At 72.6% G+C, this 56,911-nt stretch carries 53 protein-coding genes (2 of these 53 cut by a window edge); 27 read left to right on the forward strand and 26 right to left on the reverse strand.

Annotated elements, in window-relative coordinates:
* The 5 genes from B7C62_32035 to B7C62_32055 form a co-directional block, all read right to left on the reverse strand.
* On the reverse strand, nt 1–429 hold the 5' end (the start) of the coding sequence (locus B7C62_32035) for a sphingomyelin phosphodiesterase (protein ARF76397.1). It extends 561 nt beyond the left edge of the window; 429 of the gene's 990 nt are visible here — the first part of the coding sequence; the start codon lies at nt 427–429; the stop codon falls past the left edge of the window.
* 116 nt (nt 430–545) lie between these two features.
* On the reverse strand, nt 546–1,181 hold the full coding sequence (locus tag B7C62_32040) for a class F sortase (GenBank protein ARF76398.1): 636 nt from the start codon (nt 1,179–1,181) through the stop codon (nt 546–548).
* 98 nt (nt 1,182–1,279) lie between these two features.
* On the reverse strand, nt 1,280–1,720 hold the full coding sequence (locus tag B7C62_32045) for a hypothetical protein (protein ID ARF76399.1): 441 nt from the start codon (nt 1,718–1,720) through the stop codon (nt 1,280–1,282).
* Between the two features lie 190 nt (nt 1,721–1,910).
* Entirely contained in the window at nt 1,911–3,869 is a 1,959-nt protein-coding gene (locus tag B7C62_32050) for a two-component sensor histidine kinase (GenBank protein ARF77468.1), read from the reverse strand.
* A 22-nt stretch (nt 3,870–3,891) separates the two neighbouring features.
* The gene (locus tag B7C62_32055; protein ID ARF76400.1) at nt 3,892–4,608 is read right to left on the reverse strand and encodes a DNA-binding response regulator; all 717 of its coding nucleotides are present in this window, start codon (nt 4,606–4,608) and stop codon (nt 3,892–3,894) included.
* Nucleotides 4,609–4,845: 237 nt separating this feature from the next.
* Between B7C62_32055 and B7C62_32060 the strand changes: the two genes are divergently transcribed.
* The 7 genes from B7C62_32060 to B7C62_32090 all read left to right on the forward strand — a co-directional run bounded on the left by B7C62_32060 (nt 4,846) and on the right by B7C62_32090 (nt 14,971).
* A complete protein-coding gene (locus B7C62_32060; GenBank protein ID ARF76401.1) occupies nt 4,846–6,183 on the forward strand; it encodes a cytochrome in 1,338 nt (445 codons plus the stop codon).
* On the forward strand, nt 6,180–7,433 hold the full coding sequence (locus tag B7C62_32065; GenBank protein ID ARF76402.1) for a cytochrome: 1,254 nt from the start codon (nt 6,180–6,182) through the stop codon (nt 7,431–7,433). The genes B7C62_32060 and B7C62_32065 overlap by 4 nt, the downstream gene beginning before the upstream one ends.
* 258 nt (nt 7,434–7,691) lie before the next feature.
* The gene (locus B7C62_32070) at nt 7,692–9,194 is read left to right on the forward strand and encodes a betaine-aldehyde dehydrogenase (GenBank protein ID ARF76403.1); all 1,503 of its coding nucleotides are present in this window, start codon (nt 7,692–7,694) and stop codon (nt 9,192–9,194) included.
* A gap of 99 nt (nt 9,195–9,293) precedes the next feature.
* A complete protein-coding gene (locus tag B7C62_32075; GenBank protein ARF76404.1) occupies nt 9,294–10,907 on the forward strand; it encodes an oxidoreductase in 1,614 nt (537 codons plus the stop codon).
* Nucleotides 10,904–12,016, forward strand: coding sequence for a glycine/betaine ABC transporter ATP-binding protein (locus B7C62_32080; protein ID ARF76405.1), 1,113 nt, complete (start codon nt 10,904–10,906; stop codon nt 12,014–12,016). The genes B7C62_32075 and B7C62_32080 overlap by 4 nt, the downstream gene beginning before the upstream one ends.
* Nucleotides 12,016–14,001 carry a glycine/betaine ABC transporter permease gene (locus B7C62_32085; protein ARF76406.1) on the forward strand — a complete coding sequence of 662 codons (1,986 nt, stop codon included), beginning with the start codon at nt 12,016–12,018 and terminating at the stop codon, nt 13,999–14,001. Before B7C62_32080 ends, B7C62_32085 begins: the two co-directional genes overlap by 1 nt.
* A 1-nt stretch (nt 14,002) precedes the next feature.
* Entirely contained in the window at nt 14,003–14,971 is a 969-nt protein-coding gene (locus B7C62_32090) for a glycine/betaine ABC transporter substrate-binding protein (protein ID ARF76407.1), read from the forward strand.
* Nucleotides 14,972–15,002: 31 nt separating this feature from the next.
* On the opposite strand, the gene B7C62_32095 is transcribed toward B7C62_32090, so the two are convergent.
* From B7C62_32095 to B7C62_32105, 3 genes are read right to left on the reverse strand one after another with little or no spacing between them, the layout of a single operon-like run.
* Entirely contained in the window at nt 15,003–15,704 is a 702-nt protein-coding gene (locus tag B7C62_32095; protein ARF76408.1) for a hypothetical protein, read from the reverse strand.
* A gap of 47 nt (nt 15,705–15,751) precedes the next feature.
* Entirely contained in the window at nt 15,752–16,558 is an 807-nt protein-coding gene (locus B7C62_32100) for a flavodoxin (protein ARF76409.1), read from the reverse strand.
* A 36-nt stretch (nt 16,559–16,594) separates the two neighbouring features.
* Entirely contained in the window at nt 16,595–17,533 is a 939-nt protein-coding gene (locus B7C62_32105; protein ARF76410.1) for a hypothetical protein, read from the reverse strand.
* Between the two features lie 129 nt (nt 17,534–17,662).
* On the opposite strand from B7C62_32105, the gene B7C62_32110 reads away from it, so the two are divergent.
* Nucleotides 17,663–18,331, forward strand: a complete 669-nt coding sequence (locus tag B7C62_32110) for a TetR family transcriptional regulator (GenBank protein ID ARF76411.1) — start codon at nt 17,663–17,665, stop codon at nt 18,329–18,331.
* A 123-nt stretch (nt 18,332–18,454) separates the two neighbouring features.
* Here B7C62_32110 and B7C62_32115 read toward each other — a convergent pair whose 3' ends face one another.
* Nucleotides 18,455–19,852, reverse strand: a complete 1,398-nt coding sequence (locus tag B7C62_32115; GenBank protein ID ARF76412.1) for a cytochrome P450 — start codon at nt 19,850–19,852, stop codon at nt 18,455–18,457.
* Between the two features lie 436 nt (nt 19,853–20,288).
* Between B7C62_32115 and B7C62_32120 the strand changes: the two genes are divergently transcribed.
* The gene (locus tag B7C62_32120) at nt 20,289–20,777 is read left to right on the forward strand and encodes a hypothetical protein (GenBank protein ARF76413.1); all 489 of its coding nucleotides are present in this window, start codon (nt 20,289–20,291) and stop codon (nt 20,775–20,777) included.
* A gap of 22 nt (nt 20,778–20,799) precedes the next feature.
* Here the strand turns inward: B7C62_32120 and B7C62_32125 are convergent, their stop codons facing one another.
* From B7C62_32125 to B7C62_32140, 4 genes are all read right to left on the reverse strand, one after another.
* Nucleotides 20,800–22,380: a transporter gene (locus B7C62_32125; protein ARF76414.1), complete on the reverse strand. Its 1,581-nt coding sequence runs from the start codon at nt 22,378–22,380 to the stop codon at nt 20,800–20,802.
* Nucleotides 22,381–22,461: 81 nt separating this feature from the next.
* Nucleotides 22,462–23,304 (reverse strand): hypothetical protein, encoded by an 843-nt coding sequence (locus tag B7C62_32130; GenBank protein ID ARF76415.1) that lies wholly within the window; start codon nt 23,302–23,304, stop codon nt 22,462–22,464.
* Nucleotides 23,304–24,584: an alpha-1-antitrypsin gene (locus tag B7C62_32135; GenBank protein ID ARF76416.1), complete on the reverse strand. Its 1,281-nt coding sequence runs from the start codon at nt 24,582–24,584 to the stop codon at nt 23,304–23,306. The genes B7C62_32130 and B7C62_32135 overlap by 1 nt, the downstream gene beginning before the upstream one ends.
* A 92-nt stretch (nt 24,585–24,676) precedes the next feature.
* Nucleotides 24,677–26,158 carry a xylulokinase gene (locus B7C62_32140; GenBank protein ID ARF76417.1) on the reverse strand — a complete coding sequence of 494 codons (1,482 nt, stop codon included), beginning with the start codon at nt 26,156–26,158 and terminating at the stop codon, nt 24,677–24,679.
* Nucleotides 26,159–26,378: 220 nt separating this feature from the next.
* Between B7C62_32140 and B7C62_32145 the strand changes: the two genes are divergently transcribed.
* Complete coding sequence (locus tag B7C62_32145; GenBank protein ARF76418.1) at nt 26,379–27,569, forward strand: xylose isomerase; 1,191 nt, start codon at nt 26,379–26,381, stop codon at nt 27,567–27,569.
* A 202-nt stretch (nt 27,570–27,771) separates the two neighbouring features.
* Here B7C62_32145 and B7C62_32150 read toward each other — a convergent pair whose 3' ends face one another.
* The 4 genes from B7C62_32150 to B7C62_32165 form a co-directional block, all read right to left on the reverse strand.
* Nucleotides 27,772–29,019, reverse strand: coding sequence for a transcriptional regulator (locus B7C62_32150; protein ID ARF76419.1), 1,248 nt, complete (start codon nt 29,017–29,019; stop codon nt 27,772–27,774).
* Nucleotides 29,020–29,176: 157 nt separating this feature from the next.
* Nucleotides 29,177–29,821, reverse strand: coding sequence for a DUF305 domain-containing protein (locus tag B7C62_32155; protein ARF77469.1), 645 nt, complete (start codon nt 29,819–29,821; stop codon nt 29,177–29,179).
* A 5-nt stretch (nt 29,822–29,826) separates the two neighbouring features.
* Nucleotides 29,827–30,465, reverse strand: coding sequence for a hypothetical protein (locus tag B7C62_32160; GenBank protein ID ARF76420.1), 639 nt, complete (start codon nt 30,463–30,465; stop codon nt 29,827–29,829).
* Between the two features lie 146 nt (nt 30,466–30,611).
* Complete coding sequence (locus tag B7C62_32165; protein ARF76421.1) at nt 30,612–31,046, reverse strand: hypothetical protein; 435 nt, start codon at nt 31,044–31,046, stop codon at nt 30,612–30,614.
* A 73-nt stretch (nt 31,047–31,119) separates the two neighbouring features.
* Here B7C62_32165 and B7C62_32170 point away from each other — a divergent pair, with 73 nt between their 5' ends.
* The 3 genes from B7C62_32170 to B7C62_32180 all read left to right on the forward strand — a co-directional run bounded on the left by B7C62_32170 (nt 31,120) and on the right by B7C62_32180 (nt 34,455).
* A complete protein-coding gene (locus tag B7C62_32170; protein ARF76422.1) occupies nt 31,120–31,965 on the forward strand; it encodes a scramblase in 846 nt (281 codons plus the stop codon).
* 118 nt (nt 31,966–32,083) lie between these two features.
* Entirely contained in the window at nt 32,084–33,952 is a 1,869-nt protein-coding gene (locus tag B7C62_32175) for a hypothetical protein (protein ID ARF76423.1), read from the forward strand.
* Nucleotides 33,949–34,455, forward strand: coding sequence for a MarR family transcriptional regulator (locus B7C62_32180; protein ID ARF76424.1), 507 nt, complete (start codon nt 33,949–33,951; stop codon nt 34,453–34,455). The genes B7C62_32175 and B7C62_32180 overlap by 4 nt, the downstream gene beginning before the upstream one ends.
* 30 nt (nt 34,456–34,485) lie before the next feature.
* On the opposite strand, the gene B7C62_32185 is transcribed toward B7C62_32180, so the two are convergent.
* Complete coding sequence (locus B7C62_32185; protein ARF76425.1) at nt 34,486–35,250, reverse strand: IclR family transcriptional regulator; 765 nt, start codon at nt 35,248–35,250, stop codon at nt 34,486–34,488.
* A 589-nt stretch (nt 35,251–35,839) separates the two neighbouring features.
* Here B7C62_32185 and B7C62_32190 point away from each other — a divergent pair.
* The 6 genes from B7C62_32190 to B7C62_32215 all read left to right on the forward strand — a co-directional run bounded on the left by B7C62_32190 (nt 35,840) and on the right by B7C62_32215 (nt 42,101).
* Nucleotides 35,840–37,492, forward strand: a complete 1,653-nt coding sequence (locus B7C62_32190) for an ATP-binding protein (GenBank protein ARF76426.1) — start codon at nt 35,840–35,842, stop codon at nt 37,490–37,492.
* Nucleotides 37,489–37,896, forward strand: coding sequence for a dynein regulation protein LC7 (locus tag B7C62_32195; protein ARF76427.1), 408 nt, complete (start codon nt 37,489–37,491; stop codon nt 37,894–37,896). The genes B7C62_32190 and B7C62_32195 overlap by 4 nt, the downstream gene beginning before the upstream one ends.
* Nucleotides 37,893–38,264, forward strand: a complete 372-nt coding sequence (locus B7C62_32200; protein ARF76428.1) for a hypothetical protein — start codon at nt 37,893–37,895, stop codon at nt 38,262–38,264. The genes B7C62_32195 and B7C62_32200 overlap by 4 nt, the downstream gene beginning before the upstream one ends.
* Nucleotides 38,245–38,859 (forward strand): ATP-binding protein, encoded by a 615-nt coding sequence (locus tag B7C62_32205; protein ARF76429.1) that lies wholly within the window; start codon nt 38,245–38,247, stop codon nt 38,857–38,859. Before B7C62_32200 ends, B7C62_32205 begins: the two co-directional genes overlap by 20 nt.
* A 238-nt stretch (nt 38,860–39,097) precedes the next feature.
* Nucleotides 39,098–40,666 carry a cytochrome gene (locus tag B7C62_32210; protein ARF76430.1) on the forward strand — a complete coding sequence of 523 codons (1,569 nt, stop codon included), beginning with the start codon at nt 39,098–39,100 and terminating at the stop codon, nt 40,664–40,666.
* 88 nt (nt 40,667–40,754) lie between these two features.
* The gene (locus tag B7C62_32215) at nt 40,755–42,101 is read left to right on the forward strand and encodes a 6-phospho-beta-glucosidase (GenBank protein ARF76431.1); all 1,347 of its coding nucleotides are present in this window, start codon (nt 40,755–40,757) and stop codon (nt 42,099–42,101) included.
* A gap of 7 nt (nt 42,102–42,108) precedes the next feature.
* On the opposite strand, the gene B7C62_32220 is transcribed toward B7C62_32215, so the two are convergent.
* A complete protein-coding gene (locus tag B7C62_32220) occupies nt 42,109–42,534 on the reverse strand; it encodes a hypothetical protein (GenBank protein ID ARF76432.1) in 426 nt (141 codons plus the stop codon).
* Nucleotides 42,528–42,986: a hypothetical protein gene (locus B7C62_32225; GenBank protein ARF76433.1), complete on the reverse strand. Its 459-nt coding sequence runs from the start codon at nt 42,984–42,986 to the stop codon at nt 42,528–42,530. Before B7C62_32225 ends, B7C62_32220 begins: the two co-directional genes overlap by 7 nt.
* A gap of 207 nt (nt 42,987–43,193) precedes the next feature.
* On the opposite strand from B7C62_32225, the gene B7C62_32230 reads away from it, so the two are divergent.
* From B7C62_32230 to B7C62_32240, 3 genes are read left to right on the forward strand one after another with little or no spacing between them, the layout of a single operon-like run.
* Complete coding sequence (locus B7C62_32230) at nt 43,194–44,054, forward strand: transcriptional regulator (protein ARF76434.1); 861 nt, start codon at nt 43,194–43,196, stop codon at nt 44,052–44,054.
* Complete coding sequence (locus tag B7C62_32235) at nt 44,054–44,290, forward strand: DUF397 domain-containing protein (GenBank protein ID ARF76435.1); 237 nt, start codon at nt 44,054–44,056, stop codon at nt 44,288–44,290. The genes B7C62_32230 and B7C62_32235 overlap by 1 nt, the downstream gene beginning before the upstream one ends.
* 44 nt (nt 44,291–44,334) lie before the next feature.
* Nucleotides 44,335–45,144: a methyltransferase gene (locus B7C62_32240; GenBank protein ARF76436.1), complete on the forward strand. Its 810-nt coding sequence runs from the start codon at nt 44,335–44,337 to the stop codon at nt 45,142–45,144.
* 24 nt (nt 45,145–45,168) lie between these two features.
* Here the strand turns inward: B7C62_32240 and B7C62_32245 are convergent, their stop codons facing one another.
* Nucleotides 45,169–46,656, reverse strand: a complete 1,488-nt coding sequence (locus B7C62_32245) for a membrane-associated oxidoreductase (GenBank protein ARF76437.1) — start codon at nt 46,654–46,656, stop codon at nt 45,169–45,171.
* Nucleotides 46,657–46,819: 163 nt separating this feature from the next.
* On the opposite strand from B7C62_32245, the gene B7C62_32250 reads away from it, so the two are divergent.
* Together B7C62_32250 and B7C62_32255 are read left to right on the forward strand one after the other, a co-directional pair.
* A complete protein-coding gene (locus B7C62_32250) occupies nt 46,820–47,257 on the forward strand; it encodes a hypothetical protein (GenBank protein ID ARF76438.1) in 438 nt (145 codons plus the stop codon).
* 43 nt (nt 47,258–47,300) lie between these two features.
* Nucleotides 47,301–47,891: a GNAT family N-acetyltransferase gene (locus tag B7C62_32255; protein ID ARF76439.1), complete on the forward strand. Its 591-nt coding sequence runs from the start codon at nt 47,301–47,303 to the stop codon at nt 47,889–47,891.
* A gap of 26 nt (nt 47,892–47,917) precedes the next feature.
* Here B7C62_32255 and B7C62_32260 read toward each other — a convergent pair whose 3' ends face one another.
* The 3 genes from B7C62_32260 to B7C62_32270 all read right to left on the reverse strand — a co-directional run bounded on the left by B7C62_32260 (nt 47,918) and on the right by B7C62_32270 (nt 51,907).
* Nucleotides 47,918–50,011, reverse strand: a complete 2,094-nt coding sequence (locus tag B7C62_32260; protein ID ARF76440.1) for an MFS transporter — start codon at nt 50,009–50,011, stop codon at nt 47,918–47,920.
* Between the two features lie 57 nt (nt 50,012–50,068).
* Complete coding sequence (locus B7C62_32265; protein ID ARF76441.1) at nt 50,069–50,929, reverse strand: hypothetical protein; 861 nt, start codon at nt 50,927–50,929, stop codon at nt 50,069–50,071.
* Between the two features lie 138 nt (nt 50,930–51,067).
* Entirely contained in the window at nt 51,068–51,907 is an 840-nt protein-coding gene (locus B7C62_32270; protein ARF76442.1) for an NAD(P)-dependent oxidoreductase, read from the reverse strand.
* A gap of 81 nt (nt 51,908–51,988) precedes the next feature.
* Between B7C62_32270 and B7C62_32275 the strand changes: the two genes are divergently transcribed.
* Nucleotides 51,989–52,909, forward strand: coding sequence for an AraC family transcriptional regulator (locus B7C62_32275; GenBank protein ARF76443.1), 921 nt, complete (start codon nt 51,989–51,991; stop codon nt 52,907–52,909).
* Nucleotides 52,910–52,941: 32 nt separating this feature from the next.
* On the opposite strand, the gene B7C62_32280 is transcribed toward B7C62_32275, so the two are convergent.
* On the reverse strand, nt 52,942–53,205 hold the full coding sequence (locus B7C62_32280; GenBank protein ARF76444.1) for a hypothetical protein: 264 nt from the start codon (nt 53,203–53,205) through the stop codon (nt 52,942–52,944).
* A 222-nt stretch (nt 53,206–53,427) separates the two neighbouring features.
* Nucleotides 53,428–54,642: a hypothetical protein gene (locus tag B7C62_32285; GenBank protein ARF76445.1), complete on the reverse strand. Its 1,215-nt coding sequence runs from the start codon at nt 54,640–54,642 to the stop codon at nt 53,428–53,430.
* Nucleotides 54,643–55,351: 709 nt separating this feature from the next.
* Here B7C62_32285 and B7C62_32290 point away from each other — a divergent pair.
* Both B7C62_32290 and B7C62_32295 read left to right on the forward strand, forming a co-directional pair.
* Nucleotides 55,352–56,284: a hypothetical protein gene (locus B7C62_32290; GenBank protein ID ARF76446.1), complete on the forward strand. Its 933-nt coding sequence runs from the start codon at nt 55,352–55,354 to the stop codon at nt 56,282–56,284.
* Between the two features lie 201 nt (nt 56,285–56,485).
* A protein-coding gene (locus tag B7C62_32295; GenBank protein ID ARF76447.1) for a hypothetical protein crosses the window boundary here: on the forward strand, nt 56,486–56,911 show its 5' portion. It continues 231 nt past the right edge of the window; 426 of the gene's 657 nt are visible here — the first part of the coding sequence; it begins with the start codon at nt 56,486–56,488; its stop codon lies off the right edge, out of view.

A 56,911-nucleotide genomic window follows, 5' to 3' on the forward strand; every position in this document is an offset into this window, starting at 1 on the left:
GCGCACGATCGGCCACTTGCTCAGGATCGTGACCCCGCCGTCCTCCGGGGTCGTCGCCGAGTACGAGCCACCGGTGGCGTCCCAGCCGCTCTTGCTCCGGCCGACCACCGGGGTCTGGTAGGGGTACTGGGCGGCGGAGTTCCGCAGCAGCGCGTCCGAGGCCCCGTTGTCGAAGGCTTCCTGGATCACCACCACGTCGTTGCCCCGGAAGAACGACGTCTTCGGGATCTCTGCCGCCCGGTGGTCCTGGCCCCAGTTCGGGTACAGGGTCTTGCTGAAGAGGAACGCGTTGTACGAGAGCACCCGCAGCGAGGGGGTGTCGGCGGTCGTGGCGGCCGTGGCCGAGGGTGCGTTCACGGCCAAGGGGACGGCAGCGAGCGCGGCGGTGAGGGCCATCGCGGACAGGCGGCGGGAAGCGGAGTGCGGCACGAGGTCTCCTGCTGAATGAGTGGGGGCGTACCGGGTGGCACCCATCAAAGCAGCGGCAGTTACCCACGGGTAGACATCGGATGCCAGGAGTCTGTCCGGCTCGCTGACATCAGGATTCAGCCAAAGATCAACTCGGCGTAGACGATCAGGTTGTCCACGGGGTGGCCCTCCGCGTCGAACGCGCCGTCGCAGGTGATCAGCCGCAGTGTGCTTTCCTGGGTGGCCCCGTAGACACGTTCGGTGGGGAACGCCTTCTTGGCGACCGTCTCCTTGCCCGTGACCCTGAAGCTCAGGGACGTGCCGTTCGTGTCGCGGACGCGCACCTCGGCGCCCTTGCGGATGTCCTTGAGGTCGTGGAAGACGGCCCGGCCGAAGCGGGTGTCGTTGTGGCCGATCAGCACGGCCGGTCCCGGCCCGCCGGGTACGGCTCCGCCCGTGTACCAGCCCGCTGTCATGCCCTGTTCGGCGGGCGGGACCTCGACCGTGCCGTCCGCGTTGAGCCCCAGACGCATGAGGGAGCTGCGGATGTTGAGGGAGGGGATGGAGAGATGGGCGGGGGCCGGGCTGTCCGGGGAGGCCGACGGCTGGTGTGTCGCGGTGGGGGCCGGGGCGGAGGCCGTCGCCGGGGGCTCGGTGGCTGACGGTACCGGTGCCGGTCCCGCGCAGCCCACCAGGGCCGCGCAGATGACGAGGGCGGACAGCAGAGGGGCCGTTCGCGGTCGGCGGGTGGGGGAGGAGGGGCGGATGGGCATGGGGCTGGCTCCAGGAGGTGACCCGACCACCGGCTGTGGCCGCCGCCCGGTGCGGGGCGGCGGCCACAGCGGTGTCAGGGGTGAGGGGTGACGGTGGGTCAGCCGTTGCGGCGGCGCAGCACGAGGGTGCCCGCGCCCGCGAGCAGGGCGGCTCCGGCCACCGAACCGGCGAGGGCCGTCGTGCTGTTGTTGTCGCCCGTACCGGCCGGGCGCTCACCGGCCGCCACACCACCGCGCGGCGCGACCACCGGGGCGGCGGCCTCCTCGGGTGCCGGTGCCGCAGGTGCCGGGCGGTCGCCCGCGGCGACGCCACCCCGGGGTACGGCCGAGGGGCGGGCCTCCTTCGGCGCGGCCTCCCTCGGCGCCTCCTCGGCGGCCCTCGCCCGCTCCGGAGAGACCGACGGGGTGCTCTCGGCGGGCGCCGACGGCCGCGGGGACGCGTCGGCGAAGGCCGCGGTGGACGGGACCAGCACCGCGGCGGCCGCGACGGCGGTGAGCGCGGCGGTGCGCAGGGAGAGACGAGCGGTCGAAACGGTCATACGGGCGGCTCCATTCCATACGGTGCCCCGTGACGGGCCCGGGTGCGGTGTGCACCGGGTACGGGGCGGTGGAGCCAGGCTCGCCGGAAGTTATGAGGAAGCTGTCAGGGCGCTGTGGCCATCCCGTCAGGTCGCCCCCCAGGGTCGTCCCCCCGGTCGTCCCCCCCAGGTCATCCCGTCAGGGCGGCCCTCAGGCCATCCCGCCAGGGCGGCCCGCTCGGCTTCGGTCACCCTGTCCGCGCGCGGGCGCGGTGGCCGGGAGGCGGAGCGTGAAGGCCGAACCCGTCCCCTCCGTACTGCTCGCCTCCGCCGTCCCGCCGTGCGCCTCGGCCAGCTTCCGGACGATGGCGAGGCCGAGGCCGCTCCCTCCCGTACGGCGGCTGCGGGACTTCTCCGCACGCCAGAAGCGGTCGAAGACGTACGGGAGGTCCCCGGCCGGAATGCCGGTCCCGGTGTCCGCCACCTCGATCACGACCTGCCCGGCCCCTGACCCGCCCCCGCCCTCCGGCCCGGCGCCGCCCCCGCCCCCGTACGCCCGTAGCGCCACCGTCCCGCCCGCCGGAGTGTGCCGTACGGCGTTGGAGACCAGGTTGCCCACCGCCTGCCGCAGCCGGACCGGGTCCGCCTCCAGGGCCGGGGCCGGAGCGGTGGTCACCACGGTCAGGGTGACGCCCGCCGTCTCCGCGCGGGCCTGATGGGCGGCGGCCACCTGGCCCAGCAGTTCGTGGACGCGCACCGGTCCGGGGTGCAGCCGCAGCGCCCCGGCGTCGGCGGCGGCCAGGTCCTGGAGGTCGTCGATGATGTGCTGGAGCTGCACCGCCTCCTCCAGCAGCGAGGAGACGAACGCCGGGTCCGGGTCGGCCAGACCGTCCTGGGCCGCCTCCAGCCAGCCGCGGATGTTGCTCAGCGGGGTGCGCAGCTCATGGGCCACATCGCTGACCATGGCCTTGCGCTGCGCCTCCAGCCGCGCCCGGTGCGCGGACATGCCGTTGAACGCGGCGGACAGCCGGCCGATCTCGTCGTCCCCCGCGACCGGGACGGAGGCGTGCTCCTCGCCGTCCCGCATCCGCTGCGCGGCCCCGGTCAGCGCGTGCAGCGGGCGGACCAGCCGGGCGCCCGCGAGCACCGAAGCGCCCACGGTCAGCGCCAGGACCAGTGCCGCTGCTCCGGCGATCTTCGCGGTGTTGGCGGGGGAGAGATCGAAGCCGGGCACCGTGGCACCGCCCTCGTCGCCGATGAACAGGAGCGCGGGGGAGGCCACGTACGAGCTGAGCTGTTCGCTGCGGGCCGTCCCCACGCACGAGGCGATGGCCCGGTCGTCCTCCCCGGTGAGCTCCCGGGGCGGCTCGACGGCCGGTGCGGGGCGGGCCTCGGTCGCGTCGCCCGGTACGGGCAGGGGCCCGGGCGCGACGGCCCTCTCGCCCCAGGAGAGGTCCCGGTTGAGCCGCACACCGCCGCGGTCCTGGCGCTTCAGACAGGCGTCGGCCAGCTCGTTGAGCGCGCCGAGGGCCTTCTTCTCCGTACGGGTGGGGGCGTCCAGGTCCGCGGGGTCGCACCGGGTGCCCAGCGCCCGTTCGGGGTCGTTGCCCACCATCTGCACCCGGGGCCGTCCGCTCGGCCCGACGACCACGTCCGCGGCGATCCCCGCCCGGTTCAGGCAGGCCGCGTTCCGGTCGGCGGTCCGCCGCAGCGCCGTACGCTCGGCTGCGGGCAGCAGGAACGGCCCCACCGCGCGCGGGTCGATCCGGTCGGCGGCCGTCCCCTGCCCCTCGGCGGACCGGGCGGCCAGGACGGTGTCCACGGACAACGGGTCGACCACGGCGGAGGCTTCCGGCGGCAGCGCGGGCGCGTCCGGCGCGGTCGCGGAGTCGGCGAGCGGCTGCCTGCTCTGCGTGGTCAGCGCGACGCGGCGGCCCGACTGCTCGGCCAGCTCCCGTACCGTCGCGTCCACCCCGTCCCAGGTCGGGTGGCGGGCGGCGTAACCGAGCAGGGTGTCGTAGATCCGGGCGTCGGCGGTGAGGTTCTGGCCCTGCTCCTGCTTGATGGCGCCCGAGGTGGTCTGGACGGCGAGCCAGGCGGTGGCCGCCACCGAACACGCGGCCACCAGCGCCGACACCCCGAGCAGCCGCCCCAGCAGACTCCGCCGCAGCGGCACCCGCGAGGACCGGTTCCTAGCCACGCCGAGCGGCTTTCGCCTTCGCCGGGTCGGTCAGCTTGTAGCCGACCCCGAAGACGGTGAGCAGGCGCACCGGCCGCCGGGGAGCGGGCTCGATCTTCTTGCGGAGGTTCATGACGTGCACGTCGACCGTCCGGTCGCTGATGTAGCGGTCGAAGCCGTGCAGTTCCTCCAGCAGCCGCTGACGGCTGAACACCCGGTCGGGACCGGCCGCCAGCGCGGCCAGGATGCGGAACTCGCCCCGGGTGCACTCCACCGGCTCGCCGTCCACCGTCACCTCGTGCCGCTCCGGATCGACCACCAGGCCGCCCACCCGCAGGACGGGGTCCTCGGGCGCCGGGGCCGCGCCGCCGCCCGGCCGCCGGGTGCGGCGCAGCAGGGTGCGGACGCGGGCCATCAGCTCGCGCGGGCTGTACGGCTTGGACATGTAGTCGTCCGCGCCGAGGTCGAGCCCGAGCAGCAGGTCGTCCTCGGTGGTGCGGGCGGTCAGCATCAGCACGGGCAGCTCCCGGGCCTCGGCCCGCAGCACCCGCACCACGTCCAGCCCGTCCGCCCGGGGCATCATCACATCGAGGACGAGGAGGTCGGGCTCCCGGTGCCGTACGGCGTCGAGCGCGGCGAGGCCGTCGCCCACGATCCGTACGGAGTGGCCCTCCCGTTCCAGATAGCGGCGTACGAGCTCGGCCTGCTTCTCGTCGTCCTCGGCAACCATGACATCTGCGCACACGCCCCCGATCGTAGAGCGGGGCCGCGGACCCGGGTGTCGATCTTGTGATCAAACCTGTGCAGATGTCGTACGAGAGCGATCACCGGAGGGTGGGTGTGCCGTCGAAAAGTGGGCAGGAAAAGGGGCTGATCGGCCCCGACGGTTCACGGAACCTCCTTATAGTGGTGCCGCGTTGATCGTATGGTCGCAACGCGCGAAGCCGTCGCCACTGGAGTCCGTACGATGACGAACCCCTCGTCCGCCACGCCCGCGTCCCCGGCCGGTACCGGCGGCGGCTGCCCCATGAGCTCCGGCCCGGGAGGCACGGGAGGCACAGCGGGTACGGGAGTTCCAGGAGCCGTTCCGCTCAGCGGCCCCGGCTTCCACACCGAACCCCAGGCGCTCTACCGCGCCATGCGGCGCGACCACGGCCCCGTCGTCCCCGTCGAGCTGCCCGGCGGCTTCCCCGCCTGGCTGGTGATCGGCTACCGGGAACTCCACCAGGTCACCAGCGACGGGGAGTTGTACCCCCGGGACGTCTCCCTGTGGAACCAGTGGGAGAACATCCCCGCCGACTGGCCGCTGCTGCCCATGGTGGGGACCCCCATGCCCTCCATCTACTTCACCGCCGGGGCCGAGCACCGCCGCCATGCCGACATGGTCGTACCGGCCCTGGAGGCGGCCGACCCCTTCGAGATCCGGCAGCACTGCGAGCAGCTGGCGGACCGGCTCATCGACGCCGTGTGCAGCCGGGGCACCGCCGACCTGGTGGCCGAGTTCGCCGAACCGCTCCCCGTCCTCGTCCTCGCCCGGCTCGTCGGCTTCCCCGACGACGAGGGCGCCGACATCGCCCGGGTGCTCAAGGACCTGGCCGACGGCGGGCCCGACGCGCAGAAGGCACACCTGCGCTTCGGCGAGCACATGCACCGGCTCGTCGCGGCCAAGCGAGCGCACCCCGGGGACGACGTGACCTCCCGGATGCTCGCCCACCCCGAACCCTTCACGGACGAGGAGTACGCGCTCGACCTCATGGCCATCACGGCCGCCGGGCACCTCACCACCGCCGACTGGATCGGCAACTCCACCCGGCTGATGCTCACCGAGGACCAGTTCGCCGACTCCCTCGCCGGTGGCCGGCACAGCGTCGCCGAGGCCATGAACGAGGTGCTCTGGGAGGACGGCCCGACCCAGATCCTGGCCGGGCGGTGGGCGTCACGGGACGCCCGGCTCGGCGGGCGGAACATCGCCCGCGGCGACATGCTGCTCCTCGGACTCGGCGCCGCCAACGCCGATCCCCACATCCGCCAGCAGGTCACGGACGCGGTGGTGCGGTCCGGGCGGGGCGGCAACAGCGCCCACATGGCGTTCAGCCACGGTGAGTACCGCTGCCCCTTCCCCGCGCAGGAGATCGCCGAGATCATCGCCCGTACCGGGATCGAAGTCCTCCTCGACCGGCTCCCCGACCTCGAACTGGCAGTACCGGCAACGGAGCTGGTGCGCAGGCCCTCCGCCTTCCTGCGCGGAATGACCTCGCTGCCTGTCCGCTTCACCCCCGTACGCACGACAGGAGACGCATCGTGAACTGCCCGCACACCGCCGCCGCGCAAGCCGACCGGAGCACCGGGGTCATCGCCATCGACCCCATGGTCCAGGACCTGGACGGGGAGACCGCGCGGCTGCGCGACGCCGGAGTGCTCGCCCGGATCGAGCTGCTCGGGGTGCCCGCCTGGACGGTCACCCGGCACGCCGAGGCCCGTCAACTCCTCGTCGATCCACGGCTGGTGAAGGACATCGAAGCCTGGGAGCTGTGGCGAACCGGAGTGGTGACACGTGCATGGCCGCTGATCGGCATGATCGACGCCGGGCGCTCCATGTTCACCGTGGACGGGGCCGAGCACCGGCGGCTCCGCACCAAGACCTCGCAGGCGCTCACCCCCCGGCGGCTCGAAGCGATCCGTCCCGCCATCGAGAAGTTCACCGACGAACTGCTGGACAACCTCGACGCGGCGCGCGGCGAGGACGGCGTCGTCGACCTGAAGGCGGTCTTCGCCCAGCCGCTGCCGATGAAGGTCGTCGGGATGCTCATGGGCGTCGACGAGTCCCAGCACCCGATGCTCACCCGGCAGTACAAGGCGTTCTTCTCCATGCTCACCCCCCAGGAGGAACGCCTCAGACTCCTCGCCGACCTGGACGTCTTCTACACCGGCCTCGTACGGGAGAAGACCGCCCATCCCACGGACGACCTCACCAGCGCGCTGATCCTGGCCGAGGAGGGCGGCGAGCCGCTCACCGAGGAGGAGGTCGTCGGCAATCTGAAGGCGATGGTCGCCGCCGGGCACGAGACGACGATCGGGCTCATCCTCAACGCCGTACGCGCCCTGCTCGCCCACCCCGACCAGCTGGCGAAGGTGCGCTCCGGCGAGGTCGGCTGGGACGCGGTGGTCGAGGAGACGCTGCGCTGGGACACCCCCACCACCCACCTGCTGATGCGGTTCGCCACCGAGGACATCACCGTCGGCGACACCGTGATCAGGAAGGGTGAGGGGGTCGTCATCTCCTACCGCGTCATCGGCCGCGACCTCGAGCAGCACGGCGAGGACGCCGACGCCTTCGACATCACCCGCCCCACCCGCAACCGCCACATGACCTTCGGTCACGGCCCCCACATCTGCCCCGGCGCCGCGCTCTCCCGGGTGGAGGCGGGCATCGCCCTGCCCGCGCTCTTCGGCCGCTTCCCCGGCCTGCGGCTCGCCGTCCCGGACGAGGAGATCACCAAGCTGCCGGTGATGACGCAGAACGACATGGCTGCCTTCCCGGTGCTGCTGGGCTGAGGGGGAGCCGCTGGGCCGACCCGGAGCCCGGGCCGGTCCGGGTGCCTGTCACCGCGGCCCGGTCCGGGGCGGCGGTGACCGGTACTCCATGCCCCGCCCCCGAGTGAGGTACATCACGCAGAGTTAAATTCTTGGCATACATTCCGGCGGACGGGGGAGGGGCCCCGTCCGCTGGTGTGGCCGTACCCCGGTCCACCGCGCAGAACGCCCCCGGCCGAACCGGCGGGGGCATTTCGGGTACGGAAGGCTAAACACGACATGTCGGCGCTCAGCACCATCCACATCGACGGCACCTGGCGGGCCGCCGCCTCCGGCGCGACGCGCGAGGTCATCGACCCCGCCGACGCCACCGTCCTGGCCGTCGTCGCTGAGGGCGGCACCGAGGACACCGACGCGGCGATCGCGGCGGCGCGCCGCGCCTTCGACGACGGCCCCTGGCCGCACAAGCCCGTCGCCGAGCGGGCCGCCCTGCTGCGCCGGGTCGCCGAGCTGCTCCAGCGGGACCGCGAGGAGATCGCGATCACCGAGAGCCGCGACACCGGCAAGACCCTCGAAGAGGGCCGGGTCGACGTGGACGACGTGACCAACGCCTTCCGCTACTTCGCCGACCTGGTGATGAACGAGAGCGGCGGCCGGGTCGTCGACGCGGGCGACCCCGACGTGCACAGCATCGTCGTCCACGAGCCCGTCGGCGTCTGCGCCCTGATCGCCCCCTGGAACTACCCCCTCCTCCAGGCCAGCTGGAAGATCGCCCCCGCCCTCGCCGCGGGCAACACCTTCGTGCTCAAGCCCAGCGAGGTCACCCCGCTCTCCACCGTCCACCTGATCAGGCTCCTCGCCGAGGCCGGCCTCCCCGACGGGGCCGCCAACCTCGTCACCGGCGCGGGCGACCCCGTCGGCGCCCGGCTCTCCGAGCACCCCGACGTGGACCTGGTCTCCTTCACCGGCGGCCTCGCCAGCGGTACGAAGGTGGCCCGGGCCGCCGCGCCCACCGTGAAGAAGGTCGCCCTGGAGCTCGGCGGCAAGAACCCCAACGTGGTCTTCGCCGATGCCTGCGCCACCGACGAGGGCTTCGACACCGCCGTCGACCAGGCCCTGAACGCCGCCTTCTTCCACAGTGGCCAGGTCTGCTCCGCCGGGGCCCGCCTGATCATCCAGGACAGCGTCAGCGAGCGCTTCGTCACCGAACTGGCCCGCCGCGCCGACGCCATCCGCCTCGGCCGGGGCACCCTCGACGGCGTCGAGTGCGGCCCCCTCGTCTCCGCCCAGCAGCTCGCCAAGGTCGAGGCGTACGTGGCCTCCGCCCGCGAGGAGGGCGCGATCGTCCGGGCCGGTGGCGAGCGCCCGAAGCCCAACGACGTACGCCCCGAAGGCGGTTACTTCTACCGGCCGACCGTCCTCGACGGCTGCCACCGCGAGATGAAGGTGGTCCGCGAGGAGACCTTCGGCCCGATCCTCACCGTCGAGACCTTCCGTACCGAGGAAGAGGCCATCACCCTGGCCAACGACACCGACTACGGCCTCGCGGGCGCCGTCTGGACCACGGACGCGGGCCGCGCCCGCCGGGTCGCCGGACGACTGCGCCACGGCACCGTCTGGATCAACGACTACCACCCCTACCTGCCGCAGGCCGAGTGGGGCGGCTTCGGCAAGTCCGGTACGGGGCGTGAGCTCGGCCCCACCGGCCTCGCCGAGTACCGCGAGTCCAAGCACATCTACCAGAACCTCAACCCGCGCCCCCAGCGCTGGTTCGCCGGCTGACACCTGCGGGGACCGGGCGCCCACCCGACCCGCCCGGTCCCGCCCGGCTGTTCGCAGCACCACGCACACGCACGAACCTTGCAGAAGGAGCAGTGACCGATGCCCTCCACCCCCCGCAGCACCGCAGTCCCCGACCCCGAAGGACCCGTGGCCGACTACGTGATCGTCGGCGGCGGCACCGCCGGATCGGTCATCGCCTCCCGGCTCACCGAGGACCCGGACGTCACCGTCACCGTCATCGAGGGCGGCCCCACCGACATCGACCGCGACGACGTGCTGACCCTGCGCCGCTGGCTCGGCCTCCTCGGCGGCGACCTCGACTACGACTACCCCACCACCGAACAGCCGCGCGGCAACAGCCACATCCGGCACAGCCGCGCCCGGGTCCTCGGCGGCTGCTCCTCGCACAACACCCTCATCAGCTTCAAGCCGCTGCCCGGCGACTGGGACGAGTGGGCCGAGGCGGGCGCCGAGGGCTGGGGCGCGGCCGCGATGGACCCGTACTTCGCCAGGCTGCGCAACAACATCGTCCCGGTGGACGAGAAGGACCGCAACGCCATCGCCCGCGACTTCGTCGACGCCGCCCAGCAGGCGGCCGGGGTCCCGCGCGTGGACAGCTTCAACCGCAAGCCGTTCCACGAGGGCGTCGGCTTCTTCGACCTCGCCTACCACCCCGAGAACAACAAGCGCTCCTCCGCCTCGGTCGCCTACCTCCACCCGCACATCGAGGCCGGTGACCGGCCGGGCCTCCGCATTCTGCTGGAGACCTGGGCCTACCGCCTGGAGTTCGACGGCACCCGCGCCACCGGCGTCCACGTCCGGACGAAGGACGGCGATGAGATCCTCGTGCGCGCCGCCCGCGAAGTCATCGTCTGCGCGGGCGCGGTGGACACGCCCCGGCTGCTGCTGCACTCCGGGATCGGCCCGCGCGAGGACCTCGAAGCGCTGGGCATCGAGGTGCGCCACGACCTTCCGGGCGTCGGCGAGAACCTCCTCGACCACCCCGAGTCCGTCATCGTCTGGGAGACCGACGGACCCATCCCGGAGAACTCCGCGATGGACTCCGACGCGGGACTCTTCGTCCGCCGCGACCCCGAATCCCGGGGCCCGGACCTGATGTTCCACTTCTACCAGATCCCCTTCACCGACAACCCGGAGCGGCTCGGCTACGAGAAGCCCGAGCACGGGGTGTCGATGACCCCGAACATCCCCAAGCCGCGCAGCCGGGGCCGCCTCTACCTCACGAGCGCCGACCCCGAGGCCAAGCCCGCCCTGGACTTCCGGTACTTCACCGACGAGGACGACTACGACGGCCGCACCCTGGTCGACGGCATCAGGCTCGCCCGCGAGATCGCGGCCACCGAACCGCTCGCCCACTGGCTGAAGCGCGAGGTCTGCCCCGGCCCCGAGATCACCTCGGACGAGGAGCTGAGCGAGTACGCCCGCAAGGTCGCCCACACCGTCTACCACCCGGCGGGCACGTGCAGGATGGGGGCCGCCGACGACCAAGAGGCCGTCGTGGACCCGCAGTTGCGCATCCGTGGCCTTGAGGGCATCCGCATCGCGGACGCGTCGGTCTTCCCGACCATGCCCGCCGTCAACCCGATGATCGGCGTCCTCATGGTCGGCGAGAAGTGCGCCGAAATCCTCGCCCAGGAGGCGGGCCACCCGGTCCCGGCCACTGGTACCCGCACCGGAGGTGACGCCCGATGACCGCGACCCGCGCCCCCGAGGCCCCCGTCGAGACGGCCGAGGACGCCGTCTTCTCCGTACGCGACCTCTGGAAGGTCTTCGGCCCCAAGGCCGACCGCATCCCCGGCAGCGAGTACGCCGCACTCCCGCCCGCCGAACTGCGCGAGGCCACCGGCTGCACCGCCGCCGTCCGCGATGTCTCCTTCGACGTCCGCAAGGGCGAGGTCTTCGTCGTCATGGGCCTGTCGGGCTCCGGCAAGTCGACCCTCGTACGCTGTCTGACCCGGCTCATCGAGCCCACCAGCGGCACCCTCGCCATCGACGGCGAGGACGTCCTCGCGATGGACCGCGCCCGGCTGCGCGAACTCCGCCGCCACCGCACCGCGATGGTCTTCCAGCACTTCGGACTGCTCCCGCACCGCACGGTGTTGGACAACATCGCCTACGGCCTGGAGATCCAGGGGATCGGCAAGGCCGAACGCCGCGCCAAGGCCGCCGAGTTGGTGGAGAAGGTCGGCCTCGCCGGTCTGGAGGACCGCCGTCCGTCCCAGCTCTCCGGCGGCCAGCAGCAGCGTGTCGGGCTGGCCCGCGCGCTCGCCGTCGACCCCTCCGTCCTCCTCTTCGACGAGCCGTTCAGCGCGCTGGACCCGCTGATCCGCCGCGAGATGCAGGACGAGGTGGTCCGGCTGCATTGCGAGGAGGGCCGCACCATGGTCTTCATCACCCACGACCTCAGCGAGGCGCTGCGCCTGGGCACCCGGATCGCCCTCATGCGCGACGGCGGCATCGTCCAGCTCGGCACGCCCGAGGAGATCGTGGGCTCGCCCGCCGACGACTACGTCACCGAGTTCGTCCGGGACGTGCCGCGCGAGCAGGTCCTCACCGTCGCCACCGCCATGCGCCCCGCGCTCGCCGGGGAGAGCGAGCGCGGCCCGGCCGTACGCCCCGACGCCACGGTCTCCGAGGCCATCGAGGCGGTCTCCCGCTCCGGCGACCCCGCCGCCCGGGTGATGGACGGCGGCCGGCTCGTCGGCGTCGTGGACCACGCGTGCCTGCTGGACGTGGTGGCCGGAACATCCGCGGCGGACGGCCCCGCAGCACCCGACGGCCCCCGCGAGGTGACCGTCTGATGGCCACCGCACAGGCCACCCCGGTCCGCCCCGCCCGGCCGGGCACGGGCCGGGGGCCGCTGGCCGCCCTGCGCGAACGCCCGGCCGCCGGAAAGCTCCTGCTCCTCGCGCTCGCCGCCGTACTCCTCGTCCCCCTCGCGCACAGCCGCTGGGGCGGCGGCATCTGGCCCGACGCGCTCACCGCCGACCTGTCCGGGCCGCTCGGCAGCGTCACCGACTGGATCGTCTCCAACCGGGACAGCCACCCGCTCTTCCTCTACTTCTTCGGCCACATCAGCAACGCCGTCGTGCTCTCCGTGCGCGGCGTCTACCTGGTGCTCCTGGCCCTCGGCTGGGCCGGGGTCACCGTGCTCGCCGCCGCCGTCGCCTGGCGGGTCGCCGGTATCAGGCTCGCGCTCACCGCCGCCGCCTCCTTCCTGGCCTGCGGACTGCTCGGCATGTGGGTGCCGACCATGCAGACGCTCGCGCTCATGGTCGTCGCCGTCTTGGCCTCCGTCGTCCTCGGCCTCCTCCTCGGCCTGGCCGCCGGACTCTCCGACCGCACGTTCCGCGTGCTGCGCCCGGTGCTCGACACCATGCAGGTGCTGCCCGCCTTCGCCTATCTGCTGCCCGTGGTGCTGGTCTTCGGCATCGGCGTGCCCGGAGCGGTCCTCGCCACCGTCGTGTACGCGGCTCCGCCGATGGCCCGGCTCACCGCGCTCGGCCTGCGCGGCGCGGACGGCGGGGTCATGGAGGCCGTCACCTCGCTCGGCGCGACCGGACGGCAGCGGCTGCTCACCGCCCGGCTCCCGCTGGCCCGAAAGGAGCTGCTGCTCGGCCTCAACCAGACCATCATGATGGCGCTCTCCATGGCCGTCATCGCGTCCGTGATCGGCGCGGGCGGCCTCGGCGACCGGGTCTACCAGGCGCTCTCCGCCGTCGACGTGGGCGCCGCCCTCGCCGCGGGCATCCCGATCGTGCTGCTGGCCGTCGTCCTGGACCGTACGACGGAGGCGGCGGGCCGTCGCATCGGCACCGAACCCACCGGCCCGGCCCTCCTGCGCGGGTGGCGCGGCTGGGGCCTGGCCGCCCTGGTCGCCGCCGCCGTCGCGTTCGCCGGACGCCTCACCGACGGCCGCGTCTGGCCCGACGACCTCACCGTGGCCATCGCCGGACCGGTGAACACCGCCAAGGACTGGATGGTCGACCACCTCTACACCGGGGTCCCCGTCGTCGGCGGCACCGCCGACCTGGCCTCCCACTTCACCGGCGGCGTCCTCAACCCGCTGCGCAGCGGACTCACCGGGCTGCCCTGGTGGTCGGTGCTGCTCATCGTCGCCGCCCTCGCCTGGACCATCGGCACCTGGCGCACCGCCGCCACCGCCGTGCTCGCGATGGCCGCGATCGGCGTCCTCGGCGTCTGGGAACCGTCGATGGACACCCTCAGCCAGGTGATCGCCGCCGTGGCGGTCACCCTGGTCCTCGGCTTCTCCATCGCGATCGGCGCCGCGCGCAGCGAGCGACTGGAGAAGCTGCTGCGACCGGTCCTGGACGTCTTCCAGACCATGCCGCAGTTCGTCTACCTGATCCCCGTCGTCGCCCTCTTCGGCGTCGGCCGCGCCCCCGCCGCCGCGGCGGCCGTCGTCTACGCGCTGCCCGCCGTCGTCCGCATCACCACCCAGGGCCTGCGGGGCGTCGACCCGGCGGCACTGGAGGGCGCGCGCTCGCTCGGCGCGACCCCGGGCCAGCAACTGCGCCAGGTCCAGATCCCCCTGGCCCGGCCCTCCCTGCTGCTCGCCGTCAACCAGGCCGTCGTCCTCGTCCTCGCCGTCGTCATCATCGGCGGACTGGTCGGTTCCGGCGCACTGGGTTACGACGTCGTCTTCGGCCTCGCCCAGGGCGACCTGGCCACCGGGCTCGTCGCCGGAGCGGCGATCGTCTGCCTCGGCCTGATGCTCGACCGGGTCACCCAGCCCACCGCCCGCCGCCAGCGACAGGAGAGCTGAGATGAACCGCTCCCGAACCCGCCTGCTCGTGGCGCTCGCCTCGGCCACCGCCCTGCTCACCACGGCGGGCTGCGGCGCCGCCGACATGACCCGGCAGGCATCCCCGTTCGCCGCCCCCGCCGGGGTCAAGACGGTCACCCTCTCCGTCCAGTCCTGGGTCGGCGCCCAGGCGAACGTGGCCGTGGCCGAGCAGCTCCTCAAGGAGGAGCTCGGCTACCGCGTCGACCTCGTGCAGACCGACGAGGTCCCCGCCTGGGACGCCCTCAGCCAGGGCCGCGTGGACGCGATCCTGGAGGACTGGGGCCACCCGGACCAGGAGAAGCTGTACGTCGAGGAGAAGAAGACCATCGTCCGGGGCGGCGACCTCGGGGTGACCGGCCACATCGGCTGGTACGTCCCCAAGTACTGGGCCGACAAGAACCCGGACGTCACGGACTGGAAGAACCTCAACAAGTACGCGAAGGAACTGCGGACCGCCGAGAGCGGCGGCAAGGGCCAGCTGATGGACGGCTCGCCCTCCTACGTCACCAACGACGTGGCCCTGGTGAAGAACCTGGACCTGGACTACAAGGTGGTCTTCGCCGGTTCCGAGGCGGCCCAGATCACCCAGATCCAGCAGTTCGCCAAGGAGAAGAAGCCCTTCCTCAGCTACTGGTACCAGCCGCAGTGGCTGTTCAACGAGGTGCCCATGGTCGAGGTGAAGCTCCCCGAGTACACCGAGGAGTGCGCGGCCAAGGCTCCCGAGGACATCGACTGCGCCTACCCGACGACACCGCTGCAGAAGTTCCTCAACGCCGACTTCGTCGAGCGCGGCGGGGACGCGGCCGACTTCCTGAAGAAGTTCCACTGGTCGGAGCAGGACCAGAACGAGGTCTCCGAGATGATCGCCTCGCAGCGGCTGTCGCCCGAGGAGGCGGCGAAGCGGTGGATCGACCGCCACCCGGACGTCTGGAAGAAGTGGCTGGAGTAGAAGCCTCACCCCTGCTGTCCGCCGCCCCGGATCATCCGGTGGCGGCGGACAGCAGCAGGTCCTCGTACACGGTCGGGTCGTCGGAGCGGACGACCGGCCAGCCGATGCCGTACGCACCTTCCCAGCGCACCTCGATCCCCGGGTTGGCGTGGTCGGAGCCGTCGGGCAGGAAGAGGTGCGGGGAGCAGGTGATGCGGTCGGTGGCCGAGAGAGCGGCCTGGTCGGCCAGCGCGCGCCGGGCCCGCCCGTCGTCCAGCGCCTCGCTGAGCGCGCCGACGTCCACCGCCCCGGTGTCCCGGGCTACGTCCAGGATGACCTTGCGGTGGCTGATGCAACGTGACTCGGCCCAGAACGCCCGGCGCAGCCCGAGGTCGAGCTGTTCGGAGGCGTGGAGGCTCTGCTCCTTGGCGGCGAGGACGGCCTCCAGGGCGGGCAGGGTCGTGGAGGGGTAGAGCCAGTCCTTGGCCTGCCACAGCTGCCAGCCCGCGCCCGGCTCCAGGGAACCCATCCGGGCGGCCTCGCTGTCCGTGCCGGGGCGGGGGCTGGGCGCGTCGTTGAGCAGTTCCAGCGGGAAGGCGCGCAGGTCGAAGGAGACCCGGCGCTCCAGTCCCAGCCGGGTGCGGGTGGCGTGCAGCCGGTGGATCGCGATGTGCGCGAAGGAACACCAGATGTCGGAGTGGACGGTGATGACTCCGCGCGGCGGGGCCGGGCAGGTGGCGGTCGGGACAGACATGACGAACTCCTGAGGGGGATGCGACGGTCCGGAGGTGCGGCCGTGGGTCACCGCCGCCCGGCGGCGGCCTCGTGGGTGTCCAGGGCCGCCTCCAGGTCGAGGTCGGCGCCGGGCAGCCAGGCGGGCAGGGTGGGGATGCGGGCCATCGCGGTGAAGAGCGGCTCCACGGCCCGGCCCCGGACGGTGGGCCCGTGGGCGCTGAGCAGCCGCTCGGGGCGCAGCCGCGCCAGCTCGCGTACCGAGGCGGTGAACTTCGCCTCGTCGACCAGCGCGGTCCAGGGGGCTATCGCCCGGTTGAGGACGTCGAAACCGTCGAAGAACTCATCCTCGGCCAGCTCGGTGAAATCCTCCGCGGTCTCCGGGAGTACGGCTCCGAAACTGTCGGAGCTGTAGAGCGTCCCGTCCGCGTGGTCGAACACGGCGAGGGTCCCCGGCGCGTCGAAGGTGGGCGGCCGGTGGAAACTCAGTTCGCGGTCGCCGAGCTTGATCCGGCTTCCCGGATCGGCTGTCACCACGCGTTCCGGAGGGATGGCGAACTCTTCGGAGATCCGGGTGAGGGACAGGGCGTTGGTGATGACTTTCGCCCGGGGCGCCGCTTCGAGGATCGGGAGCAGCGCGCCGGTGTGGTCGCGGTCGTCGTGGGTGATGACGACCCAGCGCAGATCGGCGGGGTCGATCAGAGACCAGAGCGCCGCCAGGAACCCCTCCCGGTCGACGGGCATGCCGGTGTCGATGAGCAGCGGCTGCCCGTCCCGGATCAGGAAGGCGTTGACCGGCTGGTCGCCGAGGCCGGGTATGGGCAGGGCCGAGGGAAGGACCTGGATGTCCGGCCCGGCGGTGTAGGACGGCTTCATGACGTACTCCGTGGAAGGTCGGGGGCCGGACCGTTGTCAGGCCAGCTGGATGGTGAGCGAGCCGGCGATGAGGAGGGCGAGGCCGATCACGCGCGGCTTGGTGAGGGCCCGCTGCGGCAGTCGGAAGAGGCCCCGGTGGTCGATCAGCGCAGAGGTGAGCTGCTGCCCGGTGACGGTGAGTGCGATGGTGACGGCCGCGCCGATGGACGGCATGAGCAGGAAGGTGCCGGTGACATAGGCGGCGGCGCAGGCCCCGCCGAGCCAGCCCCACCACGGCATCCGCTTCAGCGGGGCGATTTTCGGCTTGCTGGTCCGCCGGGTCAGATACAGCACCAGCAGCACGACGGCGATGGTGAAGGTGGCCACCGTGAAGCTGATGACGGCGACGGTGATCGGCTCCTTCAGCCGGTCGCGCAACTGGGCGTTGACCGCGCCCTGGACCGGCAGGACGGCGCCCGCGAGGATGCCGAGGCCCAGCCAGGCGGCCCGTCCGGCGCCGGAGGTCTTGGGGGCGCCGGCGGGGGCGGACGCCTTCTGGCCGCGGATGATCACGACGATGCCGATGAGGACGGCCACGGCGCCCAGCGCGATGCCGACGGTCAGGTCCTTGCGGGCGATGCCGAGCAGACCGAAGAGGTCCAGGGCCAGTGAGGCGAACATCTGGCCGGTGACGAAGAGCCCCACGGCGGCGAGTGCGCCCAGCCGGGGGAAGAGCAGGATGCCGCTGGTGATGTAGAGCGGGCTGGCGAGCCCGCCGAGGAGGAGCCAGGGCTCCACGTCGGGCAGCCTGCCGAGTGTGCCGAGCACGCCCGTGGCCGCCGCGAGGACCAGGAGCAGCCCGGTCGCCACGCCGAGCTGGATGGCCGAGGCGCCGTACGGGGTGCCGACGGCGGAGTTGAGCTGGAGGTTCACCGAGCTCTGGACGGCCAGCAGACAGCCGACGAGCAGGGCTGCGGCGAGCAGCGCGGTGTGCATCTGGATCTCCCTGGGGCGGGTGGCGGGGCACAGCACCAACTAAATGGACGCGGTGTCCATTTAGCATGCCACGGGAGAAGTTAAACGGGCAAGGTGTCCACTTAGGTGGGTGTCACGTAGGGTCCTCCCATGAGCGATGACGAGCAGCGTGGGCGCCGGCCCGCCTCCGTACACCGCGTCGGCGGCCCGCTGGGCGACCTCCAGGCCCCTCGGGGCGGCCCGGTCGCGCCCCGGCGGCGGGCCGACGCCGTCCGCAACCGGGCACAGATCCTGGCCGCCGCGGAGCGGCTGTTCGGCGAACAGGACCCGCGTACGGTCACCATGGACCGCATCGCGAAGGCCGCGGGCGTCGGCCGGGCCACGCTCTACCGGAGCTTTCCCGACCCGCCGTCGGTCGCGGTGGCCCTGCTCGACGAGCACGAACGCCTGCTCCAGGAACAGCTCGTCCACGGGCCGCCGCCGCTGGGGCCCGGCGCCCCCGCCGCCGAACGGCTCTCCGCGTTCTACCTCGCGATGCTCGACCTCCTGGAGCGCCATCTGCCCCTGGCGCTCGGCGCGGAGGTGGGCCCCGACCGGTACACCACCGGTGCGTACGGATTCTGGCGCGTGCACGTCCGCACGCTGCTCGTCGATGCCGGCGTCCCGGACCCGGACGCCGCCGTCGACATCGCCCTCGCCCCGCTGGCGCCCGAGCTCTATCGGTTCCAGCGCCACGAACTGGGGATCTCCCGGGACCGGATCGGGGCGTCCCTGACAAGCCTGGCCCGCCGCCTCCTGGCACCCCCGCCCACCGGCTGACCCCGGCGGCGGGCGGGGGCGTCGGAAGGCGCGGACTTCACATGCGGCCGGGACCGGGGCGCCGCATCGGATCTGGGCCGTCGGGTGCCCTGCCGATGGCCCGAGGGCGGCCGGGGAGGGGTTTCAGGCCGAGACCGAGGCCGACGGGGCGGCTCGTCGCGTCCGTACGGTGGCCATCACGTCCCGGTCCGGCTGGAGCGTCAGACTCGGTACGGGCTCGATGACGCCCGGCTCGACGTCCAGCTCGAAGCGGCGGGCCAGCACGGCCAGGACGAGTACGGACTCGACCATTGCGAACCGGGTCCCCAGGCAGACCCGGGGCCCGCCGCCGAACGGGAACCACGCGTACTCGGCGATCTCGTCCCCGTGCTCCGCGTCCCAGCGCTCCGGGCGGAACTCCTCCGGCTCGGGGAACCACCGCGCGTCGCGGTGCGTGGACCACTGGCTGCTCCACACCCGGGTGCCCTCCTCGATCGGCAGCCCACCGATCCGCGCCCCTTCCTTCGCCACCCCCGTGATCAGCCAGATCGTCGGATACAGCCGCAGGGTCTCCTTCACCACGGCCTGGGTGTAGGTGAGCTGGGCGTAGTCGTCGAAGCCGGGCTCCCGGTCGCCGAGCACCCGGTCCAGCTCCTCGGCGAGCGCGGCCCGCACCCGCGGATTGCGCGAGAGCAGATACCACGCCCACACCAGAGTCGAACTCGTCGTCTCATGGCCGCCGATGTACAGGGTGACCGTCTCGTCGCGGATCTCGGCGTCGCTGAGCCGCTCCCCGCTCTCGTCGACGGCGGTGAGCAACCGGCTGAGCAGATCGGGCCGTTCGGTCTCACCGTCGCGGTGCCGGGCCACCACCCGCGCCACCTCGGCGTCGATCACGGCGGCGGCCTTCCTGATCCGCGCCCGCCCCGGGGTCGGCACCCAGTCGGGCAGCAGCGCCCCGATCCCGGCGAACTCCTTGCCGATCTCCTGCTGGGCGACATCCATCGCCCGGCCCATCGCCTCCGAGTCCGCCGGGGTGTCCACACCGAAGATGGTGCGCACCGCGATCCTCTGCGTCAGGGCCGCCATCTCCCGCTTGAGGTCGACCCGTTCACCGTCCGACCAGCTGTCCGCCAGCTCCACCGAGGAGCTCGCCATGGTGGCCGCGTACGACTTCACCTGCTTGGGCCGCACCGACGGCTGCACCAGCGACCGTTTACGCCGCCACTCCCGCCCCCGCGCCACGATGATCCCGTCTCCCATCACCGTACGGAACGCGATACCGAGCCTCGGCTGGTCGAAGGTGCGCTCCGTCTCGGTGAGCAACTCGCCTATGCAGTCCGGGTCCGAGATGAACAGACACCGGTTGCGCCCGAACCGCCAGCGCACCATGTCCCCGTGCCCCCGCAGGAGTTCGAAGAAGGCGAGGGGGTTCTTCCCGAACTGCGGCAGGTTCCCGAGCAGCGGCAGCCCCCTGGGGCCCGGTACGGGCGCAGGGCCGTGCGAGGGGGTGCCGAGCGCCGGGCCGGTCTGCGTGGACATCGAAGGACTCCGCTCCCTGGGGCGCGCCACGGGTGGCGCGCGATCGTTCGCGCCCCATCGAACGCGATGAGGGCGGAACCCCGCCAGGGCGTCGGACCGCCGTGGCCGGAATCCGTCATCGGCCTTGTGGGGTACGTGAGTTGTCGAGCGTAGCCGCGGGTGCCACCGGATTCGAACAAAAGGCGGCGGCAGATTTTCCGCCGTGTGTGACAATCCCGTCATGTCGATCGATCCGCCGTCCCACCGCACCCGTGCGCTGTGGCGGCACACCGGGAGCTGGGCGGTCAGCTGAGCGTGCGGCTGGCCTGTGTGCGGCCCGGCGAGCGAAGCCCCTGTGCCGGCGAAGGCCGTCACGGGGATGCGGGTCTGGAGCCCGTACGGTCACACACTGGCCGGGTGGCAGGATCGTGCCGACGCTTCTGCACGAGGAGACACCATGGACGACCGCTCGAAGCACGACCACTCCGGCTGGGAAGCGGTCGTGCTCGCGGCCCGGGAGCGGGCCCGGTCGCGGCAGGCGCTCATGGTCGAGCGCTTCGGTCTGTCGGGGGACGTGGCGTACGACTGGTCGATCGATGACGCGCGGATCACCTGGTCGCGGGAGGGGAAGGTGTTCCTGACCGGACGGCTCACCGTCATCGGAAGCGTCAGCGTGGCTCAGCAGACCTGGCTGTGGTCCTGGGCGAACGAGTCGCTCCCGCAGGCCGCGCTGGGTGATATCGAGCGGGTGCGGCGGTTCGGTGAGGAGAACGGCTTTCCCGTCCTGCCCTGGCCGGGTTTCACCTCTCACCTCGAACTCGTCGCCGAGGCGCGGATGGTCGCGGCCTCCGTCCTCGATGCCGAGGGGCTGTGGGTGGAACCGACGGACGACGTGCAGCTCCACTTCACGATCCATGACCTGGTGCTCGCTGCCGGGGGAGAGTGACGCCGGGACAGCGGGCGCGGGCTCACAGCCCCACGATCAGCTGGATGCAGACGATCTTGACCAGGATGGCCAGCGCGAACAGTGTCGAGTAGCCGTTGTTGATCCGGCTGTCGCTCGCCCGGCTGTTGGCGTACGCCACGATCGCCGGGTTGCCCACATAGCCCGACAGCAGCCCCATCGTCCGCTCCCGGCTCTGCCCCAGCACCTTCGCGACCAGCACCATCAGCGAGTAGCTGACCACCGCGCCGATCGCCAGCACCGCCGCCAGCTTCAGGCCGAAGAGGGAGAAGGCGTTCTCGCGGAACGAGTAGCCCGAGGTGAGGCCCACCACGGCGAGGAAGAGCAGCAGGCCGATCTGGCGCAGGGTGAGGTTGGCCCGGGTCGGCAGGGTCCAGACCAGGGGGCCCGTGCGGCGGCGCCAGCCCAGGATCATGCCCATCACCAGCGGGCCGGCGCCCGTGCCGAGGGCCAGGGTGGTGGAGCCCAGGGTGAGGGAGGGGATGCCGATCAGGAAGCCCAGTGCCAGGCCGAGGCCCAGGCTGACCGCGCTCACCTCGCTGACCTTCGCCTCCGTGTCGCCCAGGTACGTCGTGACCTCGGCCGTCCGCTCGCGCGGCATCACCACCCGGACCCGGTCGTCGAGCTGGAGCAGCAGGCCGTCGTGGGCGAGCATGTCGAAGTCGCCGCGCCGCACCCGGCTGACCACGGCCCCGTACTTCTCGCCCAGGCCCAGTTCGGCGACCGTGCGCCCGGCCAGGTCCGGGTTGGTGAGCAGGACCCGCCGGTAGTCCACCGCGCTGCGGTCGTCCAGGAGGTGGCGGGGCGCCGGTGCGCCGAGGGCTTCTGTCGCCGTACGTACGTCGTCCTCGCCGCCCACCAGGACGACCTGGTCACCGGGGGAGAGGCGGTCCAGGCCGCGGGCGACCCGGGTGGCCCCGCCGGAGGGGCGGTACTCGCTGGCCAGTACCCGGTGCGCGGCCACTCCGGGGACCTCGGGCCAGCGGGTTTCCCGGGCCACCTGGACCGTACGGGTGACGAGGGTGGCGGGGAGGCCCGAGTCCGGGTCCCGGCGGGCGGTCCAGTGGCGGCGGGCCGCGACGGCCGAGACGAAGAGGATCGTGATCACTACGGCGAGCGGGTAGCCGATGGCGTACCCGACGGCGGGCTGGGTGGGGTCGGCAGAGGCGTCCTGGGCGGCGGCCAGGCCCGGGGTCGTCGTCCCGATGCCCGCGTAGCCGCCCGCCAGGAACGGCCCGCTGATGCCGAGCCACCCGTGCCCGACCAGGCCGACCACCACCGCCGTGAGCGCCAGGGCCACCACCGCACCGGCCATCACCGCCAGCTGGCCGCGCAGTTCACGGAAGAACGACGGGCCCGACTCCAGGCCGACCGTGTACACGTACAGGGCCAGACCCAGCGCCGAGACCCCGGCGGGCACGGCGGCGGCGATGTCCTCGTCCAGCGCCCCCACGAACAGGCCGACGAACAGGACACCGGCCGCCCCCAGCTTCACCGGGCCGAAGCGCACCATGCCGAGCAGCGCGCCGAGCGCGATCACCGCGAACACGGTCACCCACGGGTTGTCCGCGAAGAACTGCCACACCGGCCGTGCCTCCCCGTCTCGGAACGATCCCGTTCAGGATCTTCGAGGGGCGGGGAGGCTGCCAGTCGGGCTGCGCGGCCGTCAGGCTCCGTGCGGGACGTGCGCCGGGCGGCCCCGGCCCCGCGTCAGCGAGTAGCCGAACACGCCCGCGAGCGCGGCGAGGATTCCGCCGCCGACCGTCCACAGCCAGCGGCTCGTCCACCAGCCCGACGCCCAGCCGTCCTCCGGCTCACCCGCCGATGCCTTGGGCGCGCCGGACGCACCGGTCACCGAGACGCCCGGCACCAGCGGCTCGGCGAGCGCGCCGTCCACGTGGTGGGCGCCGCCCTCGTCCACCGCGTCGGCCCGCACCTCGGCCTCGAACGGCAGCCCGAGCTCATCGGCCGGGACGTTCACGACCGTCAGGCGCACGTAGTAGCTGCCCGGCAGCGGGTCGTTGGCCCACGGCTCGGACCAGGACCGTACGGTGCGCAGCACACAGGACAGCTCCACCGCCGACGCGTCGGCCGCCGCCTTGCGGGTCTGGTGGCCGTACTGGCACGCCTGGCGGCGGCGCAGCCCGTCGTACACGTCGATCTGCCAGGTGGAGGCCGAGCGCTTCGCCTCGCCCTGCGGCAGCTTGACCGTCGCCCGGACGGTGGCGCGCTGGCCGATGTCGGCGGGGAAGACCCAGTACAGGTAGTCGCCCGCCGACGCCTGCGCGGTGCCGGTCTGGCCCTGCTGGAGCGCGGTCGCGGTACGGAAGGTGGTGCCGGCCTCGGTGGGGCCGGAGCCCTCGTCACCGGGGCTCGCGCTGGGCGTCGGGGAGTCGGCCACCGCCGCACCCGCCGAGGTGAACAGGGTCAGCCCGGCCAGCAGCGCCCCGGCGAACGCGCGCCGCGCGCCGCGACGGGTCCGGCCGCGACGGGAAGTCGTCGTCACCATCAGTTGGTCCTCCATACGGCGATGCGCCAGCGCGAGATCCAGCCGAACAGCAGCCCCGCGACCAGTCCGGTCAGCACGAGGGCGCCGAGCAGCCACCAGCCCCGGCCCAGACCGAAGGCCGCCACGTCGGACGCCCGGTCCGGTCCGTCCACCAGGTCCACGGTCAGCTCGACCGGCAGACCGGGCGACCTCTTCACCGAGGCTGGCGCGGAGAAGGAGTTGGAGAGCTGGAGGCAGACGGTCTCGGCGGCGGGCTTGCCGCTGCCGTCGTCACCGTCCGCCACTTCGGCCTTGGGGTAGCGCAGGCCGGACGAGATCACATCCGTACGTCCGGTGCCGGACGCCTCGCCCCGGACGATCTCGCGCCCGGAGGCCGTCACCGCGCGCAGCAGGACGCCGTAGTCGTTGTCGACGGCACGGTCGGCCGCCACGCTCACCGAGGCGCGCAGCTCCTGACCGGGCAGCACGTCGACCCGGTACCAGCGGTGTTCGCCGATCTTCTCGCGGTCGGTGTAGAGACCCGGCTTGAGCTCGGGCGCGGCGGAGCAGCTGCCCGCCCCCTCGGTGGCCACCGGGGTGACCACCGGCTCGGCCGCCCGGTCCACCAACTGCGTGACGCGGCGGGAGAGTTCTTCCTTGTGCTGGACGGCGGTGTACGTGCCGCCGGTGGCCTCGGCGATACAGGTCAGCTGCTGGCGGATCTTGGCGTTGGGCACCAGGCCGAGCGTGTCGATGACCAGGTGGGTGCCGCGCGCGGCGATCTCCCGGGCCACCTCGCACGGGTCGAGCGGGCCGCAGGTGTCCTCGCCGTCCGTGATGAGGACGATCCGCCGGGTGCCGTCGCCGCCTTCGAGGTCGTCGGCCGCGCCGAGCAGCGCGGGGCCGATCGGGGTCCAGCCGGTGGGGGCGAGGGTGGCGACGGCGGTCTTGGCCTCGGTGCGGTCCAGCGGCCCGACCGGGTAGAGCTGCTTGGTGTCCTTGCAGCCCACCTTGCGGTCGTCGCCCGGGTAGTCGGCGCCCAGGGTGCGGATGCCGAGGTGGACCTGCTCGGGCACCGCGTCCAGGACGTCGTTGAACGCCTGCTTGGCGGCGCTCATCCGGGACTGGCCGTCGATGTCGCGGGTACGCATGGAGCCGCTGACGTCGAGCACCAGCTCGACCTTGGGGGCGGGGGTCGCGGGTGGTCCGTCGGCGGCGGCCGGGAGCGCGGAGCCGAGTCCGGCGGCCAGGGTGGCGAGCGCTATGCACACCCCGGTCGTCAGCCTTTTTCTTGTGATCATCGCCGGATCTTATGGAAAATCAGTTGGTATTCCCAACTGGGGCCGTCGGCGACCGGCGCCGCCCCGCCGCACAGCCGCCGCAGGCCCGCCCTTCAGCCGCCGAGCAGCGGCTCCGAGGCCCGGTCCAGCACCGAGGTGACACGCTGCCAGGTCTCCAAGTCCCGCTCCCGCGCGTCGATGTGACGGCCCGTGTCCCCCGCGCCCCAGGAGGTCGCCAGCGCCACCGGGTCCCCGCCGCCCGCGGCGGAGGCGGCGAGCGCCGCCGCGCCCAGGGCCACCAGCTCGCCGCCCGCCGGGATGACGAGCGGGCGGCCGGAGAGCCGGCGGACCGTCTCCACCCAGCTCCGCCCCTGCGCACCGCCACCGATCAGCCGCAGCGGGCGGGCGGCCACGTCGGGGGCGTCCGGATCGAGGCCGCAGGCCCGGAGCAGCGTGTCCAGCGCCCGCAGGACGGTGACGGCCGCGCCCTCGTAGGCGGCGCCGAGGAGCTGCTGCGGGGTGGTGTCGTGGCGCAGGCCGGTGAGGAGCCCGGACGCGGTGGGGAGGTCGGGGGTGCGTTCGCCGTCGAGGTAGGGGAGGAGTACGGCTTCGCCGCCGGGGGCCGTGTCCTCGCGGTGCAGGCCGAGGAGGGAGGCGACCTTGTCCACGGCGAGCGTGCAGTTGAGCGTGCAGGCCAGCGGGAGATACGTACCGTCGGCGGCGGCGAACCCGGAGAGCGCCGGGTCGGTGGAGCGCGTACGGGAGGCGGCGAAGACCACCCCCGACGTGCCGAGGGAGAGCACCGGGTGGTCCAGCAGTCCGGCGCCGCCCAGCCCCAGGCCCACGGCCGCGCTCATGTTGTCCCCGGTCCCCGCCGCGACCGCGATCCCGGCGGGCAGCCCGAGAGCGTCGGCCGCCGCGCCGGTGAGCGAGCCGATCCGGGCCGCCCCGGTGGGCGCGACCTCGGGGAGGAGGGCCGGGTCCAGGCCGAGGAGGTCCAGCAGGTCGGGGTCGTAGCCGCCGGTCGCGGTGGCGTACCAGCCGGTGCCGGAGGCGTCCCCGGGGTCGGTCGCCGCCACACCCGCGAGCCGCTCGGTGAGGAAGTCGTGCGGCAGCCGCACGCCCACGGCCGCCTTCACCGCCTCCGGGTCGTGCTCGCACAGCCACCGCCACTTGGAGGCGGTGATCGAGGCGACCGGCACGGAACCGGTCCGCGCGGTCCAGGCGCCGGGCCCGCCGAACGCGTCGGTCAGGGCGGCGGCCTGCGGCGCGGAGCGGGTGTCGTTCCACAGCAGCGCGGGCCGCAGCGGACGGCCCGAGCGGTCCAGCACGACGAGCCCGTGCTGCTGTCCCGCCACCGCGATCCCGGTGACCGAGCGGGCGGGCAGGGCCGACTCCTTCAGCCCGGCCGCCACCGCGTCGCCCAGCGCCCGCCACCACACCTCCGGGTCGCTCTCCCGGGCGCCGGACTCCCCGGTGACGACGTGCGGGGCGCGCCCCACGGCGAGCTGCTCACCGGTCACGGCGTCGATCACGGCGGCCTTGGTGGACTGGGTGGAGCTGTCCACGCCGATGACGACGGTACGTGACGACATGGGCGGCCTCTTTCGGGTGGCGAGGTGGGGCTCATTCGGCTGTGCCGCGAACAAATTACGTGATCCACGGCCCGGGGAACAGGCCCCCGGCCCACTCGCCTTCGGCCAGGGGGTTACGCCGGGCGGAGGCCGTGTGCTTGATTAGTCATGACAGTAAACAAATAGGGGTGCCGGGTATGTGGCCCAGGCCCCGACGGCAGGCGAAGGCGGTCGGACGACGATGACGGAACGCTTCACCCCCACCTCCGGGGACAGGTTCACCCCCACCCCCGAGGACCGGTTCAGCTTCGGACTGTGGACCGTGGGCTGGCAGGGCCGGGACCCCTTCGGCGACGCCACCCGCGCGGCCCTCGACCCCGTCGAGTCCGTACAGCGCCTCGCCGGACTGGGCGCCTGGGGCGTCACCTTCCACGACGACGACCTGATCCCCTTCGGCTCCACCGGGACCGAGCGCGAGGCGATCGTCAAGCGGTTCCGGCAGGCGGTCGACGCGAGCGGGCTCGTCGTGCCCATGGTGACGACGAACCTCTTCACCCACCCGGTCTTCAAGGACGGCGCCTTCACCGCCAACGACCGGGACGTACGCCGTTACGCGCTCCGCAAGACCCTGCGCAACATCGACCTCGCCGTCGAACTCGGCGCCACCACCTTCGTCGCCTGGGGCGGCCGGGAGGGATCGGAGTCCGGCGCGGCGAAGGACGTACGTCTGGCCCTGCACCGGATGAAGGAGGCGTTCGACCTGCTGGGCGAGTACGTCACCGAGCAGGGGTACGGCCTCCGCTTCGCCATCGAGCCCAAGCCGAACGAGCCGCGCGGCGACATCCTGCTGCCCACCATCGGCCACGCCCTCGCCTTCATCGAACGCCTGGAGCGCCCCGAACTCGTCGGCGTCAACCCGGAGACCGGGCACGAGCAGATGGCCGGGCTCAACTTCCCGCACGGCATCGCGCAGGCGATGTGGGCCGACAAGCTCTTCCACATCGACCTCAACGGCCAGTCCGGCATCAAGTACGACCAGGACCTCCGCTTCGGCGCGGGCGACCTGCGCCAGGCGTTCTGGCTCGTCGACCTGCTGGAGAGCGGCTACGAGGGCCCGCGCCACTTCGACTTCAAGCCCCCGCGCACCGAGGACCACGACGGCGTCTGGGCCTCGGCCGCCGGGTGCATGCGCAACTACCTGATCCTCAAGGAGCGCACGGCGGCCTTCCGCGCCGACCCGGAGGTACGGGCGGCGCTGCGGGCCTCCCGCCTGGACGAACTGGCGCGCCCCACGGCGGGGGACGGCCTCGCGGCGCTGCTCGCCGACCGCACGGCGTACGAGGAGTTCGACGCGGCCGGTGCCGCCGAGCGCGGGATGGCCTTCGAGGCGCTGGACCAGCTGGCCATGGACCACTTGCTGGGCGTGCGCTGAGGGTACGGGGGCGGGGTCGGCCTGACCGTACGAGGGTGGCGCCCGGCCTGACGTACGGGGGCGGGCCCGGCTCCTGGAGGGGCGCAGGGCCGGTGCCTCACGTCTCCGCGTGCCCGAGGCTCACGCCCGTACGGCCAGAGACGCCCCGCCTCGTCGGCCCCGGGCCGCCCCCCGCCTCACCCGCCCCCGACCGCTCCCCGCCTCACACCCCCGACGGCTCCGCGTACGCCACCGGGTCGTCCAGCACGTCCTGCACCACCAGCGCCGCCGCGCCCCGCGCCGCGTCGCCCGCCACCGACGACGCGCGGAGCCGGCCGCCGCCCGGGGACCAGAGCCCCGACACCACCCGGCCGGTCAGCTCCTCGTCGGCGGGCGGCGCGAGCCACGGCATCAGGCCCCGGTAGATCCCGCCGAGCACCACCGCGTCCGGGTCCACCAGGTTCACCGCCCCCGACACCACCCGGCCCAGCATCCGCCCCGCCCCGGCGAGCGCGGCCACCGCCCGCTCGTCCCCGGCCCGCGCGCGCCGCTCCAGCTCCACCACTCCGGCGCCGCCCCCGGCCCCCTCGATCCCGGCCGCCCGCAGCAGCGCCGTCTGTCCGGCGTACTGCTCCAGGCAGCCCCGGGACCCGCACCGGCACTCCGGCCCGTCCGGGTCGACCACGACATGGCCGATCTCCCCGGCGAACCCGTGCGCACCGCGCAGCAGTTCGCCGTCGATCACGAGCGCGCCGCCGACCCCGATCTCCCCGGTCAGATACAGGAAGCTGCGGACGTCTCCGAGGCCGCCGAACCACAGCTCGGCCAGGGCCGCGAGGTTGGCCTCGTTCTCCGAGGCGACCGGCAGCGCCCGGTGGCCGGGGCGCAGCGCGGCGAGGGCGTCCGCGAAGAGCTCCTGGGCCGGGACCTCGTTCCAGCCCAGGTTGGGGGCCTGGCGGACCGATCCGGCGGAGACCAGGCCGGGCAGCGCCAGCGCGGCGCCCACCGGGCGCAGCTCCTGCTCGCGTGCCGAGTCCAGGGTCCGCGCGGCGATCCGGGCCGCGCGGGCGAGGACCTCTTCGGCGGGGGCGCCCCGGTTGTCGAGGTGCTCGGTCTGGCGGACCCGGCCGGTGCCCGCGAGGTCGACGACGCAGACCGAGACGTAATCGATGTTGATCTCCACGCCGAGCCCGGCGGGACCGGTGCGGGCCACCTTGAGCGCGGTGCCGGGACGCCCGGCCTGCCCGCTGAACGTCTTGCCCGACTCGGTGAGGAACCCGCTGTCCATGAGCTGTTCGACGAGCGAGGAGACCGCGGCCCGGGTCAGTCCGACCCGCGCGGCCACTCCGGCGCGGGTCGCCTCCCCGCTCTCGCCCTCGTCCCGCACGGCTCGCAGTACCAGGCTCAGATTGTGCCGTCGCACGGTGTCCTTGTCGGCCTTGGGCCCCAGCGGCGTGAGGATGCTCTTCATATCGTCGCCGAGCCTATGTGATGCCGGGCACCAGGAGCGGTACGGGCGCACGCACCATCGGTGGCACGGGCGCCCCACGCACCACGGGCGGCACGGCGGAGGCGGCCCCTTCCGGCGGGCCCGGGAGGAGATCCCGCCGGAAGGGGCCGCCCACCGGTCACGGCTTGGCGCCGCGCGCCTTCAGCATGTCCGTCATCAGCCCGATCTCGGACTCCTGGCCCTTGACCATGCCCCTGGCCAGGTTCCGGATGACGTCCGTCCCGGCCTTCTCGACGCCCGCCTGCGCCATGTCGACACCGGCCCGGTGGTGCACGGTCATCAGCCGCAGGAAGAGCACCTCGGCCTCCTTGCCCTCGGCGGCCCTCAGCGCGTCGAGTTCGGCGTCGGTGGCCATGCCGGGCATCAGCGAACCGTCGTCGGTCGGCTCGAAGGTGTGCCCCATCCACGTCATCGGCGGCTCGGCCGAGCTCTTGGGCAGACCCCACTGCTCCAGCCAGCCCAGCATCATGCCGCGCTGGTTGGCCTGGGTGTTGATGATGTCGTACGCCAGCCGCCGCACGTCCTCGTCGTCGGTGCGGTCGCGCACGATGAACGACATCTCGACCGCCTGCTGGTGGTGGATCATCATGTCCCGGGCGAACCCGGCGTCCGCCGACTCCTCCGCCGGAGCGGACAGCGCCTTCCCGGACGGCGAGGCCGCGGAGGGCCGTACCACCATCAGCACCACCAGCCCCACCGCCAGCAGCAGCACGGCGGCGCCCGCGAGCACCATCCGGCGGGTGGCGGGCCCCGCGTTCGTCAGGGCGGTCACTTGTCGCGCCCGCCGGTGCAGGCGGCGCCAGGCTCGGGCGTCTGCGGGCCCTGCACGTACTTGCTGAAGAACTGCCCGACGCGGGAGTCCGACGCGTCCTTCACCGTGACCTGCTTCCCCCACGCACTGAGCATCAGCGGGTCCTTCTGGTCCTTGACCGGACTCATCAGGGAGTACGGGGTCTTCTTGACCTTCTCCGTGAGCGCCTTGATGTCGGACTCCGATGCCTCGTCGTTGTAGGTGACCCAGACGGCGCCGTGCTCCAGGGAGTGGACGGCGTTCTCGTTCGGTATCTCCTCGGTGTAGACGTCCGCGTTGCAGTTCATCCAGACCTGGCTGTGGTCGCCCCCGACGGGCGGGGTCATCGGATAGTCGACCTTCGTCTCCACGTGGCCCTGCTTGAGGTCCTTCCACGTGCGCTCACCGGAGATGGGGCCGTTGGCGGCCTTCTCCTTCTCGTTCGCCTGGTACACCAGGTAGCCGCCTCCGGCGACCAGCGCGGTGACCACGGCGACCGACGCGCCGATGGTGATGAGACGGCCCCGGCGCTCACGGGCGCGCTCCTTGCGGCGGGCCTCTTCGAGCTTGGCGCGGCGGGCGGCGGCGGCAGAGTTCTGGTTCTTGGCGGAAGCCATGGAAGTCCTCGTCGTTCAGCGGATGCTGCGGACGCATCCGGTCGATGCAGGGATGTCGATACAGGGATGAGCGGAGGGGAAACAGGGCGTACGGGCAGCCGCCCCCGGGCTCCGGCACGGGGCGCGGAGGGGGAGCGGACCCGGCTCTAGATCCGTTGAACCTGAAGACGCAGCTGATCGACGGAGTGGACACCGTCGTGGGCGGGCCCCCGGATGGCCGCCGCCCCGGTCAGCGGGGCGGCGGGCAGGACGGCCACGGGGGAGGGGAGCGCCATGGGGGCGGACGGCACCGGGAGCACGACGGCCGCCGAGTGGGTCGAGCCGCCGTGGCACGAAGTGCCGAGCCCCCGGTCGGCGGGGATGGCCATGACAACCCGCTCGACGGCCGCGTCGGGAACCGGAGTCAGTGTCCGTACGGCGGTGGGGGCCTCGGCCCCCACCGCCACCGGCACAGCGGCGGCGGCCGGGGTGGTGACCGAGCAGCAGAAGAGCAGGGAGAGCAGGGCGAAGACCCAGACCGGTGAGGCGGGCACGCGTGAGCGGTACCGCTGCCGGTCGGTCCGAGCGCTCACCGTGGTCATGGCCCGTCATCGTAGTAGGCGTATGAAGATTCAAAGAATATGGGTCGCTGATTCCGCGGGATAGTGTGCCTCAGTGACCACGCACTCGAACATAGCTGCGGGCTGGTTCCCCGATCCTCATGGCGCACCCCGGCTGCTGCGCTACTGGGACGGCGGCCGGTGGACCGAGCACACGCATCCGGCCGACGGCGCACCGCAGGCCCCGGCCGCCTCCGGGGTGCCCGCCCAGCCGGTCGCCCACCACCAGCCGGTCAGCCACCAGGCCGTCGGCCAGCACCCGGTCGCCCACCAGGCCGCCGGTCAGCCGGCCGTCTCCGGTGGCTCGCTCTTCGACCAGCCGGTCCTGGTGGTGAACCAGAAGGCCAAGCTGATCGAGGTGACGAACGAGTACCGGGTGTTCGACCAGCACGGCGCGACCGTCGGTTCGGTCGTCCAGGTCGGCCAGAGCTCGCTGCGCAAGGTGCTCCGCTTCCTCACCAGCATCGACCAGTACCTGACGCACCGGCTGGAGATCCGCGACGCGCACGGGCGGCCGCAGCTGCTGCTGACCCGTCCGGCGAAGTTCATCAAGTCCCGCGTCATCGTCCAGCGCCCCGACGGGCAGCCGGTCGGCGAGATCGTGCAGCAGAACGCGATCGGCAAGATCAATTTCGCGATGACGGCCGGGGGTGTGCAGGTCGGCGCGATCAGGGCGGAGAACTGGCGCGCCTGGAACTTCGCGATCGTCGACCACAACGGCACCGAGGTCGCCCGGATCACCAAGACCTGGGAGGGCCTCGCGAAGACCATGTTCACGACGGCCGACAACTATGTGCTCCAGATCCACCAGCGGCTGCCCGAGCCGCTGCTCAGCCTCGTCGTGGCCACGGCCCTGACGGTGGACACCGCGCTCAAGCAGGACGCCCGCGGCCTCGGCTGACCCCGCGCGACCACGGACCGGCCCGGCGCCGCCACGCCTTCGAGGGGGGTGGCGCCGGGCCGGTTCCGCGCTCCGGACCAATGTATTTTACGGGTGTAACACCTGCTAATCTTTATGGGTGAGTGCTCCGCCTGCCCCCGCCCGCCGTCTCCCCCTGGCCGCCCCGCTCCGGCTCCAGCGCCCCTCGGACACCTGGTTCAAGCCCGCGCTGAGCGTGGTCGTCGCCTCCGCCGTACCGCAGCTGACGCTCCTGGTCCTCGGGCGGCTGGACCTCGTGATGTACACGATGGCCGGTTCGCTCTGCGCGCTGTACGGGCACGGCCTGCCGTACGCCCGGCGCGTCCGGACCGTGGCGGGCGTCGTGCTGGGCATGTCCGCCGGGCTCGCGGTCGCCCTGGTCACCGCCTCGCTCACGCACTCCACCGCCGTGCTCGTGGCGGTCGGCGCGCTCCTCGCGGCGGCCCAGAAAGTCCTGTGCGACGCGAACCGGACCGGCCCGCCCGGCCCGGTGATCCTCACCTTCGTCAGCTCCGCCGCGCTGTTCGCCCCGCAGCGCCTCGGCCAGGTCCCGGGCCATCTCGCCCTGACCCTCGCGGCCGGTGCGGTCGCCTGGCTGGTCTGCCTGGGGCCCGCGCTGTTCCGCCGTGAGGGGCCCGAGCGCCGGGCCGTCGCCCGCGCCCTCGAAGCCGCCGCCGACTGCGCCGCCGCGCCCGGGCCCCGTACCCGCCACGGCGCGGCGACCGCGGTGCACGCCGCCTGGCAGTGCCTGCTCGCCTCGGGCCGGGCCACGCCCGTACGGCGCTCCCTGGAACGGCTGGTGGCGCACGCCGAAGCGGCCGTCACCGGGGAGCCCAGAGCTTCGCACGCCGGGCGGTCCGGACCGGCCGATCCGGACCGGCTGCGGGCCTGGGCCGCCCTCACCCGGGCCCGGGGCCCCGTCCCCGTACCGCCGCCCACCCCCGACACGCCCGACGAGCCGTACGGGGCCGGGAGCGGGACCTGTGCCGAGCAGTCCGGGGCGTACGGGATCGAGGCCGGGCGGTCCGGTGCGTACGGGACCGGGGGCGGACGGCCCGATGTGTACGGGATCGAGGCCGAACGCGCCGTCCTGCGCGGGCCCGACGGCCGCCGCGCCGCCCGCCGCGGTCTGCTGCGGAGCCTCGGCCCCGGATCACCGCTGCTGCCCGTCGCCGCCCGTACGCTCACCGGCTGCGCGCTGGCCGGATACCTTTGCGCCGCGCTCGGCGTCGGCCGCCCCTACTGGGCGATCGTCACCGCCGCCTCCCTCTACCAGGCCAATGTCACCCTGACCTGGAACCGGGCCCTCCAGCGCACCCTGGGCAACCTCCTGGGCGCCCTGGTCTTCGCCGCCGTCCTGCCGCTCTCCCGCACCGGCCCGCTCGCACTCGTCCTGTGCTGCCTCTTCTTCGCCTTCGCCGCCGAGGCGCTGATCACCCGCAACTACTGGCTCGGCTCCGTCGCCGTCACCCCGATGGCCCTCCTGGTCCTGGAGTTCGGTGGCACCCACCCGGCGGGGGAGCTGATCGGGGACCGGGTCCTGGACACCGTCCTCGGCGCGCTCACCGGCTTCCTGGCCGCGACGCTCATCACCAACCGGCGGGCGGCGGGCCGTGTCGAGCGCGCGCTCGACGCCACCGCGCGGGCCCGCGCCGCCGCCGAACGGGCCCACGCGGCCTCCGCCGAACCGTCCCGCCCCGCTTCCGCCGAACAGCTCCACACGGCCTCCGCCGAACTGGAGCGGGCTCGCCGCGCGCTCACCGCGAGCCTCCTCGAACTGCGCGAGGCCGCCGACACGGCGGCGGGGGAGTGGTGGCAGCGCGCCCTGCCCGAGCAGGAGGTTCTCGCGGCCGAGCGGGCCGGACACCGTACGCTCGCCGCGACAGCACAACGGCTGGGGCCGCGGGCCCGCGCCCCGCAGACGCGGCGCGGCGGAGCGGTCCACGCCCTTTCGATCGGAGCGGAGTGACCGACGACATCGTTGCCTCGGTGGTACGGCAGTGGCAGGCCGTCAACCCCGGGCTCGACACCGGACCGATGGAGCTCATCGGCCGGATCAACCGCTGCGCCGCCCTGCTCCAGCAGGCGGAGGACGCCCCGTTGCGTTCCGCCGGACTGACCCGGGCCGAGTTCGACCTGCTCGGTGCCGTACGCCGTACCGACCGGGAACTGACCCCGGGCGAGCTGGCCCGGGAGACCTTCTCCTCCGGTGCGGCCGTCACCAAGCGGCTGCGTGCGCTCCAGGAACGCGGCCTGGTGGACCGCCGGGGCGACGAGCGTGACCGCCGGGTGGCCCATGTCCGCCTCACCGAGGAGGGCCGCGCCCTGGTCGACCGGCTGCTGCCCGAGCAACTGGCGTACGAACGGGCGGTGCTCTCCGGGCTCGACGAAGAGAGCCGCAGCGAACTCAGCTCCCGGCTCAGCGAGTTGCTGGTGCAGTTGGAGGGGCGGATCGGCGGAGCCCGGCGCTGACCCGGGCCCCGGTGGGGGACAGGGGCCCCGTCACGACGGCTGTCCCGGAGTCAGTGGCGCGGCCGACTCCCGCAGCCGCTCCGCCCGTTCGGCCAGCGCCGCGTCGCCGGACCGGTCCGCCGGGGCCGCCGCCACCAGGGCGAGCCGGTCGCGCCAGCTGGACCCGGCCAGCGGTACGGCGACCGTGGTCATCCCCGGGACGGACGCGCCCCGGCTGACGGCGTGGCCGGTCCGGCGGATCAGCGCCAGCTCGTCCAGCAGGGCCGTCCGCGAGGTGAGCGTGGCCGGGGTGACCGGCTCCAGCTCCTCGTACGGGTACAGCGCGCACACCTGGTCCGCCGTCATCCGGGAGAGCAGCAGCAGCCCGCCCGCTCCCGCGTGGGCCGGTCCGGTCCGCCCCAGCTCCAGCGCCACGCGCACCGGATGGGCCGACTCGCGGCCGTCGGTGACGATGACCTGGTCACCGATGAGGGCCGCGCTCCACACCGTCTCGCCGGTCCGCCCGGCCGCGTCCGCCAGGACGGGCCCCAGCCGCTCGCGGGCCGCGCGGCCGAACCCCGCGGGCCGGCCCAGCCGCACCAGCTCCGGGCCCGCCGCGTAGCCGCGTCCCGAGGTGTCCCGGATCGCGAACCCCCGGCTCTCCAGCGTGCTCAGCACCCGGTGCGCGGTGGACCGGCCGACGGAGAGCCGCTCGGCGGCCTCGGTGACGGTGAGGGTGTCATGGGTCAGGAAGAGCCGCATGGCGCGGAGCCCCGTATCCAGCGAAGCGATCGTGTAGTCACCCGTCCCCGTCATGCTCCCGCCCGCTCCCTCTCGTCACTCCGGGTATGCCGTCCGGCGCCACCCGCCGGGCGGTTCCGGACGCCATGATCCCCGCTGCGGCACCGTGAGCGCCCGGGTTCGGCCGGTCCGTGAACGGCCCCGTGGGAACGGCGGCCGTATACGCGTCAGCCCGGTGATTTTTCCGGTCACCCCCCGAGTGGTCAGGAATCTGTTCCTTTCGATCCGGTTCGATCATCTGTGCCTCTGTCCTGCTGTGCGGTACGAAGTCTGCTGCGAGAGGGAAGACTTGACCGGGTCTGAGGCATTCGTCGTTTCCGCCTGTCCCGCTCACCAGTACGTGGCAGGGGAGCGCCGGCCGATTTCCGGCCGCCGTCACTCCGCGCACACGCTTCGCAGCGGTGAGTGCAAAAACTGGCGAGTGTATTCCTCTTCGCGCGCTCCCGCAGGGGGTTGGGTGAATATGCCGATCCCCTGTTCTGATCTGGCTAAGCTCACGCGCAGTGAAGTCGAGTTGATACGAATTCGAGCACTTGTTCATGAGTCTCCGCTCACGTGCGTATACATCCCGGTATATCCCGGAATCAACCGCCAGAGGGTTTAGATGGTCCGTGTCGAATCACCGCCGACCGACAGAGAAGTCCCCGTCGTCCGCGTAGTCCTGCCGCCCGTGGTCCTGCTGGCCGGCGCCACCGCCGCCGGTGCGGCCCTGGTGGTCCCGGCCGCGCGGATACCAGTCGCCGTGTGCGGCGCGATCGCCACGATCGTGGTCGCCGTGCTCACCGTGGCGCTGCACCGCCGCAAGCGCGCCATGGCCGCCCAGCGCGCGGAGTACGAACAGCGCATCGCCTACCTGGAACACCGCATCCTCAGCCATGACTCCGAGACCGTGCGGCTCACCAAGGAAGTCATGCCCGCCGCCATCCGGCGTCTGCGGGTGGGCAATTCGCCCGAGGAGGTCATGCGCGACATCGTCGACGCGGATGTGGCCAACCGGCATCTGCCCAAGGCGCTGCGCGAGCAGATCTACCAGGTCCTCGAAGTCATCGACAACGAGGAGGCCCGGCGTGACTCCGCCCAGCGCGCCTTCGTCAGCGTCGCCCGCCGCGTCCAGGCGATCGTGCACCGCCAGGCCAGTGAGCTGCGGGAGATGGAGGACCACTACGGGCGCAACCCCGAGGTCTTCGACGACCTGCTGCGCATCGACCACGGCACCGCGCTGATCGGCCGGCTCGCCGACTCCATCGCCGTGCTCGGCGGGGCCCGGCCCAGCCGCCAGTGGCCCAAGCCCGTACCGCTGTTCAGCGTGCTGCGCGGTGCGATGTCCCGCATCCTGGAGTACCAGCGCGTCGATCTCCACTCGATCGCCAAGGTCGCCATCGTCGGCACCTCGGTCGAGCCGCTCATCCACGCCTGCGCCGAACTCCTCGACAACGCCACCCGCTACTCGCCGCCGCAGACCCGGGTGCACGTCACCGCGGTCGAGGTGCAGACCGGCATCGCCATCGAGATCGAGGACGGCGGCGTCAGCCTCAGCGAGGAGGCCCGCGCCCGGGCCGAGAACATGCTCGCCCAGGCTCAGGCCGGTATCAACATGAACGACCTCGGGGAGTCCCCCCGGCTCGGCATGGCCGTCGTCGGCCGCCTCTCGCGGATGTACCAGCTCCAGGTCTCGCTGCGCCAGTCGGCGTACGGCGGGGTCCGCGCGGTCCTCATCGTGCCGCGCGAGATGATCACCACCGGTCCGGCCCCCGGCATCGCCCACGGCATCGGCGCCACCTCCCGGCCCACCAGCTCGCTGGACATGTCGAAGCTCCAGCACGTGGTCCCGCCGCCCGGCAAGCGCAAGCCCAAGCCCGCCGCCACCGGCCCGGTGCCCTCCGTGGCCGCACCGGCCCCCACCGGTGGCCCCGCCCGGGCCGCGCGTCCGGCCGTGCCCGCCGCGGCCATGGAGGACGACGTCCCGGTGGTCACCGAGTGGACCGAGAACGGACTGCCGCAGCGCCGCAGCCGGGGCCGCGCCCCGCTCGGCTCGCACAACCTGCCGCAGCAGCCCCCGCCGCCGCCCGCCCCCGTCAACGGCGGGCTGCCGAGCCGGGGCGGACACCCGGACGGCGGCGGACCCGGCGGCCACGGCGGTGAGAAGCCCCCCGGCCTCTGGCTGGAGGCGTTCACCAAGGCCGTCAACGGTGTACCGCAGGAACCGAAGCACGGCGAAGACTCCGATGACGCGTGGGACAAGGGAGACCTGAAGTGATCCAGCAGCGGGGAAACATGGACTGGATGCTCAAGGAGCTGGCCGACGACGTGCCGAGCATCCACCAGATCGTGGTGCTCTCCTCGGACGGGCTGCGCATCGCCATGCACGGCGGTGACCCCGATGTCGCCGACCGGCTGGCGGCGGCCTGCGCCGGGCTGCAGAGCCTGGCCGCCGCCGTGGCCACCGAGATCCCTTACAGCGACGGCCTGATGAAGCTCGTGGTCATCGAAGTGACCGGCGGATTCTTCTACTTGATGGCGGCCGGGACCGGTGCGTATCTCGCCGTGCTGGCGGGCGAGACCGTGGACGCCGGGCTGGTCGGCGCCAGGATGCGGGACATGGTCGTGCGGATCGGCGCCCACCTGACCAGTCCGCCCCGCCACGGCGGGCAGTCCGGATGAGCGGACCCCGACGAGAACGCCGCAAGACCGATCCGGCGCTCATCGACCCGGAACGGCTGTACGTGATCACCGGTGATCTCGACGACAGCGAGCGGGCCGCACTCGACCTGGTCACGATGGTCGTCGCGCAGGCCGAGCCCTCGCCGACGTTCCAGCCGGAGCAGGCCGCGATTCTGAGGCTCTGTCAGGCTCCTTTATCGGTCGCCGAGATCTCCGCCTACCTCAGCCTGCCGTTCAGCGTGGTCACCTCGCTCCTGAGCGATCTCCTCGCGACCGAGCTCATCGAGTCGCGTGCGCCGATCGTCCGCGCCACACTCCCCGACAGGTCCCTTCTCGAAGCGGTGATGCATGGACTTCAGAAGCTCTGACACGATCACCGGACCCCGTAGCGAGGACGTCCTCCCCACCACGGCCACCGCCGCGGTGAAGGTCGTGATCGTCGGCGGGTTCGGGGTCGGCAAGACGACCATGGTCGGCTCGGTCAGCGAGATCCGGCCCCTGACGACCGAAGAGACCATGACCCAGGCCGGCGTCGGCGTGGACGACAACGCCGGGGTGGAGACGAAGACCGCCACCACCGTCGCCATGGACTTCGGCCGGATCAGCCTCAGCGAGGAGCTGATCCTCTACCTGTTCGGCACGCCCGGCCAGGAACGCTTCTGGTTCCTGTGGAACGGTCTCTTCGAAGGGGCCCTCGGCGCCGTCGTCCTCATCGACACCCGGCGGCTCGAAGTCAGCTTCGACGTCATCGGGCGGCTGGAGGAGCGCGGAGTGCCGTTCGTGGTGGCCGTCAACACCTTCCCCGACGCACCGCACCACCCGGTCGAGGCCCTGCGCAGGGCTCTCGACCTGCCGGACGAGGTCCCGATGATCGACTGCGACGCCCGGCTGCGGGCCTCCAGCCGCGATGTGCTGATGACCCTGATGCGCTATCTGCACAGCCTGGCGGTCCCGCTGGCCTGACGGCCGGAGCCGTCCCCTTCGGCTCACCGGCCACCAGCCTTCGGCTATCGGCCCTCGGCCCTCGGCCACCAGCCATCAGCCCCCGGCCCCTCGTCCGACGCCCACGCCCCACCGGCCTCGGGACGGTTCCCGGCCGTTCCGACGCCGGGGGCGCGCGCCGATCCCCCGGCACGCGCCCCCGTACAACGCCCTGCCCGCCCACGCTCGACCCCTGGCCGTCCTGATCCCTGGAGCCACCGTGACAACCCCCTTCCACCACGAACCCGGCGCCGTCCCGCCGCCCCAGTGCCCGGCCCACAACCTCGGCATCGGCCCCGGCGGCCTGCGTCGGCTCTACGGCCCCGAGGCGGAGAACGACCCCGCCGGCCTCTACGACAAGCTCCGCGCCGAACACGGCACGGTCGCCCCGGTCCTACTCCACGGCGACGTACCTGCCTGGCTGGTCCTCGGCCACAGCGAGAACCTCCACCTCACCCGTACGCCCTCCCAGTTCTCCCGGGACTCCCGGCGCTGGCGGGCTCTCCAGGACGGCAGCGTCGCCCCGGACCACCCGCTGGCCCCGATCTTCACCTGGCAGCCCGTCTGCGTCTTCGCCGACGGTGCCAAGCACGAGCGGCAGCGCGGCGCGGTCACCGACAGCATGGAGCGCATCGACACCCGGGGCGTGCGCCGCCACATCAACCGCTTCAGTAACCGCCTGGTCAACGACTTCTGCGAGAAGGGCAGCGCCGACCTGGTCAGCCAGTTCGCGGAGCATCTGCCGATGATGGTGATGTGCGCGATCTTCGGCATGCCCGAGGAGTACGACGAGCGGCTCGTCCAGGCCGCCCGCGACATGACGCGCGGCACCGAGACCGCCGTGGCCAGCAACGCCCACATCGTCGGTGTGCTGACGCGCCTGGTGGAGCGCCGCCGCGCCGAACCGGCCCCCGACTTCGCCTCCTGGCTGGTCGAGCACCCCGCGACGATGACCGACGTCGAGGTCGTCGAGCATCTGCGCCTCATCCTCATCGCGGCGTACGAGTCCACCGCCAACCTCATCGCCAACGTACTGCGCATGGTCCTCACCGACCCGCGCTTCCGCGCCCGGCTCAGCGGCGGCCACATGACCGTGCCCGAGGCGGTGGAGCAGACCCTCTGGGACGAGCCGCCCTTCACCGCCGTCTTCGGCCGCTGGGCGGTCGGCGACACCGAGCTCGGCGGCCAGCAGATCAAAGCGGGCGACGCCCTGCTCGTCGGGATCGCCCCGGCCAACACCGACCCCACGGTCCGCCCCGACCTCGCCGCCGACATGGGCGGCAACCGCGCCCACCTCGCGTTCAGCGGCGGCCCGCACGAGTGCCCCGGCCAGGACATCGGCCGGGCCATCGCGGACGTGGGCGTCGACGCCCTCCTGATGCGGCTGCCGGACCTGGAGCTCGGCGTGGAGGAGAGCGAGCTGCGCTGGGTCGGCAACATCATGTCCCGCCACCTGGTCGAGCTGCCGGTGAAGTTCGCCCCCAGCCCGCAGCAGAAGCTGGACGCCGACCCGCTCTCGGTGATGGCCCGCGCCACCCGTCCGGCCGGTGACTGGGAGGTCTCCTCCCCGGCCCGGCCCGTCCCCGAGCCCGCGCACTCCCTCGCCGGGACGCAGCCCGCCCACGCCCCGGGCGCTCCGCCGCAGCGACCGGCCGCCGCTCCGACGGACGCGCCCGCCCCGGCGACCGGTGAACCGGCCCCCGGCGCGGCGGTGATCCCGCGGCAGCGCCGCCCGGCCGCGCCCGCCCGCCTCTGGCAGGCCGTCTCCCGCTGGTGGAACGGCTACTGACCCCGTCCGGCGGCGGCACCGGACCCCGTACGCGAGGTCCGGTGCCGCTCCGCCGCGCGCGGGGCGCACCCCCGTACCATCGAGCAGCGTGAAGCTGACAATTCTTGGCGGTGGCGGATTCCGGGTGCCTCTTGTGTACGGGGCTCTCCTCGGCGATCACGCCGAGGGCCGCGTCTCCCGGGTCACCCTGTACGACACCGACGCCGACCGGCTCACCGCCGTCGCCCGCGTCCTGGCCGAACAGGCGCGGGGCATCCCGGACGCGCCCGCCGTCGTCGCCACCACCGAGCTGGACGAGGCGCTGCGCGGCGCCGACTTCGTCTTCTCCGCGATCCGGGTGGGCGGGCTCGCCGGACGGGCCGCCGACGAACGGGTCGCCCTGGACCTCGGCGTGCTGGGGCAGGAGACGGTCGGCGCCGGAGGCATCGCGTACGGGCTGCGGACCGTCCCCGTCGCCGTCGAGCTGGCCCGCCGCATCGCCCGCCTCGCCCCGCATGCCTGGACCATCAACTTCACCAACCCGGCCGGACTGGTCACCGAGGCCATGTCCCGCCACCTCGGCGACCGGGTCATCGGCATCTGCGACTCCCCGGTGGGGCTCGGCCGCCGTATCGCCCGGGTCCTGGGCGCCGACCCGGACCGGGCCTGGACCGACTACGCGGGACTCAACCACCTCGGCTGGGTGCGGGGCCTCTACGTCGACGGGCGGGACGAACTGCCCCGGCTGCTGGATGATCCCGCGCTGCTGGGCTCCTTCGAGGAGGGCCGTCTCTTCGGCGCGGAGCTGCTCCGCTCGCTCGGCGCGGTCCCCAACGAGTATCTGCACTACTACTACTTCAACCGCGAGGCCACCGCCGCCTACCAGGAGGCCGAGCAGACCCGGGGCGCCTTCCTCCGCGACCAGCAGGAGGGCTTCTACGCCCGGATGCGGGAGCCCGGCACGCCCGCCCTGGCCACCTGGGACCGCACCCGCGCCGAGCGCGAGGCCACGTACATGGCGGAGAACCGGGAGGTCGCCGGGGCGGGGGAGCGCGCGGAGAGCGACCTCGAATCGGGCGGCTACGAGCAGGTGGCCCTCGCTCTCATGCGGGCGATCGCCCGCAACGAACGCACCTCGCTCATCCTCAACGTCCGCAACCGCGCGGCCCTTTCGTGCCTGGACGCCGATGCCGTGGTGGAGGTGCCCTGCCTGGTCGACGCCAACGGGGCCCATCCGGTGGCTGTTTCGCCGCTTCCGTACGACGCCGTCGGTCTCGTCACGGCGGTGAAGGCCGTGGAGCGTACGGTGCTGGAGGCGGCGGAGAGCGGGTCGCGGGCAGCGGCGGTGCGGGCCTTCGCGCTGCACCCGCTGGTGGACTCCGTCGCGGTGGCGGGGAAGCTGGTGGACGGATACCGAGAGGCCCACCCGCAGCTCGCCTACCTCGACCGGCCCTGAAACCTGCTCAGGGCGCGGGAACCGCGCTCCTGGCCCAGCTCGGGGCCACCCCCGCCAGCTGGCAGACCATCAGGAACAGCGGGATGGGCGGGGTGTACGGGGTGAGGCTGTCCGGCGAGTGGATCAGCTTGGGGCGCACGGCGGGGACATCGGCGCCCCGGGCGTACATCACCTGCTCGGGCCAGTCCAGATCCAGGTCCGAGCCGGCCGGGACGATCCACCACCAGCGGTCCGCGTCGGCGAACACACAGCCGGTGCGCGGGAGATGGGACATCAGCCGGAAGCCGTGCCGGGCGGGCACCCCGACCGCGTCGCAGCCCAGGGTGGCCGACATGGAGGGCGGCAGCGACAGCTGCACCCGGCCGCCGCGCGGGTCCTCGGGCGGCCGGGGGCGGTGCGCACCGCGCAGCCTGGACAGGGCGTTCCTCAGCATGGCCGCTCCACGCCGTACGGCAGCTCCGCCCAGACGATCCGGCCGGAGTGGTCCCCGGCGTCGTGGGAACCCCACGAGCTGCTCATCGTGTCGACCAGCACCAGACCCCGCCCGTGCTCGTCATCGGAGCAGCGGCGCAGCCGGGGGCCGCCGGGCTGGTGCCCCTGGTCCTGCACGGCTATCCGCAGACGTCTGCCCAGACAGCGCAGCTCGCAGACCACGCGGGTGCTCGCCGTGTGCACGACCGCGTTGGTGACCAGCTCCGACACGATGAGGACGGCCGCGTCGTACACATCGCCGCCCAGCTTCCAGGTCTCCAGCCGGGCCCGGGTCAGCTGCCGTGCGCCGGCCACCGACTCCGGGTGCGCGGGCAGCGCGAAGCAGTAACGGAGCGCTTCCGTCCCGGGGCTGAGATCCATGAGCCGGGGGATGAGCGCACTGCCAGGTGCCACGACCGATTCCTCACAGTGGGGGCTGCGTCACGCCCCGTCCCCCGGTGTCCGGGAAGCGGCCATGACTGAGCGAACTGGTTCGACACCCAACTCTCCCCCTGTCGAGGACACTTGGCAAGGGGCACTCTGAAAATTGCAGAGTGGCTGTGTCGTTGGGGGCGCACACATGGCACACTGCTGGCAAAACAGCGCATGGGGAGGTCTGAAGTGAGCGAACCGCGGTCCGCCCCGACCGTGGGACAGGTCGTGCTCGGCAAGCGCCTCCAGGACCTGCGGGAGCGCGTGGGTCTCAACCGTGACCAGGCGGCGAAGGTGCTCCGGGTCGCCCCCGCGACGATACGCCGGATGGAGACGGCCGAGGTCGGCCTCAAGATCCCGTACGTCCAGCTGCTGTTGAAGGCGTACGGGGTCTCCGATGCCGAGGCCGAGGCGTTCGTCGAACTGGCCGAGGAGGCGAACAGGCCGGGCTGGTGGCAGCGGTTCCACGACGTCCTGCCCGACTGGTTCAGCATGTACGTCAGCCTGGAGGGCGCCGCGAGCCTGCTGCGCATGTACGAGCCGCACTTCGTTCCCGGGCTGCTCCAGACCGAGGAGTACGCGCGCTCCGTGCTGCGCACCGGAGCCGTCGGCCAGACCCGGCCCGAGGACATCGAGCGCCATGTGGCCCTGCGGATGGAGCGGCAGGCCCTCCTCACCAAGGAGGACGCCCCCAGACTCTGGGTGATCATGGACGAGACCGTCCTGCGGCGGCCCGTCGGCGGTCCGGAGGCGATGCGCGCCCAGATCGACAAGCTGCTCGAAGCCACCGAGCTGCCCCATGTCACCTTGCAGGTCGCGGAGTTCGCGACCGGCCACCACCCGGGAACCTACGGGCCCTTCGTTCTCTTCCGGTTCGCCATTCCCGAACTGCCGGACATGGTCTTCAGCGAGTACCTCACCGGGGCGGTCTACTTCGACGCCCGCCCCGAGGTGGCCTCGTACCTCGAAGTCATGGACCGCATGGCGGCCCAGGCCGCGACGGCACAACGCACGAAGGAAATCCTCCGGGACTTCCGCAAGGAGCTGTGATGAACCACATATACAACGGCATGCCGGCCGCCGACCTCGGCTCCGAAGGCTGGTACAAGCCCTGGAGCGGCGGGAACGGGGGCAACTGCATCGAGGCGATGAAGCTCGCGGACGGCCGGGTGGCGGTGCGCCAGTCCGCCGATCCGGACGGCCCCGCGCTCATCTACTCCAACGGTGAGATCGCCGCGTTCATCCAGGGCGCCAAGGCCGGCCAGGCGGACTTCCTCCTCACCTGACGCACCACCGCTCGCCATCCGGACCACTACCCACGGAGTGCGCCATGACCGGGCAGGACCACCGGGCCACCGAGATCGACACCGGCAAGCCGCATCCCGCCCGGATGTACGACTGGTTCCTCGGCGGCAAGGACAGCTATCCGGTCGACGAACAGATGGCGCGGCAGCTGCTCACCCTGGACGCCCGGGGCCGGGACATGGCCCGGGTCAACCGCGCGTTCATGCACCGGGCCACCCGCTGGCTCGCCGAGAAGGGCGTACGCCAGTTCCTGGACATCGGCACCGGCATCCCCACCGAGCCCAACCTCCACCAGATCGCCCAGCGGACCGCCCCCGGCGCCCGGGTGGTCTACTGCGACAACGACCCGATCGTCCTCGCCCACGCGGCGGCCCTGCTGCGCTCCACCCCCGAGGGCGCCACCGAGTACATCCAGGCCGACGCCCGCAGACCCGGGACGATCCTCGCCGAGGCAGGCAAGGTGCTGGACTTCGGCAGGCCGGTCGCGCTCTCCCTGCTGGCCCTGCTGCACTTCATCGACGACGAGGACGGCGCCGCCGGACTGGTCGCCGAGCTGGTCGAGCAGCTCCCCTCCGGCAGCTATCTGGTCCTCTCGCACACCACCGGCGACTTCGACCCGGAGGGCGCGGCGCGGGCCCGCGCCCTGTACAGGGAGCGCGGGATGACCCTGCGCCTCCGTTCGCGCGCCGAGCTCACCGCCTTCTTCGACGGCCTCGAACTCGTCGAGCCGGGCGTCTCGCTCTCCGCCGACTGGCATCCGGAGCTCGGCGAGGTCATCGACGTACCGGGCGACGAGCCGATCCCCGGGTACGCGGGAGTCGCCCGCAAGCCCTGACCGCCCCACCGGGCCGCCGCCCCGTCAGTTGCGGCTGACGGACCGGGTGATGCCCGCCGCGATCGTCGTCGCGAGCAGCCACCCGGTCACGATCAGCAGATACGCCAGCCACTGGTACCACCCCTGCGGGTTGAACGCCTTCTCCTGGCCGAAGTCCACGATGGGCAGCAGCAGGTCCAGGGTGTAGAACAACGGGCTGAACGGCGGCGCCTCGTCCTCCTTCAACGGCCCGGGATGGCGCGTCGCGTACGCCACCGTCCCCACGAGCAGCAGCGAGAACAGCCAGCCCGCCGCCCGCACCGGCCGGAACCCGTACCCTACGGCGGCGTCCTGGAGATGGCCCCAGAGCCGGGCGTACGCAGGCAGGGTCCCGCGCCGTCTGCGCTCCTTGGCCAGGAGCACCGTACGGGCCGCGTCGTCGTCACCGATCCGCCGGTACGCCGCCGTCAACTGCTCGTACGAGAACGGTACGTACCCCTCCTCCTCGCGCTCCAGCAGCGGCAGCCGCCGGGCGGCGGGCAGATGGGGGAGGAGCGAGGTGTAGGTGAGGCCCTCCAGCCGGACCACGGGCGGCCAGACCGACGGATCGGCGTGGAGCATGTCGATCTGCGAACGCCGCAGGTTCACCAGGCCCTCGATGGGTGCCGCCTCCCGCAGCCACAGCTCTCCCACGGTCATGCTGCTCGCCCGCAGCGCCACCCCGCCCGGGTGCGCGAAGCGGGCGTACGCGAAGTTCAGCTGGCCCGGTATCCGGCAGCCCCGCAGGTTCACCCGCCCCCGTACCCGGAGGCGCATGGCGTGCAGGTCCGAGCCGACCGTGACGTTCTCCGCCTGGAGCGCGGTGCCGCCCGGGTTCCACAGCTCGGCGTCGTCCATCCGGATCTGCCCGGTGACGGCCGCCCCGTCGATCCTCGCCTCCCCGTGCACCACCAGCCGGGGCCACCACAGATCGTCCTCGACGACCGCGTGGTTCAGCCGCAGGACCGGCTCGTCGTTCGCGACGGTCGAACCGTCCGCGTGCACCCCGATCCTCGCCCCGTCCAGGACGAGGGCCCGGGCGATCCGGGAGGCGCCGAGCCGCACCGGGCCGGGTATCCGGCAGCCGCTCAGCCGCACCACCCCGTCGACCCGGATCGTCCCCGCGTCCAGCCCGGGCAGCACCGAACCGCTCAGGTTCAGCTGCCGCAGCTGCGCCCCGTACAGATCGGGCGCCTTCTCGAAGTGGCAGCCGGTCAGCAGCACCGCGCACTCCGCCACCGCGTAGCGCCCCCGGAGCGTCCCGGTGATCCGCGCCCCCATGACCCGTAACGCCGGAACCTCCCCCGGCGTACGCTCCCCGCCGAGCAGCAGGGCGCGCAGCACCTCGGCCCGCACGGTCCGCTCCGGTCCCCAGTCACCGCCGCCCTCGGGGTCGTCCGCCTCCTCCGATCCCGTACGGAAGTCGACGGGGGCGCCGCTGGGGAAGGCGTCCCGGACACGGCGTTCGGCGGGCGTCAGCTCGTTGATCTCCACGCGCCGGACTCTCACCCGCGGCCCCGCGAGGTGTCAACCCCTGCTGTGAGCAGCCGTGTTCACCCGGTGACGGGGGTCCTTGTTCTGTTCGCACCGGCCGCGCCGCCGACGCGACCGCCCTGCCCGGCCCGCCGAGCCGGCCGTGCCGGGCCACAATGGACCCATGTCACGACGCACCTCCCGCCCCCGGCAGCAGCCCGCCGCCCCGCGCATCACCGCCACCTCGCCCTGCCCCTGCGGGCTCTCCGCGACGTACGGGGAGTGCTGCGGCCGGTTCCACTCGGGCAGCGCCGCCGCCCCGACCTGCGAGGCCCTGATGCGCTCCCGGTACACGGCCTTCGCCGTCCAGGACGCGGCGTACCTCCTGCGCACCTGGCACCCGGAGACCCGCCCGCCCGGCGTCGACTTCGACCCGGCGATGCGCTGGACCGGGCTGGAGATCCTGGACACCACCGAGGGCAGCGCCTTCCACACCACCGGGACCGTCACCTTCCGCGCCCACTACACCGACGACGGGCGCCCCGACTCCCTCCACGAGCAGAGCCGCTTCGTCCGCCACGAGGGCGCCTGGGTCTACGCGGCGGCGGTCTTCGTGGCCTGAAAACCCTTTCTCACCAGGGCGGGAAGGCCCGTACGATCCGCGCATGGACAAGGACGAAGCGGAAGCCCCGTACGCCGCGCGGGAACGCGTCTGGCGCGGCGAGCACGTGGCCTTCACCCCCATGGAGCCGGACGACGCCGGGCTGATCCAGCACTGGCGCGCCGACCCGGTCGCCGCCCGGGAGATCGGGATCTGGCCCGGTCCGCTCCACGAGCTGCGCGAACGCCTCGCCGCCCACGCCGAGGACCGCACCCGCGACGACTTCCTCGTCCTGCTCCCGGACGACACCCCCATCGGCCATATAGCCCTCCATGAGGAGGACTTCATCGACGGCACCGCCGAGGTCTACCTCCTGCTCGCCCCCGAGCACCGCGGCAAGGGATACGGCGCCGACGCCCTGGCCGCCCTCACCGACCTGGCCTTCGGTGAACTGCCCCTGCACCGCGTGGAAGCTGTCACCCACACCGACAACGCCGCTTCCCTCGCCACCCTGGAGCGGGCGGGCTTCACACGGGAGGGCGTACGCCGGTCCTCCTGTCTGCACCGGGGCCGCCGCCACGACAACGCCCTGCTCGCCCTGCTCCGGGAGGAGTGGGAGGCGCAGACCCGCCCCCGGTCCTGGGACCACGCCTGACCCGGGGACCCGGGGGCCCGGGGGAGTCAGGCCGGGGCGCCCACCCGCGTGGAGCCGCCCGGGTGCGGGTCCGGTGACAGCTCCTGGGCCAGGTCCTCCGCCAGGAGCCGTTTCGCGATCATGTCCACGGCGGTCCGCAACTGTCCGTCGTCGGGCCGGGCGCCGTCCTCCGCCAGCCGCTCGTTGAGCCAGCGCCCCCAGGCGTCGGAGATCACCCGCGCCTCGCGCGCGCCCGCCGCCGTATGGGAGAAGAGACGGCCGTCCCCGGTGAGGTAGCCCTCCTCGATCATCCGGTCGAAGACGGGCACCAGCACCTCCGGCGGCAGCCGGTGCCGGGCCGCGATCAGCTTCAGCCCCGCGTGGCCGACCATCCGGGTGAAGAGGTCCACCTGCATCACCGCCCAGGCCCCCGCCATGTCCAGCCGGGTGTCGGACTCCCTGACGATCCGGCGGGCCGTGTCCGGACCCGCGCCGTGCAGGATCGTGGCCACCGCGATCTCCAGGAGCTTCTCGGAGTCGCCGCTGCCGGGCTGGGCGAAGCCGTCGCCCATGTCGGTGGAGGCGAGCCGGGCCGAGTCCCGCAGCTTCACCTCCTTGAGGAACAGCGCGACGACGAAGCCGATCAGCGCCACCGGAACCGTCCACAGGAACACGGTGTGCAGCGTCTGCGCGTACGCCTGCGCCAGCGGCTCCACCTGGGCGGCGGGCAGCGCGTGCAGAGCCTGCGGGCTCTCCGAGGCCCGGGCCAGCGCCGCCGGGTCACCGCCCGCCGCGACCGCCTGGGCGACCCCGTCCCTGAGGTTGGGCGTCAGCGCGTTGGCGTAGATCGTCCCGAACACGGCCGTACCGAAGGCGCTGCCGAGCGTACGGAAGAACGTCACGCCCGAGGTCGCCGTACCCAGGTCCGCGTAGTCGACGGTGTTCTGCACGGCGATCGTCAGCACCTGCATGGCGAGCCCGATCCCGAGCCCCAGGACCACCATGTAGAGCGACTCCAGCCACACCCCGCTCTCGGGCCCCATCCGGGAGAGCAGGAACAGCCCGGCCGCCATGATCAGCGTCCCGGCGATGGGGAAGAGGCGGTACCGCCCGGTCCTGCTCACCACCGAGCCGCTGAAGATCGAGGCGACCAGCAGGGCGGCGACCAGCGGCAGGGTCCGCACGCCCGAGAGCGTCGCCGAGTCCCCGTCCACGTACTGGAGGTAGGTCGGCAGGAAGATCATCGAGCCCAGCATCGCGAAACCCACGATGAAGCTGAGGACCGAGCAGACGGTGAACACCGGGTTCCGGAACAGCCGCATCGGCAGCATCGGCTCCTTGGCCCGCCGCTCCACCAGGCAGAACAGCGTCAGGGCGATGATCCCGCCGACGAACAGCCCGACGATCACGGGCGAGCCCCAGGCGTACTCGTTCCCGCCCCAGCTCGTCGCGAGGATCAGCGCGCTCGCTCCGACGGCGACCAGCGCGATCCCCGCGTAGTCGATGACCGGGCGGCCCGCCGCCTTCACCGAGGGGATGTTCCGGGCGGCGGCGATCACCACGACGATCGCGATCGGCACGTTGACGTAGAACGCCCAGCGCCAGGTCAGATGGTCGGTGAACAGTCCGCCGAGGAGCGGCCCGATCACCGTCGAGATGCCGAAGACCGCCCCGATGGCCCCCTGGTACTTGCCCCGCTCGCGCAGCGGGATCACATCCGCGATCAGCGCCATCGACGTGACCATGAGGCCGCCCGCGCCGATGCCCTGCATCCCGCGCCAGATGATCAGCATCAGCATGTCGGAGGCGAGACCGCAGAGGAACGAGCCGGTGATGAAGACGATCGCCGAGACCTGGAAGACCAGCTTCCGCCCGAACAGGTCACCGAACTTGCCGACCAGCACGGTGGCGACCGTCTCGGTGAGCAGATACGCGGTGACCACCCACGACATGTGCGCGGCGCCGCCCAGGTCCGAGACGATCGTCGGCAGGGCCGTGCCCACGATCGTCTGGTCCAGCGCCGCCAGCAGCATGCCGAGCACGATGGTGGTGAAGACGATGTTGCGCCGCCGCCGGTCCAGGACGGGCGGCGGCGCGGCGGCACTCTGCGCGGCGGGGGCTTGCTCGCTGGCAGTGGTCACGTCTGCACCCTCACACCGGCCCCCGCCGCCCGCATGCGGGGAAAGGCCGGACGGGGGTCAGCCGGCCAGGTAGGCGAGCGACCCCTTCAGCCGCGCCACGAACGCCTCCCGGACCTCCTCGCCGACCCGGTCGAGCGAGAGATACGGATTGAGGTCCTCCAGCTCCACGAGCAGCAGCCCGCCCTCCGCCGTACGGCAGGCGTCGACCCGCTGGATGCCGTGACCGAGGGAGTTCCACGCGATGAACCGGTGGGCGAACGCCAGATCCTCCGCGCCCGCCGCGTACGGCTCCAGCACCCACCGCCGCTCCGGGTCCGGCGCGTACAGCGCGTACTGGAAGTCGTGGCCGACGAAGTAGAAGGACACCTCGTACCGGAAGCCGATCCGGGGCTGGACGAGCAGCGTCCCCTCGTCCGCCCCCTCCAGCGCGGCCCCGGCCTCCGCCCCCGTGACGAACCGCAGCCCCACCGAGTCCGCCCCCAGCTTCGGCTTGACCACGTACTCCCCGGCCTCCGGCAGCAGCCCCAGGTCCGCCGCCCGGTCCACGGTCGGGATCACCGGGTACCCGGCCCGGCTCAGCTCCACCAGATACTGCTTGCCCGCCATGTCTCCGCGCCCCTCCAGCGGGTTGCAGACCGGCACCCGCAGCTCCCGGGCACGGGCGCGGAACGCCTCGTACGCCTCCTGGTAGTGCAGGACGGGACCGCTGTTGCGTACGAGGGCGAGGTCGAAGCGGTCCAGCAGCGCGGCGGCGTCCCGGGGGTGGCAGAGCGCGACGTCGAAGTTTTCGCGCAGCCGGGAGGCCAGGAAGATGTCCTCGTCGCAGTAGCGCCGCCCGCGCGCCTCGTAGCCGAGATCGGTGACGAGGAGGAGGGAGGGGCGGTGGTCTTCGCCGGGGATCAGGGGCACGGGGGACATGGGGTCTCCGGGGAGGGATGCGGATGGACGCCCACTATCCCTGACGGCTTCGCCCGGCCCGCTGACGGGGGCGTACGTGGGGTGCTGCCGGTCCCCGTACGCCCCCGGCGACCGGCCCTGCCCGCGCCCCCCCGGCGGTCAGCCGCCCCACGCCCCGACGGACGCCTTCACGAAGTCCGTGAAGTCGCGCGGCTCCCTGCCGAGCGCCCGCCGTACGCCGTCGGAGAGGTGGCTGTCCATCCCGCGCCGGATCGGGCCGACCGCCTCGGCGAAGTCCTCCGCGGCGGCGGGCGGCCAGCCCTGCGCGGTGAGCTCGCCGACGAACTCCTCGTGCGGGAGCGGCACATAGCGGAGCTCGCGGCCGGTGGCCCCGGAGATCTCGGCGGCGGCCTCGGCCAGTGTCAGGGCGCGGGGCCCGGAGAGCTCGTACGTCTGCCCGGCGTGGCCGTCCTCGGTGAGCGCGGCGACCGCGACCGCCGCGATGTCCTCCGCGTCGACGAAGGAGGCCGCGCCGTCCCCGGCGGGCAGCCTCAGCTCCCCGGCGAGGACCGCGTCCAGAAAGAGGCCCTCGCTGAAGTTCTGGGCGAACCAGGCCGGCCGCAGGACGGTCCACGCGAGCCCGCTGCCGCGCACCGCGCTCTCCCCGTCCACATAGGTGGCCCCGGCGGAATTGGCCTCGCCGGAGTACCCCGGTACGTCCACGCCGCGCCCCGATACGAGGACGACGCGTTCGACGCCGAGCTGTGCGGCGCGCTCGACGAACGGGCGGGTGAGGAGTTCCCCGTCGAGCGGGACGAGGCAGACGGCTTTCACGCCGTCGAGGGCCGTGTCCCAGGTGGCGCGGTCGTGCCAGTCGAAGGGCGGTTCACCGGAGCGCGAGCCCACCCGGACCGGAGCGCCCCGCTCCCGGAGCCGGGACGCGACCCGGCTGCCGATCTTTCCGGTACCGCCGGTGATGAGGATCAAGGAGTTCGTCATGTCCGTCAGTCAAGCCGCTCTCCGTGAGACGATCCATGGTCTGAAAGCTCACTTCGATGTCTGTGCGTCTATGGTGGGGGCATGGACGTGCTCTCCGAACTGCTGGACGGAGTCAGAGCGCGGGGCGCCTTGTTCCGGCGGACCGTCATGGACGGCTCCTGGTCGCTCCGGTTCGCCGCGGGCTCCCCGCTGACGCTGGCCACCATGGTGCGCGGCCGGGCGTGGATCGTCCCCGCCACGGGCGAACCGGTCGCGGTGGAGACCGGGGACATCGCGGTCCTGCGCGGCCGGGCCCCGTACACCGTCGCGGACGACCCGGCGACCCCGCCGCACGCCGTGATCGGCAGCGCCGAGTACTGCGTCGGCGGCAGCGGCCCCGGTGAGGCCGGGGAAGGGCCGGACGGCTCGGCCCTCCTGCTCAGCGGCGCCTACACCGGGCGGGGCGAGATCAGCGAGCGGCTGCTCCGGGCGCTGCCCGAGGTGCTGGTCCTCCCCGGGGCCGACTGCCACCGCACGCTGCGGGACCTGGTGGTCGAGGCGGTCGCCGCGGACGGCCCTGGACAGCAGGTGATGTGCGACCGGCTGCTGGACCTGCTGCTGCTCTCCACGCTGCGGACCTGGTTCGACCGCTCCGAGGCCCACGCCCCCCTCTGGTACCGGGCCCTGGACGATCCGGTGGTGGACCACGCGCTGCGGCTGCTCCACGACGATCCGGCCCGGCCCTGGACCGTGGCCGGGCTGGCGGCTGCCACGGGGGTCTCCCGCGCCGCGCTCGCCCGCCGCTTCACCGCCCAGGTGGGCGAACCGCCGATGACCTATCTCGCCACGTGGCGGATCGCCCTGGCGTCCGACCTGCTGCGGGGGACGGACGCCACGGTCGGCTCGATCGCGGGGAAGGTCGGTTACGCCAACGCCTTCGCGCTGAGCGTCGCCTTCAAACGGCACCGCGGCACCACCCCGACCGAGCACCGCGCCACGGCGCCGGAGCGGGTGCGGGGCTGAGTTCCGGGGGATGCCCGGTGCGTGCGGCCGGTTCAGGAGAACGAGCCCGGGCCCACCGTCAGCCGGGGGTGGTGAGCGGCCAGCACCTTGTTGGCGCGGGCCAGTTCGGACAGGGCCTGCTCACGGTCGGCCTGGTCCTCGACGCCAAGCCGGGGGCCCCGGAACCTGCGGACCTCGCGGGCCGCGCAGTCGGCCTCGAACTCCGCCTCCAGGATGTGCGGCGGGATGCACGAGCCGATCAGCGCGGCGACCCGGTCCGGGATCGGCACGGGGACGAGGAGGTGCGAGGCGGTCATGGGGTGTTCCCTCTCGGATGGTCGGCCAGGAGGCGGTGCACGGGTGCCGCCGCCGGATGAGCGGCGGACTCCTCCTTGTGTACGGGACGCGGTTCCGGGTTTCTCGTCGGATACGTCTCCGTGTCGCAACCGTTTGGGACTGACCGGGTATTTCCCCTTACGCGGGGGTAAGTTGACCTGTCGCGCCGAACGTGATCCGGATCGGGCCGAACGTGATCCGGATCAGGGGGATGTGCCGGCCGGGCGGGCGCGCAGCCGCAGCGCACGCAGCACGGCCTCGGTCGCGAAGCGGCTTTCCGGATCGACGAGTTGATCACCGAAGATGGTCTCCAGGCTGCGCATGCGGTAGCGCACGGTCTGCGGGTGCACATCGAGCAGTTCGCCCATCTGGGCCGCCGTGCCCCGGGTGTCGAGCCAGATCCGCAGCGTCTCGATCAGCCGCTCGCGGCGGGTGGCGCTGATCCCGGCCACCGCCGCCAGCTCCCGCTGGGCGAGCTGGTCGAGCAGCGCGGGGTCGGAGAGCAGCCACAGGGTGATGAGGTGGTCCTCGCAGCGGATCAGCGGGGCGTCGTCGATCACCCCGGAGTCGACGAGCTCCAGCACCCGGCGGGCCCAGCGGATGGAGTCGCAGGCCAGGTCGGTCGGGACGGTCAGCCCGATCGCCGCACGGGTGGCGGGCAGGGCCTGTTCGAGCATGGATCTTCGTGCGCCGTCCAGGGGGCCCGGGACGAGTAAGTGCGGCTGCGGGTCGCTGAGATCGAGCAGGACGTCCCGGTCCGCGCTGAGCCGGTCCAGCGCCGCCGGGGCCCGGACGGCGACCAGGGTGACCTCGGCGGGCAGGGGCCAGCCGGTCTGCTCGCAGAGGTCGGCGATGGCGCTGCGGGGGGCGGGGCGCCCGGCCAGGATGAGGTGGAGCAGCCGTCGGCGCAGCGCCTCGGTCTGCTCCCCGGACTGCGACTGGACCTCCAGGAAGCCTTCGCGGGAGAGCGATTCGAGCTCGTCCACATAGGCGAAGAGCGCGTCGGCGAAGCTGAGCATCAGGGTGGGGGAGAGGTGGTAGCTCTGTCCCACCTTCTTGGCCCGCCGCAGCGCCACCCGGGCCCCGAGCCGGTAGGCGCCCTGGAGGGTCTCCATGCTCCGGCCCTCGTACGCCTCGAACCGCCCGAAGCGCCGGCACATGTCGTCCCGCAGCGTGGTGGAGGCGGAGGGTTCGGCGACCAGGTCGACGAAGGAGGAGAGGCTCTGCTCCACGCCCACCCGGATGGCCTGGCCGTTCGGGCCGTCCAGCAGCCGGGCGTACACCGGATAGGCGCGGGTGACCTCGACGCCGATCTCCTTGATGAGGCTCGGGAGTTCGGGCCGCATGATCGCGGCGAATTCCTGGGGGAGCGGCCCCAGGGGGTCTTCGGTGTCCAACGGCTGTATGAGGTGTGCCATGCCATGTCCCCTCTGCTCTCGGCATCCGGTGGTGGGGTGGGACGGTAGGGGGAAAGCGCTCCCACGAACCGACAGATGCGTACCGAGTCCGCGACGAAGATAGACCAAGGAACAGGCACTGCACACCACTTGGACAAGATCGGGGTGCAGGGGGCACGCATCCTGTCCGCGCGGCGGTACTTTCACGCAGGTCGGACACCACTACGCGCTTTCGGACAATGAATTTCGGCCGCTTGCTCCAGTGGTGACAACCGCGTGACAACGGCGATGGCAACAGCGGGGACAGCGGCGGGGACAGTGGTGGCGGCAACGGCGGTGACCACTGCGGCGACGGCGGCGGAGCCGTTTCGGCGCGGTGTGCGGGAGGCGGGGTTCCGGCCGCCGGTCCCTATTCCGGCGAGTTCGGATACGCATTCTCTGACAAGGGGGTGACCCCCGGTTACTCATCCATGGATCAAAAACGGGGCCCCGTAAAAATTCTTGGGCGGACGGATTGTGTCGCTGTGTTTCCCGCGAGTAACATCACGCCTCGTTCAATTCGGTCAAGAAATCTGCCCGAAATTTGACGCTCAGATCTTCTCCCCCGGGTCCACCCCGCCTCTCCGTACCTGCCGACGACCCCGTCGCGGTGGTGGCGGTCATGCGTCGGCGAACCGGCCAACTTCGCGCACAGGGCCGCATTCCCGGCGGCCGACAAGAAGGGGACGACATGAGATCCGTTTCCCACCGCACCCGCATAGGGGTGCTCGCGGCATTCACGGCGTTCAGCGCCGTGCTCTCCACCGGCTCGGCCGCCGCGGCGACCGAGCTCAACGGTGACTGGGCCCCGTTCGACCGCTGCCCGGTCGACGCACCCGCCATGCTCGCGGCGGACGGCATCGAGGCCGTCGCCACCTGTATCGCCTCCAGCTCGGTCACCGGCTCCATCACGCTCGGCAAGAGCAAGGTTCCGACCGGCAACAGCGATCTCCAGCTCGGCGTCATCCAGCACAGCAACGGCACCAACACCCTCGTGGCGCCGCCCGGGGGAGCGCTCACCGCCGACCCGGCCGAGATCCCCGGCGGGCTGCTCGGGCTGATGTGCCCCAGCGGCATCCCGCTCGTCTCCACGATCTGCCGCCAGCTGACGGACAACAACCTCAACCGGGTCGTCGCCACCATCGAACCGGCGGGCGCACCCAGGGACTTCAACATGGTGGCGGCCTTCTCCACCGGTGAGCCCATCCTCACCATTCCGGTCCGCATCCACCTCAAGAACCCGTTCCTCGGCGACAAGTGCTACATCGGCAGCACCGCCAACCCCGTGCTCCTCAAGCCGCAGAACCTCAACGCGCCGAGCCTCTCGCTCCAGCGGTTCGCCGCCGACGGCACCCGTGACGACGAGGGCGAGATGGGCCGCTACACCTTCTCGGGCGCCGACCAGGGCGACGCCACGTTCGCCGTCCCGGGGGCCAGTGGCTGCGGGGCCGGGCTCCTGGACTGGGCGGTGAACCTCAAGACCGGTCTCCCGTCCGCCGCCGGGAAGAACAGCGTGAAGCTCAACGACACCTCGACCTATTTCGGCAGCCCCTACGACCCGGCCGGCCTCGCGCCGCACGAGGGCCGGAAGCTGTCGGAATTCTGGCACTCCGCGAAGCGGTAGCGGCCGACGCCCCCGATTCCCGCGAGGGCGCCCCGTAACCGCAGAAGAAGGAGGTGGTGCGACACCTGCCCGATCACTCCTGACAGAAGGCACCCGGAACGATCCGGTCCTTCTCCGGTCCAGTTCGAAGCGTGCCGCCCCCGCTCTTTCGCGCGCACGTCCATTCGTATCCCCAACGGGACAAGAAAAGGGAGTAATTCCATGATCAAGCGATCCGGTGTACTGACCGCGATCGGTGCCGTCGCGGCATCCCTCGCCCTGGCCGCTCCGTCGGCCGTCGCCGCGCCGAGCAGCTGGACCATCACGCCGACCGGTGCCTTCACCGGCAGCGCGGGCGTGACCGTCCTGACCGACAACAACGGCAACAAGATCCAGTGCGCGACCTCCGCCGCGTCGGGCTCCGCCCCCACCTCCCCGGTGTCCGGCTCCCCGGCGCAGCTCGCCGCCATCTCGGCGATCTCGTTCAACTCGCCCTGCACCGGCCCGTTCAGCTCGACATGGACCGTGACCACCACGGTTCCGTGGCAGATCTGGGGCCTCGACTACACGGCGGGTGCGGGCACCAACTCCACCGGCCAGGTGACCGGTGAGATCAGGGCGATCAAGGCGAAGGTGAGCGGGAGCAGC

It is taken from the genome of Kitasatospora albolonga, assembly GCA_002082585.1.
GTDB classification, from domain to species: domain Bacteria; phylum Actinomycetota; class Actinomycetes; order Streptomycetales; family Streptomycetaceae; genus Streptomyces; species Streptomyces stephensoniae.

Bases quoted from the DNA above. Each gene is read 5' to 3' on its own strand.
- B7C62_32165 (ARF76421.1), bottom strand. From the start codon at position 31,046: ATGACCACGGTGAGCGCTCGGACCGACCGGCAGCGGTACCGCTCACGC.
- B7C62_32090 (ARF76407.1), top strand. From the start codon at position 14,003: ATGAACCGCTCCCGAACCCGCCTGCTCGTGGCGCTCGCCTCGGCCACC.
- B7C62_32095 (ARF76408.1), bottom strand. From the start codon at position 15,704: ATGTCTGTCCCGACCGCCACCTGCCCGGCCCCGCCGCGCGGAGTCATC.
- B7C62_32185 (ARF76425.1), bottom strand. From the start codon at position 35,250: ATGACGGGGACGGGTGACTACACGATCGCTTCGCTGGATACGGGGCTC.
- B7C62_32085 (ARF76406.1), top strand. From the start codon at position 12,016: ATGGCCACCGCACAGGCCACCCCGGTCCGCCCCGCCCGGCCGGGCACG.
- B7C62_32140 (ARF76417.1), bottom strand. From the start codon at position 26,158: ATGTCGTCACGTACCGTCGTCATCGGCGTGGACAGCTCCACCCAGTCC.
- B7C62_32255 (ARF76439.1), top strand. From the start codon at position 47,301: ATGGACAAGGACGAAGCGGAAGCCCCGTACGCCGCGCGGGAACGCGTC.
- B7C62_32235 (ARF76435.1), top strand. From the start codon at position 44,054: ATGAACCACATATACAACGGCATGCCGGCCGCCGACCTCGGCTCCGAA.
- B7C62_32110 (ARF76411.1), top strand. From the start codon at position 17,663: ATGAGCGATGACGAGCAGCGTGGGCGCCGGCCCGCCTCCGTACACCGC.
- B7C62_32070 (ARF76403.1), top strand. From the start codon at position 7,692: ATGTCGGCGCTCAGCACCATCCACATCGACGGCACCTGGCGGGCCGCC.
- B7C62_32055 (ARF76400.1), bottom strand. From the start codon at position 4,608: ATGGTTGCCGAGGACGACGAGAAGCAGGCCGAGCTCGTACGCCGCTAT.
- B7C62_32130 (ARF76415.1), bottom strand. From the start codon at position 23,304: ATGGTGACGACGACTTCCCGTCGCGGCCGGACCCGTCGCGGCGCGCGG.
- B7C62_32290 (ARF76446.1), top strand. From the start codon at position 55,352: ATGAGATCCGTTTCCCACCGCACCCGCATAGGGGTGCTCGCGGCATTC.
- B7C62_32205 (ARF76429.1), top strand. From the start codon at position 38,245: ATGGACTTCAGAAGCTCTGACACGATCACCGGACCCCGTAGCGAGGAC.
- B7C62_32045 (ARF76399.1), bottom strand. From the start codon at position 1,720: ATGACCGTTTCGACCGCTCGTCTCTCCCTGCGCACCGCCGCGCTCACC.
- B7C62_32250 (ARF76438.1), top strand. From the start codon at position 46,820: ATGTCACGACGCACCTCCCGCCCCCGGCAGCAGCCCGCCGCCCCGCGC.
- B7C62_32145 (ARF76418.1), top strand. From the start codon at position 26,379: ATGACGGAACGCTTCACCCCCACCTCCGGGGACAGGTTCACCCCCACC.
- B7C62_32160 (ARF76420.1), bottom strand. From the start codon at position 30,465: ATGGCTTCCGCCAAGAACCAGAACTCTGCCGCCGCCGCCCGCCGCGCC.
- B7C62_32075 (ARF76404.1), top strand. From the start codon at position 9,294: ATGCCCTCCACCCCCCGCAGCACCGCAGTCCCCGACCCCGAAGGACCC.
- B7C62_32120 (ARF76413.1), top strand. From the start codon at position 20,289: ATGGACGACCGCTCGAAGCACGACCACTCCGGCTGGGAAGCGGTCGTG.
- B7C62_32240 (ARF76436.1), top strand. From the start codon at position 44,335: ATGACCGGGCAGGACCACCGGGCCACCGAGATCGACACCGGCAAGCCG.
- B7C62_32190 (ARF76426.1), top strand. From the start codon at position 35,840: ATGGTCCGTGTCGAATCACCGCCGACCGACAGAGAAGTCCCCGTCGTC.
- B7C62_32115 (ARF76412.1), bottom strand. From the start codon at position 19,852: ATGTCCACGCAGACCGGCCCGGCGCTCGGCACCCCCTCGCACGGCCCT.
- B7C62_32200 (ARF76428.1), top strand. From the start codon at position 37,893: ATGAGCGGACCCCGACGAGAACGCCGCAAGACCGATCCGGCGCTCATC.
- B7C62_32150 (ARF76419.1), bottom strand. From the start codon at position 29,019: ATGAAGAGCATCCTCACGCCGCTGGGGCCCAAGGCCGACAAGGACACC.
- B7C62_32285 (ARF76445.1), bottom strand. From the start codon at position 54,642: ATGGCACACCTCATACAGCCGTTGGACACCGAAGACCCCCTGGGGCCG.
- B7C62_32105 (ARF76410.1), bottom strand. From the start codon at position 17,533: ATGCACACCGCGCTGCTCGCCGCAGCCCTGCTCGTCGGCTGTCTGCTG.
- B7C62_32265 (ARF76441.1), bottom strand. From the start codon at position 50,929: ATGTCCCCCGTGCCCCTGATCCCCGGCGAAGACCACCGCCCCTCCCTC.
- B7C62_32060 (ARF76401.1), top strand. From the start codon at position 4,846: ATGACGAACCCCTCGTCCGCCACGCCCGCGTCCCCGGCCGGTACCGGC.
- B7C62_32080 (ARF76405.1), top strand. From the start codon at position 10,904: ATGACCGCGACCCGCGCCCCCGAGGCCCCCGTCGAGACGGCCGAGGAC.
- B7C62_32270 (ARF76442.1), bottom strand. From the start codon at position 51,907: ATGACGAACTCCTTGATCCTCATCACCGGCGGTACCGGAAAGATCGGC.
- B7C62_32135 (ARF76416.1), bottom strand. From the start codon at position 24,584: ATGATCACAAGAAAAAGGCTGACGACCGGGGTGTGCATAGCGCTCGCC.
- B7C62_32100 (ARF76409.1), bottom strand. From the start codon at position 16,558: ATGAAGCCGTCCTACACCGCCGGGCCGGACATCCAGGTCCTTCCCTCG.
- B7C62_32275 (ARF76443.1), top strand. From the start codon at position 51,989: ATGGACGTGCTCTCCGAACTGCTGGACGGAGTCAGAGCGCGGGGCGCC.
- B7C62_32220 (ARF76432.1), bottom strand. From the start codon at position 42,534: ATGCTGAGGAACGCCCTGTCCAGGCTGCGCGGTGCGCACCGCCCCCGG.
- B7C62_32280 (ARF76444.1), bottom strand. From the start codon at position 53,205: ATGACCGCCTCGCACCTCCTCGTCCCCGTGCCGATCCCGGACCGGGTC.
- B7C62_32040 (ARF76398.1), bottom strand. From the start codon at position 1,181: ATGCCCATCCGCCCCTCCTCCCCCACCCGCCGACCGCGAACGGCCCCT.